The sequence below is a fragment of the Streptomyces griseoviridis genome (assembly GCF_005222485.1).
GTDB lineage: Bacteria > Actinomycetota > Actinomycetes > Streptomycetales > Streptomycetaceae > Streptomyces > Streptomyces hintoniae.
Window position 1 is genome coordinate 6445172 of record NZ_CP029078.1, and the last position, 57671, is coordinate 6502842.

The following is a 57671-nucleotide window of genomic DNA, read 5'->3' on the forward strand; positions in this document are numbered from 1 at the left end:
AAGGGCGCGGTGATCGCCACCTTCACCGACGGCGCCCGCAGCGCCACCCTCAAGGGCCCCTCCCGCACCTTCGCCGAGCCCGTCAACACCTCCTCGCGGGTGGTCACCGACGACTGGGTGCGGCTGATGCCCGAGCCGTGGATCAAGGGCGCCGAGAAGGAGCAGTGGTTCAAGGACTGGTTCAAGGAGGCGTCGGGCAGCGAGGAGGACGACATCTTCGCGTTCGCCTTCCAGTACGTCGAGGGAGCGCCGATCAAGAAGGACTCCGAGGGCATCCCGTACGCCGGTGACGCCGTGTTCGGTCCGTTCAAGGAGGACGGCGTCGACCGCCTCGAACAGAACGACTTCTACGACTACCTCGGCATCTCCTACACCTTCCGCAGCGGCACCACCCTCGTCCCGCGCAAGGAGCGCTACCGGGCGCTCGACTGCTCCGGCTACATGCGCATGGTGTGGGGCTACCGGGCCCGCTTCCCGCTGATGGCCGACAACGCCTCGGGCGACGGCCTGCCCCGCTCCGCCGACGGCATGGCCCGCTCGAAGACGGGCGTCGACATCATCAAGCTCCAGGGCCCGTCGCCCTGGTACACGCGGCCGAAGAACATCGACGTCCTCCAGCCAGGGGACCTGCTGTTCTTCAAGATGGACCACCGCACCGCCAACCACCTCGACCACGTGGCGCTCTACCTGGGCCTCGACACCGAGGGGCACCGGGTGTTCATCTCCAGCCGCAAGGAGCAGAACGGCCCGACGATGGGCGACGCCGGCGGCGTCTCCCGCATCGACGGCAACGGCTTCTACGCGGGTCTGTTCCGCAGCGCCAAGCGCCTCTGAGGCCGACCGGCGGGGGCGGGCCGGCCCGCGCCGCCGCCCCCACCGCCCCGCCCACCCGCACAGGACCGGCCGCGCGACCCGGTGCCGCGCGGTGAGCGCCTACCCTTGAGCCATGACCATCAGCAGCGACCGGAGCCCGGCAGTGGACACCTCAGCGCCCAAGACCTACGAAGTCCGTACCTACGGGTGCCAGATGAACGTCCACGACTCCGAGCGATTGTCCGGGCTGCTGGAGGGCGCGGGCTACGTGCGCGCGCCCGAGGGGTCCGACGGCGACGCGGACGTCGTCGTCTTCAACACCTGCGCGGTCCGTGAGAACGCCGACAACCGGCTCTACGGCAACCTCGGCCGGCTCGCGCCGCGCAAGGTGAGCAGGCCCGGCATGCAGATCGCGGTCGGCGGCTGCCTCGCCCAGAAGGACCGCGACACCATCGTGAAGAAGGCGCCCTGGGTGGACGTCGTCTTCGGCACGCACAACATCGGCAAGCTGCCGGTCCTGCTGGAGCGCGCCAGGGTCCAGGAAGAGGCGCAGGTCGAGATCGCCGAGTCCCTCGAGGCGTTCCCCTCCACGCTGCCGACCCGGCGCGAGAGCGCCTACGCGGCGTGGGTGTCGATCTCCGTCGGCTGCAACAACACCTGCACCTTCTGCATCGTGCCCGCGCTGCGCGGCAAGGAGAAGGACCGCAGGACCGGCGACATCCTCGCCGAGGTCGAGGCGCTGGTCGCGGAGGGCGTCAGCGAGGTCACCCTGCTCGGGCAGAACGTCAACGCCTACGGCTCCGACATCGGCGACCGCGAGGCGTTCAGCAAGCTGCTGCGGGCCTGCGGCTCGATCGACGGCCTGGAGCGCGTCCGCTTCACCTCACCGCACCCCCGCGACTTCACCGACGACGTCATCGCTGCCATGGCCGAGACGCCCAACGTGATGCCGCAGCTCCACATGCCGCTCCAGTCGGGTTCCGACCCGGTCCTCAAGGCGATGCGCCGCTCCTACCGGCAGGAGCGCTACCTCGGGATCATCGAGAAGGTCCGCGCCGCCATCCCGCACGCCGCGATCACCACGGACATCATCGTGGGCTTCCCCGGCGAGACGGAGGAGGACTTCGAGCAGACCCTGCACGTCGTCCGCGAGGCCAGGTTCGCGCAGGCGTTCACCTTCCAGTACTCCAAGCGGCCCGGCACCCCGGCGGCCACCATGGACGGGCAGATCCCCAAGGAGGTCGTCCAGGCCCGCTACGAGCGGCTGGTCGCGCTCCAGGAGGAGATCTCCTGGGAGGAGAACAAGAAGCAGGTCGGCCGCACCCTCGACCTGATGGTCGCCGAGGGCGAGGGCCGCAAGGACGGCGCCACCCACCGCCTCTCCGGACGCGCCCCCGACAACCGGCTGGTCCACTTCACCAAGCCCGACGAGCCGGTGCGCCCCGGTGACGTCGTCACCGTCGAGATCAGCTATGCGGCCCCGCACCACCTCCTCGCCGAGGGCGCCGCCCTCGCCGTCCGCCGCACCCGCGCGGGCGACGCCTGGGAGAGGCGCAACGCCGCCGAGGCCGCGAAGCCGGCCGGCGTCATGCTGGGCCTCCCGAAGATCGGCGCCCCGGCCCCGCTGCCGGTCGCGACGGGCAGCGGCTGCGGCTGCGACTGACCCACCGGACGACGGCGCGACAGGCGGGCCGCCGGGACAGGCGGGGCCAACTCACCTGACCCGGCTGACTCGCCCTACCCGCCCGACCGGGCTGACCCGCCCGACCGACGCGGCGGCCTGACGCCCTGACGGCGGTCCGAAGGGCCCACCGGACGGGGCGTTCCGGCGGTCCGGGTTACGCTGCCGATCATGCTTGTCGCCGCCGCCGTCTGCCCCTGTCCGCCGCTTCTCGTCCCCGAGGTCGCCGCGGGCGCCGCCCCCGAGCTCGACGCGGCCCGCGCCGCCTGCGCGGACGCCCTCGGGGTGCTCGCCGCCGCCCGGCCCGATCTGCTGGTGGTCGTCGGCCCCGCGGGAGCTGACACCCGCGGCCGCCACCCCCAGGGCACGCCGGGTTCCTTCCGGGGCTTCGGCGTCGACCTCGACGTCACCCTCGGGACCGTCGAGAACGTCGTCCCGAACGGCGCGAGTGCCGAGGACGGCGGGACCGGGAGGACCGGAGGGACCGGGGTGACCGGCGCGAACGGCGATGACCGGGCCCTGACGTCCGGGCCCGGCCGGGCTCTCCCGCCGTCCCTGGCCGTGGCCGGCTGGCTGCTGGCGCGGGTCGGGTGGGCCGCCGCCCCGGTCGACGGGCTCGGGGTCGAGGAGACGACGGAAACCGAGCGGTGCCTTCAGGCAGGGCGGGACATCGCCGGCCGAGCCCGGCGGGTCGCGCTGCTGGTGATGGGCGACGCCAGCGCGTGCCGCACGCTCAAGGCGCCCGGCTATCTCGACGACCGGGCCGCGCCCTTCGACGCGGCCGTGGCGCGGGCGCTGCGGGACGCCGACCTGGCCGCCCTGCGCGCCCTCGACGCCCCGCTCGCCCGCGAGCTGAAGGCCGCGGGCCGCGCCCCCTGGCAGGTCCTCGCGGGCGCGGCCGAGGGCGCGGACCTCACCGGCGGTCTCCTCTACGAGGACGCGCCCTACGGCGTGGGCTACCTGGTCGCGAGCTGGTCCTGACCTCCGCGTCCTCGCCCGCACGCCCGTACGCCCGCCCGCACGCCCGCGCGCACGAGAACGGCGGACGGCCCGGAGCTGCTGTGCTCCCGGGGCGTCCGCCGTTCTCGTACGGGGTGTCAACGGCCGTTACGGCGTCGGAGGTGCTCCGCCGGGCCGAGTGGGATCGCTGGGACCAGTCGGGCCCGTCGGGCCGGCAGAACCAGCCGGACCAGCCGGACCAGACGGATCAACCGGTCCAGTGGAACCGGTCGGGCCCGTCGGTCGGGTCGGGTCGGTCGGGCCCGTGGTGCCGTCCTTGTGCGCGAGTCGGTCAACGGCGCCCTTGGCCTTGCCCGTTCCCGACTCGATCTTGTCGCTGTACTTGCCCTTGGTCTTCTCGTCGACCGCCTTGGCGGCCTTGTCCAGACCCTGAGCGATCTTGTCCCCGTGCTGCTGCGCGAGGTCCGAGACCTTGTCCTTGGCCGGGTTGAGCTTGGCTTTCCAGTTGTCCAGAAGACCCATGGTTCACCTTCCCTGTCACCTGCGGGCGCCCTCGTCGGCTTCACTGTCGGTCGCCTGTCCGACGGACTGCTGTTTAGGGATGCCGATACCCTCACCGGCCCCCTCCACACCGCCTTCGGCCGCCGCCGTGACCTCGGCGTCCGCTCCGGCCCCGGTCTCCACCGGCGCCGGCTCGACGGCCGTCGCCGCGTCCGCCGCGCCGGCTTCCGCGTCCGCGGCCCCGGCCTCGGCCGCGGTGCTCGGTGCCTCGGCGGTCGTCGTCTCCTCCGCAGCCGCCTCCTCGGTAGCCTTCGACCTCCGGATAAGCCGTGCGAAAACGCCCATATCAACTCCTTACGGTACTCGCGCGGGTGGGATCCCGCGTCGTCCGGTGCGTCCGAACGCGTCCCCCGGCCCGCCGTCCGTCGGGACCGGACGGCGAGAACCACAACGGGCAACGACACCGCTCCGACGCCGTCACGTAGCTCGTTCGAGGAGCACCCTCCGGGTTTGCGAGACTGGTCCCGTGAGCAGCGCATCTTCCGCCCCCCGAGTCATCGCCGTCGTCGGTCCCACGGCGGCCGGAAAGTCCGATCTGGGCGTCTTCCTCGCCCACCGGCTCGGCGGCGAGGTCGTCAACGCCGACTCGATGCAGCTGTACCGGGGGATGGACATCGGCACCGCCAAGCTGACGCCCGACGAACGCGGAGGCGTCCCGCACCACCTCCTCGACATCTGGGACGTCACCGTCACCGCGTCCGTCGCCGAGTACCAGCGGCTCGCCCGGGAGCGGATCGACGCGCTGCTCGCCGAGGGGCGCTGGCCGATCCTGGTCGGCGGCTCGGGCCTCTACGTCCGGGGCGCCGTCGACAACCTGGAGTTCCCCGGCACCGACCCCGAGGTCAGGGCCCGTCTGGAGGACGAGCTGACGCTGCGCGGCTCGGGCGCCCTGCACGCCCGCCTCGCCGCCGCCGACCCCGGCGCGGCCCACGCGATCCTGCCCAGCAACGGGCGCCGGATCGTGCGCGCGCTGGAGGTCATCGAGATCACCGGACGCCCCTTCACGGCCAACCTCCCGGGCCACGACTCGGTCTACGACACCGTCCAGATCGGCGTCGACGTGGCCCGGCCCGAGCTCGACGAGCGGATCGCCCGCCGGGTGGACCGGATGTGGGACGCGGGACTCGTCGAGGAAGTGCGCGCACTGGAGGCGCGCGGGCTGCGCGAGGGGCGCACGGCGTCCCGCGCGCTCGGCTACCAGCAGGTGCTCGCCGCGCTGGCCGGCGAGTGCACCCTCGACGACGCGAGGACCGAGACCGTACGGGCCACCAAACGCTTCGCGCGCCGTCAGGATTCGTGGTTCAGGCGGGACCCGCGGGTGCACTGGCTCAGTGGGGCCGCGGCGGATCGCACGGAACTTCCGCACCTCGCACTGGCGTTGCTCGAACGACCGGTCACAGCCTGATCACGTCATGGCATCGGGACGCCCCGGCCGTCATCGCGGACTTCGGGGCCGTGCCATCATCGAGCTTCGATCGACCTAGTCCTAGTTGGGAGGGCGCGTGGCGATGGAGGCCGGCCCTCGCGACACCGCACAAGGAACCGAGCCCTTCACCGCCGACAGCGGTGGGCCGGATCTCGACCCGGAGCAGGACGCCGACCGGCTGAGCCCGGACGGTCCCGACGACACCGAGGGCGGGGTCACCGCCGACGGACCCGAGCCCGAGGAGATGTTCGCGGGCGGCCCCGAGGTCGAGGTGGAGCTCCGCCCGCAGCGCAGGCTGCGGCTGTGGCATCTCGCCCCCATCGTGGCCCTGGCCGCGGTCGGCTCGCTGATGTTCGCCTTCCCGCTCGCCTTCGACTTCGGCGACAGCGGCGCCGTGATCGCGATGCTGGGGCTGCTGATCTGCTCCTGCGCCGCGGGCTGGGGCATGATGGCCGCCCGCCGCGTCGGCCACACCTGGCCCGGCCTGCCCGCGCGCGCGTCCGGGCGTCGCCCCGACTGGCGGGTCGTCCTCGCGTACGCCGTCGTCGTGGGCGCGGTGGTCGTCCTCGCGGTGTGGCGCGTGGCCCGCCTGCGCTAGCCGCGCGCTCCGCCCCGCGCTCCCGGCGGCGGTGACTGTCGGTGCCTGGCCGTACGATCGAGGAATGAGCACGCGGATCGCCTTCCTCAAGGGGCACGGCACGGAGAACGACTTCGTGATCGTCCCCGACCCGGAGAACACCCTCGACCTGCCCCCGGCCGCCGTCGCCGCGCTGTGCGACCGCCGCGCGGGCATCGGCGGGGACGGCCTGCTGCACGTGGTGCGCTCCGCCGCGCACCCCGAGGCCCGGGGCATGGCGGCCGAGGCCGAGTGGTTCATGGACTACCGCAACGGCGACGGCTCCGTCGCCGAGATGTGCGGCAACGGCGTCCGCGTCTTCGCGCGCTACCTCCAGCGCGCCGGGCACGCGGTCGAGGGCGACCTCGCGGTGGCCACGCGCGGCGGCGTGAAGACGGTCCACCTCGCCAAGAACGGCGATGTCACGGTCGGCATGGGCCGCGCGCTGCTCCCCGAGGGCGAGGTCACCGTGCGGGTGGGCGAGCGCTCCTGGCCCGCCACCCACGTGAACATGGGCAACCCGCACGCGGTCGCGTTCGTCGACGACCTCGCGCACGCCGGCGACCTGCACACCGCGCCGCCGGTCGCCCCGGCCACCGCCTACCCGGACGGCGTCAACGTCGAGTTCGTGGTCGACCGCGGCCCCGGGCACGTCGCGATGCGCGTCCACGAGCGCGGCTCGGGCGAGACCCGCTCCTGCGGCACCGGCGCCTGCGCCGTCGCCGTGGCCGCCGCCCGCCGGGACGCGGCCGACCCCGCCGTCACCGGGACCCCGGCGACCTACACGGTCGACGTGCCCGGCGGAACGCTCGTGATCACCGAGCGGTCCGACGGCGAGATCGAGATGACCGGCCCCGCGGTGATCGTCGGCGAGGGCGAGATCGACCTGGCTTGGCTGGAAAACGCCACCCGCTGACCGGGTCGGTGGCTTGACATCGCAGGCATACTGGATCGTATGGCACTGAGTGCCAGTCTGCTGGTCGGTCGCGGGGCAGGAAAGCACGGCGGGCCGTCCAGCACCTGGCGCGAAACTGTAAACCTGTGAACGTTCGCTCGAATGGGTGATCCGTTTCACGCTGGGCGAGAGGCGGTCAGTCGCACGTGATGGGCTCGGTAGCATCAAGCACCGGCCCGGACGGGGGACCGATACCAGCCCCCGAGCCGTGTCCGCCCTGGGGCACCCCGTCCGCCGGTCCACGCAGCCGGAGGTGCCCATGAGTGCGGAGGCGACGAACCCCGCGACCCCAGGTCCGGTGACCGCGTCCGCCGCGCGCTGGCGGGCCCGGATCGACCTGCGCCGCCTCGGCCGGGCGGCCCTGCTCGGCCCGGCGGCCCGAGACCGCCTGCCCGACGCCATCGGCCATCTCGCCGACGCCCACCGCGCCCACCACCCCGACGCCGACCTCGAACCCCTGCGCCGCGCCTACGTCCTGGCCGAGTCCTCGCACCGCGGCCAGATGCGCAAGAGCGGCGAGCCGTACATCACGCACCCCCTCGCGGTGACTCTCATCCTCGCCGAACTCGGCGCCGAGACCACCACGTTGACGGCCTCCCTGCTCCACGACACCGTCGAGGACACGGACGTGACGCTCGACCAGGTCGGCGACCAGTTCGGCGCCGAGGTGCGCTACCTCGTCGACGGCGTCACCAAACTGGAGAAGGTCGACTACGGCGCCGCCGCCGAACCCGAGACCTTCCGCAAGATGCTCGTCGCCACCGGCAGCGACGTCCGCGTGATGTCGATCAAACTCGCCGACCGGCTGCACAACATGCGCACCCTCGGCGTCATGCGCCCCGAGAAGCAGGAGCGCATCGCCAAGATCACCCGGGACTTCCTCATCCCGCTCGCCGAACGCCTCGGCGTCCAGGCCCTCAAGACCGAGCTGGAGGACCTCGTCTTCGCGATCCTCCACCCCGAGGAGTACCAGCGCACCCGGGAACTGATCGTCGAGAACGCCTCCCGCGCCGACGACCCGCTCGCCGAGACCACCGACGAGATCCGCGCCGTCCTCCGGGACGCCGGCATCCCCGCCGAAGTCCTCATCAGGCCACGGCACTTCGTCTCCGTCCACCGCGTCTCCCGCAAACGCGGCCGGCTGCGCGGCGCCGACTTCGGCCGCCTCCTCATCCTCGTCAACGAGGACGCGGACTGCTACGGCGTCCTCGGCGAACTGCACACCTGTATGACGCCCGTCGTCTCGGAGTTCAAGGACTTCATCGCCGTACCGAAGTTCAACCTCTACCAGTCGCTGCACACCGCCGTTGCCCGCGGGGACGGCCAGGTCACCGAAGTCCTCATCCGCACCCACCAGATGCACAAGGTCGCCGAGGCCGGCGTCGTCGCGCTCGGCAACCCGTACGCGCCCGCGCCCGACGACCCCGCCGACGGCGAACGCGTCGACCCCACCAAGCCCGGCTGGCTCTCCCGCCTCCTCGACTGGCAGGAGGCCGCGCCGGACACCGACACCTTCTGGTCCACCCTCCGCGAGGACCTCGCGCAGGACCGCGAGATCACCGTCTTCCGCCCCGACGGCGGCACCCTCGGCCTCCCCGAGGGCGCCACCTGCGTCGACGCCGCCTACGCCCAGTACGGCGAGGACGCCCACGCCTGCATCGGCGCCCGCGTCAACGGCCGCCTGGCGACACTCAGCACGGTCCTCGACGACGGCGACGCCGTCCAGCTCCTGATGGGCCAGGACGCGGCGTCCGAGCCCTCCCGCGAGTGGCTGGAGCACGCCCACACCCCGGCCGCCCGCATCGCCATCCAGCGCTGGCTCACCACCCACCCCGGCCAGGACACCGCCGAGCGCGAGGAGAAGCCCGAGGTCCGGCTGCGCCCCGCCGCCGACGCCCCCGACCCCTACACCCCGTTCCCTCCCGCCCTGCCCCGCCCCACCAGCGACAACGTCATCGTCGACCAGCCCGGCGCGACCGTACGCCTGGCCGGCTGCTGCACCCCGGTACCGCCCGACGACGTCACCGGGTTCACCGTGCGCGGCGGCGTGGTCACCGTCCACCGGGTCGGCTGCGCCGCCGTCGCCCGGATGAAGGGCGGGGGGCGCGCGGAGGTCGGCGTCCGCTGGGGGGACGCCACCGAGTGCCGGGTCACGCTCGTCGCCGAATCGTTCGTCCGCCCGCACCTGCTCGCCGACCTCACCGAGGCCATGGCCGCCGAGGGCGCCGAGATCTCCTCCGCGACCGTCGAACCCCCCAGCCAGCAGCGGGTCAGGCACACCTACACCGTCCAACTCCCGGACGCCGCCCACCTCCCGACCCTGATGCGCGCGATGCGCAACGTCCCCGGCGTCTACGACGTGAGCCGCGCACAGACCCAGCCGTAGCGGCCCTCGCGGGGCAGGGACACGCGGACGGGTTCCTGACGCCGGGACGATCACCCCGCGCAGCTACGGCGCATCCCTCGGGTCGACGCGGTGGCCGGGCCGACCCGTTCGGGTGGTACGGGTGCGCGTCGGCCGCGCGCGGGGGGCGCGCGCTGGTAGCGGTGGTCCATGCCGCTCAGCCCTCGCACCCAGACGCCCCGCGCCGCACACCCGCCCCGCCGCGCCCGCCCGCTCCGCCGCCGTACCGCCGCCGCCCTGCTGGCCTCCGCCGTCTCCGTCGCGCTGCTCGCCGCGACCGCGCCGCCCACCGCGCTCGGCCTCGGCGACCGCCTCTTCCCGACCCTCGGCAACCCCGGCTACGACGTGACGGCGTACCACCTCGACTTCACCTACTCGGGCGACAACCGCAAGCCGCTGGCCGCCGTCACCACCATCGACGCCTGGACCACCACCGACCTCGACCGGATCAACCTCGACTTCGCGCACGGCACGGTCGAGTCGGTCGAGGTCGACGGCGAACCGGCCGCCTTCACCGGCGTGGGCGAGGACCTCGTCGTCACCCCCGAGGAGCCGCTGACCGCGGGCAGCTGGACCCGGATCACCGTGCGGCACACCAGCGACCCGGTCAGCGCCGACCACCAGGACGGCGGCTGGGTGCGCACCGCGGACGGCCTCGCCATGGCCAACCAGGCCGACGCCGCCCACCTCGTCTTCCCCTGCAACGACCACCCGTCGGACAAGGCGAGGTTCACCATCAGGGTCACCGCCCCCGACGACTACACCGTCGTGGCCAACGGCCTGCCCACCGGCCGCCACCGGAACGCCGGGACCACCACCTGGACGTACCGCACCAAGCACCCCATGGCCACCGAGCTGGCCCAGGTGTCCATCGGCCGCTCCAGCGTGCTCCACCGCGAGGGCCCCGGCGGACTCCCGGTCAGGGACGTCGTCCCCGCCAAGGACCGCGACGTCCTCGAACCCTGGCTCGCCAAGACGCCCGACCAGATCGCCTGGATGGAGAGCAAGGTCGGCCCGTACCCCTTCGAGACCTACGGACTCCTCATGGCGCAGGCGTCCACCGGCTTCGAACTGGAGACACAGACCCTCTCCCTCTTCGAGAAGGACCTCTTCACCGAGCCCGGCTACCCGAAGTGGTACGTCGAGTCGGTCATGGTGCACGAGCTGTCCCACCAGTGGTTCGGCGACAGCGTCAGCCCCCGCAGCTGGTCCGACGTGTGGCTCAACGAGGGACACGCCACCTGGTACGAGACCCTGTACGCGCAGGAGAAGGCCGACCGCCCGATGGAGACCCGGATGAAGGCCGCGTACGGCGCCTCCGACACCTGGCGGGCCGCCGGGGGACCACCGGCCAGGCCCAAGGCGCCCGCGCCGGGACAGAAGATCAGCATCTTCCGCCCGAGCGTCTACGACGGCGCCTCCCTCGTCCTCTACGCGCTGCGCCAGGAGATCGGCCACCGCGCCTTCGACCGGCTGGAACGCGCCTGGGTCGAGCGGCACCGCGACTCCACCGCGACCACCGCCGACTTCGTCCGCCTCGCCTCGGACATCGCCGGCCGCGACCTCGGCGGCTTCTTCGACGCGTGGCTGTACGGCGCGAAGACCCCGCCGATGCCGGGCCACCCGGACTGGAAGTCGACGGCGCCCGGGAAGCCGGCGGGGACGGGGACGCGGGAGGGGACCGGGAAGTCGGCGGCGACCGGGAAGTCGGTGGGGACGGGCAAGTCGGCCGTGTCCGGGTCGGCTGGGTCAGGGAAGCAGGCGGGCGTCGGGACGCGGGTGATGCCGGGGACGCACGGGGTGTCCGGGCCGCGCGGGGCGCGCGGGGCGACCGGGAAGTCGCCCGTGACCGTCGGCGGGGCCGGTTGAGCCGGGCACGGACCGGGAAATAAGGCGGTGACGAGACGGGGCGTACCGTGCGACCATCGTCGCGTCGGCAAGGCACCGCACGGTAAGGGCCGCCGGGGGAATCTCCCGGGCCGCTCGTGCGTTGTGACAGTGACGGCCCGCCGCCGTCACGGACACCGCGTCCACCTCTCCATCCCCATCGACGTAAGGACCCAATGACCTCCTCTTCATCCCCTTCCCAGGACTCGCAGCGCTTCGCGCACACCTACGCCGAAGGTCTTCGGGCCGATGCCCTGATGGAAGAGGACGTCGCCTGGAGCCACGAGATCGACGGAGACCGGGACGGCGACCAGTTCGACCGCTCCGAGCGCGCGGCCCTGCGCCGCGTGGCGGGCCTGTCCACCGAGCTGGAAGACGTCACCGAGGTCGAGTACCGCCAGCTTCGGCTCGAACGGGTCGTCCTCGTCGGCGTCTGGACCACGGGCACCGTGCACGAGGCCGACAACTCGCTCGCCGAGCTGGCCGCCCTCGCCGAGACGGCGGGCGCGCTCGTCCTCGACGGCGTGATCCAGCGCCGCGACAAGCCCGACGCGGCCACCTACATCGGCTCGGGCAAGGCGAACGAACTGCGGGACATCGTCCTGGAGACCGGCGCCGACACCGTCATCTGCGACGGCGAGCTGAGCCCCGGCCAGCTCATCCACCTCGAGGACGTCGTCAAGGTCAAGGTCATCGACCGTACGGCCCTGATCCTCGACATCTTCGCCCAGCACGCCAAGTCCCGAGAGGGCAAGGCGCAGGTCGCGCTCGCGCAGATGCAGTACATGCTGCCGAGGCTGCGCGGCTGGGGCCAGTCGCTGTCCCGGCAGATGGGCGGCGGCAAGGGCGGCGGCCTCGCCACCCGTGGCCCCGGTGAGACGAAGATCGAGACGGACCGGCGCCGCATCCGCGAGAAGATGGCGAAGATGCGCCGGGAGATCGCGGAGATGAAGACCGGCCGCGAGATCAAGCGCCAAGAGCGCAAGCGCCACCGGGTGCCGTCCGTCGCCATCGCGGGCTACACCAACGCGGGCAAGTCGTCCCTGCTCAACCGCCTCACGGGCGCCGGTGTCCTGGTCGAGAACTCGCTGTTCGCGACCCTGGACCCGACCGTCCGCCGGGCCCAGACGCCCAGCGGCCGCCTGTACACGCTGGCGGACACCGTCGGCTTCGTCCGGCACCTGCCCCACCACCTGGTCGAGGCGTTCCGCTCCACCATGGAGGAGGTCGGCGAGTCCGATCTGATCCTGCACGTGGTGGACGGCTCGCACCCGGCTCCGGAGGAGCAGCTCGCCGCCGTGCGCGAGGTCATCAGGGACGTCGGCGCCACCGGCGTACCCGAGATCGTCGTGATCAACAAGGCGGACGCGGCGGATCCGGTGACGCTCCAGCGGCTGATGCGCGTCGAGACCCGGTCGATCGCCGTCTCGGCCCGCACCGGCCAGGGCATCGAGGAACTGCTCGCGCTCATCGACAACGAGCTGCCGAGGCCGTCCGTCGAGATCGAGGCGCTGGTGCCGTACACGCACGGCAAGCTGGTCGCCCGCACCCACGACGAGGGCGAGGTGATCTCCGAGGAGCACACCCCGGAGGGCACCCTGCTCAAGGCGCGGGTGCACGAGGAACTGGCGGCGGAACTGGCACCGTACACGCCGGCGCCACTGGCCTGACCTGGAGCGGCACGCTCTGGGACGTGCCCGCTCCGGGAAGGTGCCGCACGCTCCGAGGTGAAGTCGCGTGCTCCACGCTGGAGTTGCGCCGAGCGCCCGGCTGGATTCGTTCCGGCCGGGCGCTCGGCGTAGCTTCACCGTCCGGCGAACTTCTTGCTCACCGAGTCGTAGACGCCCTTGGCCACGTCACCGAGGCGCGGTCCGGCCAGCCAGCCCGAAGTCACCGGTCCGATCGAGGTGTTGGAGACCAGTGCGGGCTTGCCGTCCGACCCCGTCGCCACCCAGCCGCCACCGGAGGAACCGCCGGTCATGGTGCAGCCGATGCGGTACATCGTCGGATCCGAGGTGGCCATCGACAGCCGCCCCGGCCGGTCCTGGCACTGGTACAGCTTCTGCCCGTCGAACGGCTTCGCCGCCGGATAGCCGGTCGCGGTGATGCTCGAAACCTTCGGCACGGCGGGCGCGTTGAAGTCCACCGGCAGGGCCGCGCCGACCGTCTCCTCGAGCGACTTGCCGTCACCGCCCTTCTCCGGCGTCACATGGATGACGGCGAAGTCGTAGGAGGCGCCGTCGCCACCGGTCTCGCCGCCCTGCGCGATCCACTGCCGGGAGGTCTGCGCGCCGTCACCCCACCAGACGCCGAACGGAGCGACCTGCTCCCGGGTGGCGTTCTCCAACTGGCCCTCCGTACGCCCCGCGTCGTTGTACGACGGCACGAAGGCGACGTTGCGGTACCAGCCGCCCTTCTTGCCGGCGTGCACACAGTGCCCCGCCGTCCAGACCAGGTTGGACTTGCCCGGGTGCGCCGGGTCCGCCACCACCGTCGCCGAGCAGACCATCGTGCCCTCGGGGGAGTCGAAGAACACCTTGCCCGCGGTGGCCGCGTTGGCGTGGTAGCTCGGCGCGACGGCCCGTGCGACCACCGGAGCGGGCGCCGGGTCGGTCACCCCCTGGTCGCCGGATATGTCGTTGGTGTCGACGCCCTTGTTCCGGCCGTCGGCGTCACGCATCCGATCCGGGTTCCACAGGCCCTTGATGATCGGGTTGACGAACTCGTCCGCCTCGCGCAGCCAGTCCTCGCGGTCCCAGTTCTTCCAGGCGCCGTTCTTCCACTTGTCTATGTCGATCCCGTGCTCTTTGAGCTTGTCCCGCAGGTCGTCCGGGATCCTTATCTTGCCGTCGCTCCCGGTACCGGCGGCGCTCGCGGAGGCGGACGCCCGGCCGTCCGCGGTGGTGTCACCCGAGTCGCACGCGGTGACGGTCAACGCCAGCACCGAGGCGAGCGCGACGACGGCCAGAGACGGCCTGGTGGATCGCATGCTGTGAGTCCCCCTGAGATGTTCTGTTCCAAGGCTGTTCCGGGACCCCGCGCCGAGACACGGTGTCCTGTCGAACGGCATCACAGACTATGCGCTCGCTGTGGGGGCGTTCCCACGGAACGGCAACGGTTCAGCTACGGCCCACCTTCCCCTGTCCCGTCCGAACGTACGTCAACAACCTCCCTTGTCAGGCAGGCGAGTTGGCCTGGGCGCCGGGCAACGGCCGGACGGTGAGGAGCTGTTCGGCACGGCCGACCGGACCGTTCACATCGTGCAGCACCGTGCTGGTCAGCCCCTGCCCGGACGGGCCCCAGGTGACGGTCGTGTCCAACCCCGTCCAGGGCCCGGTCGGCCGGCGGTGCAGGTGGACGGTCAGGTCGACGTTCGGGAACATCCACGCGGTCGGCGACTGCCTGACGGCGATGCCGTTCGCCGTGTCGACCAGCGCCAGGTACGACGCGAGCGGGCCCGCCTGCTCCCCGGCGACCAGGTCGAGCGGCGTCGAGATCCAGGTCGTCGCTCGGCCCGGCGTGGGCGGCGCGACCGGCCGGACGTCGATGGAGGCGATGTAACCACCGGGCCACAGCTCGGACATGCGCCACGGGGTGAGCGCGTCGGGTGGCGTGAGACGCGGGCTGGCGCCGCCCGCGACGGCCCCGGTGTCCCACTCGGCCAGCAGCCAGGCTCGGGCCCTGACCACCGGCCGCCCGCCGATCCGCACGACGGCCTCCACCAGCGCGATGGTCCGCCCCGGCCGGATGGTCTCCACCTCGATCTCGCACTCGTCGAGCGCGAGCCGCCCGAGGATGTCGTAACTGATCCGGGAGACCACGAGCCCCTGCCCGCTCGCCGCCGCGTGCTCCTCCAGAACATGCGCCACAAGGCCGCCCAGGGGACTGAAGTGCTGCTCGTCGGGATCCCAGGCCCCGCCCGCGTGCGGAGTCGGCTTGTACCGCAGCTCATCGATGCGTTCGAAGTAGCTGCCGGGGACGGTGAGTCCGGTACTGGCTTGGGGGGAGGCGTGCACGTTCGGTTCTCCTCGGGCGTGGGCGTTCGATTGACCAACAGGAACCAGGGTGCCAACCCCGACTCGGCGCCGGGGAGGCGACCCGGCGGGAGCGGCCATGGGGGAGGAGGAGGGGCGCGGAGGGGGTCGGGGGAGGGAGGGCGAGACGCGGGCGGGGGAGCGGAGAGGTCGCCCTCCGGCGGTCAAGGGCTCGACAAGGTTCGAGGTCACCCGTAACCAGGTGCGCGGTCCGGGGTTGCTAGCGGTGGGGGCTTGCTGTCGTGTGCGGTCCCCCGACGGTGGTGGCGAAGCGGGACGCGGGCAACGGCGACGGGAGACGCCGGACCCCTGTGAGGCGTCGGCTCGCCCAGGACGGCGGGAGGATCGGAAACGTGGCCGAGTCCGCATATCGGGGGTGCCTGCCTGGCGGGGCGGTGGAGGTCTTCAGGATGACACCGGCACCGATACGGGCGCCGGCACCGGTGCCGGTACGGGGACGGCCGCGGGTATGGATGTCGAGGTCGGCACCGACGTCGGAGGCTGCGGTGGCGTCGGGGTCGGCATGGGCGTCGGGGGCCGCGGTGGCGTCGGGGTCGGCGTCGGGGTCAGCGTCGGCGTCGATGTGGGCCGGGTCCGGGAAGCCGCTGCCGCGTCCGGGACTCTCCGTCTCGCCGACGCTGCCACCGGCCGAACCTCCGCCCTCCCTTGCGGACAGGGCTCCGACGACACCGACAGCGCCGAACTCCCGCGCCCAGCAGTTCTGTTGCTTGATGCCCAGCGAGGCAGAGACAAGGGCGACGACGGGATGACTGCCCCCAGCGCCCCGATCGGCCCACCGCCCCGACCGTCCCAGCTCCCAACTCCCGCCCATCTGAGTCGTTTCCCCCACCCACGCAGCACCCCAGCTCCTCCCACCCCCCCACATCTCAAGGAACCCTCTTGAACACCGCCCCCGCCTCCCGCACGGACGCCTCCGCTCCCTCGGCCCACCGGGTGCCCGGACAGCATCGACGAGCCGTGCCCGCTTCCGAACTCCCGCACCACACTGACCTCTTGGCCCACCCGGACCCGGCCACCGTGGCCGGTGCCGCCGCCGTCGAGAACCTGCTGCGCTGCTGGGTACGCGAGGCCGGCCTGCCGGCGCCCGAGGACGGCGCCACCCTCCGCATCGAACTGCCGGCCAGTGCCGCAGCCCTCCTGGTCCCGATCCACTACTGGTCGCCGACCGGCTCGCACCGCTTCGGGCTGCCCCAACTCGTCGGCGCCCCCAGCCAGTCACCGCCGGTCGACGCCGTCACCCTCGCCGCCCTGCTCGCCCGCGAGACCACCGCCACGGAGCCGAGGACCGACACCCTCGCCACCTCCACCTCTGGCCTCGCGTCGGCATCCACCCCCACCCCCATCTCCACATCCGCATCCACCTCCGTCTCCGCCCCGGACCTGGTCGCCCGCGTCGCCGACTCCCTCCGCCGTACCGCCACCTTCGTCACCGACCGCCGAGAACACCCCGACGACGGCCCCGACCGCTTCCTCTCCGCCGAGCAGTCACTTCTCCTCGGGCACCCGCTCCACCCGACCCCGAAGAGTCGCGAAGGTCTCACCGACGCAGAGGCCGCCCTGTACTCGGCGGAGTGCCGAGGCTCCTTCCCGCTCCACTGGTTGGCTGTCGACCCGTCCGTACTCGCCTCGGACTCGGCCTGGACCGAACGCGGCCGCCTTGTCCCGGCCTCTCATCTCACCGAACGTCTGGCGCTGGACGGCTCCCCGTCCCGACCCCAACTCCCGGACGGCCACGCGATCCTGCCCGTCCACCCCTGGCAACTCCGCGAAGCCCGCCAACGCCCGCCGATCGCCGCCCTGTTCGACGCCGGCCTCCTCCGTGACCTCGGCCCCCTCGGCTCACCGTGGCACCCCACCTCCTCTCTCCGTACCGTCCACCGGACGGGCGCCCCCGCCATGCTGAAACTGTCGCTGGCCCTGCGCATCACCAACTCCCGGCGCGAGAACCTCCGCAAGGAACTTCACCGGGGCCTGGAGGTCCACCGCCTGCTCCGGGCCGGCCTGTCCACGCGATGGCACTCCGTCCACCCGGACTTCGACATCGTCCGCGACCCGGCCTGGCTCGCCGTCGACACACCAGGCGGTGACCCGCTGTCCGGACTCGACGTGGTGATCCGGCACAACCCGTTCGCCCCGTCCGACGACGTCACCTGCGTCGCCGGCCTGACCGCCCTCCTACCGACGGCCCACGCAGCGCCCCCGGCACCCTCAGCCCACCCGTCATACCCGGCCCACCCGTCATACCCGGCCTACCCGACACACCCAGTGCACCCGGCACACCCAGTGCACCCGGCACACTCAGTGCACCTGGCACATCAGACGCCCTCGACGCCCGCGCCCCACTCGATGCACCCGACGCATGCGACCCACCCGGTGCACCTGTCCCACGCGCTCGGCTCGTCGGCCCGACGTCTGGAGACGGCTGTGGGCGCCCCGCGATCCCGGCTCGCCGACATCGTCACCCGCCTCGCCGCCCGCACCGGCCGCCCGCGAGGGGCCGTCTCCGCCGAGTGGTTCCTGCGCTACCTCGAACACGTCGTCCGCCCCGTGCTGTGGCTCGACTCGGAGGCCGGTATCGCACTGGAGGCCCACCAGCAGAACACCTTGGTCCTGCTGGACGCCGACGGCTGGCCCAAGGGCGGGCGTTACCGCGACAACCAGGGCTACTACTTCCGAGAGTCCCACCGCGCCGAACTCGACGCCCAGTTGCCCGGCATCGGCCTGGCGAGCGACACCTTCGTCCCGGACCAGGTGGCCGACGAACGCTTCGTCTACTACCTCGGGATCAACAACGTCCTCGGCCTCATCGGCGCCTTCGGCTCCCAACGCCTTGCGGACGAGGGACTGTTGCTCGCGGCATTCCGACGTTTTCTCACCGAGGCCGCCTCAGGCCCCGCCCGGCTCCGCACCGCACTCACCGACCACCTCCTCGACTCACCGGTCCTGCGCTGCAAGGCCAATCTCCTGACCCGACTGCGCGGCCTGGACGAACTCGTCGGCCCGGTCGAGACCCAGTCCGTCTACGTCACCATCGCCAACCCCCTCCATTCCTGACGGTCATCCCCAACCCCTCCCCACTACCTGTCTGTTCGCGCCGGGTCACCGCCTCGGCCCGCCTTCCGAGAGGAGCGCCGCCATGCCTCCCACCGATGCCGACGCCGCCGTCGATCCCGCTTCCACCCCCTTCAGCTCCCGCGACTCCCCTACGAACCAACGCGATCCCGGCGCGAGCACGGACAACGAGGAGACCCTCGACCTACGTCTGACCGGCGAACTCCTCACCCTCTACGAAGCCGCGACCACTCCCCGCGCCACCGTGACTCACTCCGCCGGCGCGGTCCCCTCGGCCGGTGCGATGCCCTCCGTCGGCAGGTTTCCCTCTGCCGGAGCCGGAGCCGGAGCCGGAGCCGGAGCCGGAGCCGGAGCCGGAGCCGGAGCCGGAGCCGGAGCCGGAGCCGGAGCCACGCCCATGTCCACGGCCACCGAAGACCTGCTCGACCACATCGCCACCTGGGCCCCGGTATCCACGCCCGCCGGTGCCCTCCACCTCGCCCCGGTCCGCATCGACCGCGACGTCCCCTTGATCAGCCGCTGGATGAACGACCCGGCCGTCGCGGAGTTCTGGGAGCTGGCAGGTCCCCCGCACGTGACCGCGAATCACGTCCGTACCCAGTTGGACGGAGACGGACGGAGCGTCCCGTGCCTCGGCGTGCTGGACGGCATCCCCATGAGCTACTGGGAGATCTACCGTGCGGACCTCGACCCGCTGGCCCGGCACTATCCAGCCCGGCCCCATGACACCGGCATCCATCTCCTCATCGGCGGCGCCCCCGATCGAGGCCGTGGAGTGGGCGGCGCGCTGATCCGAGCCGTGTCCGACCTCGTCCTCGGCAACCGACGCTCCTGCGCTCGGGTCGTCGCCGAACCCGACCTTCGCAACACCCCCTCCATCTCCGCGTTCCTGACCGCTGGTTTCCGCTTCTCGGCGGAGGCCGACCTCCCCGCCAAGCGAGCCGCCCTCATGATCCGAGAACGAGCCCTACGCCATGCCCTGTGACGCTGTGCAATCGCGTCGTCGCAATGAGTCAAACGGACGGCCGTGCCCGCCGGTTCCCGCGCCACCAAAATTTTTTCGAGGCCGATCCCGCGAGCGGCCGGTCCTGATCCCGCCCCCCGTCCAAGCCTTGATCGCCCCTTTGTCAGTGCCGGGCCGTAGGGTGGTCGCGCTATGACGAAGCCCTCACTCCCCGAACTCCTGCATGCCGCCGTCGCCTCCGTCGGCGGTACGGAGCGCCCCGGCCAGGTGACCATGGCCGAATCCGTCGCAGAGGCGATCGACGACGGTTCCCATCTGCTGGTCCAGGCCGGCACCGGCACCGGAAAGTCGCTCGGTTATCTCGTGCCCGCGCTCGCGCACGGGGAGCGGGTCGTCGTGGCGACAGCCACCCTCGCCCTCCAGCGTCAGCTCGTCGAGCGGGACCTTCCGCGCACCGTCGACGCCCTGCATCCGCTGCTGCGCCGACGCCCCGAGTTCGCCATGCTCAAGGGCAGGTCGAACTACCTGTGCCTGCACCGTCTGCACGAGGGCATGCCGCAGGACGAGGAAGAGGGTCTCTTCGACCAGTTCGAGGCCGCGGCCCCCACCAGCAAGCTCGGCCAGGACCTGCTGCGGCTGCGCGACTGGTCGCAGGAGACGGAGACCGGCGACCGCGACGGTCTGACCCCGGGCGTCTCCGACCGGGCCTGGGCGCAGGTCTCCGTCTCCTCCCGCGAGTGCCTGGGCGCGACCAAGTGCGCCTACGGCGCCGAGTGCTTCGCGGAGATGGCCCGCGAGCGGGCGAAGCTCGCCGAGGTCGTCGTCACCAACCACGCGCTGCTCGCGATCGACGCCATCGAGGGCGCCCCGGTCCTCCCGCCGCACGAGGTGCTGATCGTCGACGAGGCGCACGAACTGGTCTCCCGGGTCACCGGCGTGGCCACCGGCGAGCTGACCCCCGGCCAGGTCAACCGTGCCGTGCGCCGGGCCGCGAAGCTCGTGAACGAGAAGGCCGCCGACCAGCTCCAGACCGCCGCCGAGGGCTTCGAGCGGCTGATGGAACTGGCGCTTCCCGGCCGGCTGGAGGAGATCCCGGAAGACCTCGGCTACGCGCTGATGGCCCTGCGGGACGCCAGCCGTACGGTGATCTCCGCGATCGGCGCGACCCGCGACAAGTCCGTCCAGGACGAGGACGCGGTCCGCAAGCAGGCACTGGCGTCCGTGGAGAGCGTCCACGACGTGGCGGAGCGCGTCGCGAACGGCTCGGAGTGGGATGTCGTCTGGTACGAGCGCCACGACCGCTTCGGCGCCTCTCTGCGGGTCGCCCCGATGTCGGTGTCGGGGCTGCTGCGCGAGAAGCTGTTCACCGACCGCTCCGTGGTCCTCGCCTCCGCGACCCTGAAGCTCGGCGGCGACTTCAACGGCGTCGGCGCCTCCCTCGGCCTCGCCCCGGAGGGCACGGAGGGCGACGACGTCCCGCAGTGGAAGGGCATCGACGTCGGCTCGCCGTTCGACTACCCCAGGCAGGGCATCCTGTACGTCGCCAAACACCTCGCGCGCCCCGCGCGGGACGGCGACCGGGGCGACATGCTCGACGAGCTGACGGAGCTGATCCAGTCGGCCGGGGGCCGCACCCTCGGCCTCTTCTCGTCGATGCGCGCCGCGCAGCTCGCCGCCGAGGAACTGCGGTCGCGGATCCCGGAGTTCCCGATCCTGCTCCAGGGCGAGGAGACACTCGGCGAGCTGATCAAGAACTTCGCCGCGGACCCCCGTACCTGCCTCTTCGGCACGCTCTCGCTCTGGCAGGGCGTCGATGTCCCCGGGCCCAGCTGCCAGCTGGTCGTCATGGACAAGATCCCGTTCCCGAGGCCGGACGACCCGCTGATGAGCGCCCGGCAGAAGGCCGTCGAGGAGAACGGCGGCAACGGCTTCATGGCCGTCGCCGCCACCCATGCCGCGCTGCTCATGGCGCAGGGCGCCGGCCGTCTGGTCAGGGCCTCGGGTGACCGCGGTGTCGTCGCCGTGCTCGACCAGCGCCTCGCGACGGCCCGCTACGGCAGCTATCTGAAGGCGTCACTGCCGGACTTCTGGTACACCACGGACCGTAACCAGGTCCGCAGGTCGCTGGCGGCGATCGACGCGGTGGCGAAGCAGGCGGAGGCGGCAGCCGACGTCAGGACCGGAACCGAGAACGACGCCGACGCTGACGCCGGCGTCGAGTCCGTCACCGAGAGCGAGTGAGCGGGAGTGGGTGGCCGCGGTCGCGGTCGCGCCGCAGCCACCCACTGCCTCCCCGCGTCACCCCGTGACTCCGCGAGTCCCCCTGTGTGCGCGCGCGACCCCGTGTCTCCCCGTCCGTGTCTCCTGTGGATCAGGACAGCACAGGGCCCCGGAACCGGCGCAGGGGTTCCGGGGCCCGGTCAGGGAGCGAGGCGGCGCTCAGCGCCCGCCCGCTGTGGCCGTCAGACGCGACGCAGGACCGCCACGACCTTGCCGAGGATGGTCGCGTCGTCGCCAGGGATCGGCTCGTACGCCGCGTTGTGCGGGAGGAGCCAGACATGGCCGTCCTCGCGCTTGAACCGCTTCACGGTGGCCTCGCCGTCGAGCATGGCCGCCACGATGTCACCGTTCTCGGCGACCGGCTGACGGCGGACGGTGACCCAGTCGCCGTCGCAGATCGCGGCCTCGATCATCGAGTCGCCGACGACCTTCAGCACGAACAGCTCACCGTCACCGACCAGTTGGCGAGGGAGAGGGAAGACGTCCTCGACGGACTCCTCCGCGAGGATCGGGCCACCGGCGGCGATCCGGCCGACCAGCGGTACGTACGACGCGGCCGGCTTCCCGGCGGTGTCGGTGGGCTGCGCCGACGATGCCTGGTCCGAGCCGCGCACCTCGTAGGCGCGCGGGCGGTGCGGATCGCGGCGCAGGAAGCCCTTGCGTTCGAGCGCCATCAGCTGGTGGGCGACGGAGGAGGTGCTGGACAGGCCGACCGCCTGTCCGATCTCCCGCATCGATGGTGGGTAGCCGCGTCGTTGCACCGAGTCCCTGATCACCTCGATCACGCGGCGTTGCCGATCGGTGAGTCCTGAGCTGTCCGCCCGGATGCCAGGAGGTCGGCCCGGTAGTGAGCGCTTGTGCCCCTCGGGATTCATGTCGTTCATCGCATGCACCGGCTCGAGTCGGCCCTGGGAGCGGTCCTGGGCAGTGATGGCACTGTCTGCGGTGGTGGTCACGTCGGCCCCTCTCGATGGTCTCCCTGGCTGGACAACGGTAGTTGCTTTCGAAAGGTTGCGCCAAACACACGTTCGAGTGAAAAAACGCGGATCCACTGCCGTGATCAGGCGTCTGGGTGTATGGCTGGCGCGCTGCCCGACGGGCGGAGCGGTCCCCGCGGGAGGGTGCGGTTTGGGGCTCCGGGGGTCTCCGCCGCCAGGCCCGTGGCCTCGCGGGTTGTCGGCTCAGTCTGCCATCCGGTGCCCGGCCAGCCGCGGACCGGACCTCATCTGTGCCGGAGCCGCACGGCCCCTCCCTGCGGCGCCCGGTATCTCCGTAAGCGTCACAGAGGGCGTCTCCGTAGGCGTCGCAGGGGGCGTCTTCGTAGGCGTCGCAGAGGTGTGGTCGTACCTCTCTCCGTGCGGCGGTCAGGGCGCTCGCGTCGGGCCTGACGGGGCCCTCGTGCGGCGGGTGCGGGCCCCGTCAGGGCGGGGTCGCCCGGCCCGCGCAGGCCCGCGTGCTGGGGCCCGACACGCGCGCGTACGGCGTGTTTATGTGGCTCGATCCCCACATCTAGTGGTTGGATTGCGGAGGCGGCCCAGAAGTTGTGGTCCCCCCGGTCCGCGAAGCGTCGGCGATCGCCTATGCTGGGGACTGCTTCGCGGAGTTCGGAACATCCGGCGAGGCCCATGAGTCTGCTGTGAGGAGGGTTGGGAGTTCATGCACTGCCCCTTCTGCAGGCATCCCGACAGCCGGGTCGTCGACAGCCGTACGACGGACGACGGCACGTCGATCCGCAGGCGCCGCCAGTGCCCGGACTGCTCGCGACGGTTCACCACCGTCGAGACGTGTTCGCTCATGGTGGTGAAACGCTCCGGAGTCACCGAGCCCTTCAGTCGCACCAAGGTCATCAACGGCGTGCGCAAGGCGTGCCAGGGGCGGCCGGTCACCGAGGACGCGCTCGCCCAACTCGGCCAGCGGGTCGAGGAAGCGGTGCGCGCCACCGGGAGCGCCGAGCTGACCACTCATGACGTGGGGCTGGCCATACTCGGTCCGCTGCAGGAGCTCGACCTCGTCGCGTACATGCGCTTCGCCTCCGTCTACCGGGCGTTCAACTCGCTGGAGGACTTCGAGTCCGCCATCGCGGAACTCCGGGAGGAGACCCGCCGCGCCGCCGCGGACGACGAGGACCGCGCGGACGCGCCCACCGGGACCAAGAAGAACGACGGTGGACAGGGCGGGACCGTGAAGGTCCCCGAGCCCGCCCGCGTCGCCGACTGATCGACGGACCAAAAACAGGGCGGACGCCCTGATTCTGGCCGCGCGGCGGCGATCCAAGACTTGCCGTGGGCCGCTTCACGCGTGTCCCGCGACATCAGACAGAACACCGTGCCACGGGAACAACGCGGCACTTCGGGGCGTTTCAGCCCGTACAGGGAGGCGGCATGACAGAGACGGCGAGCGGTCCGGCACGAGGTTCCCGCGCCAAGGGCGCGAAGACCACCAAGGGCCTGCGCATCGACCGCATCCACACCACCCCCGGCGTGCATCCGTACGACGAGGTGACGTGGGACCGCCGGGACGTCGTCATGACCAACTGGCGCGACGGCTCGGTCAACTTCGAGCAGCGTGGCGTCGAGTTCCCCGACTTCTGGTCGGTGAACGCGGTCAACATCGTCACCAGCAAGTACTTCCGGGGTGCCGTCGGCACCCCGCAGCGCGAGGTCAGCCTCAAGCAGCTGATCGACCGCATCGTGAAGACGTACCGGAAGGCCGGAGAGGACCACAAGTACTTCTCCACGCCCGCCGACGCCGAGATCTTCGAGCACGAGCTGGCCTACGCCCTCCTGCACCAGGTCTTCAGCTTCAACAGCCCCGTCTGGTTCAACGTGGGCACCCCGCAGCCCCAGCAGGTCTCCGCCTGTTTCATCCTGTCCGTCGACGACTCCATGGAGTCGATCCTCGACTGGTACAAGGAAGAGGGGATGATCTTCAAGGGCGGCTCGGGCGCGGGCCTGAACCTCTCCCGCATCCGCTCCTCCAAGGAACTGCTCTCCTCCGGCGGCAACGCCTCGGGTCCCGTCTCCTTCATGCGCGGCGCCGACGCCTCCGCCGGAACGATCAAGTCGGGTGGCGCCACCCGCCGCGCCGCCAAGATGGTCATCCTGGACGTCGACCACCCCGACATCGAGGACTTCATCCAGACCAAGGTCAAGGAAGAGGAGAAGATCCGCGCCCTGCGCGACGCGGGCTTCGACATGGACCTGGGCGGCGACGACATCACGTCCGTCCAGTACCAGAACGCCAACAACTCGGTGCGCGTCAACGACGACTTCATGAAGGCCGTCGAGCAGGGCGAGAAGTTCGGCCTGCGCGCGCGGATGACCGGCGAGGTCATCGAAGAGGTCGACGCCAAGTCCCTGTTCCGCAAGATGGCCGAAGCCGCCTGGGCCTGCGCCGACCCGGGCATCCAGTACGACGACACCATCAACCGCTGGCACACCTGCCCGGAGTCCGGCCGGATCAACGGCTCGAACCCGTGCAGCGAGTACATGCACCTGGACAACACGTCCTGCAACCTCGCCTCGCTCAACCTGATGAAGTTCCTCCAGGACGACGGCGAGGGCCACCAGTCCTTCGACGCCGAGCGCTTCGCCAACGTCGTCGAGCTGGTCATCACCGCGATGGACATCTCCATCTGCTTCGCGGACTTCCCCACCCAGAAGATCGGCGAGAACACCCGCGCCTTCCGCCAGCTCGGCATCGGCTACGCCAACCTCGGCGCCCTGCTGATGGCGACCGGCCACGCCTACGACTCCGACGGCGGCCGCGCCCTGGCCGGCGCGATCACCTCCCTGATGACCGGCAGGTCGTACAAGCGCTCCGCCGAACTCGCCGCGGTCGTCGGCCCGTACGACGGCTTCGCCCGCAACGCCCAGCCGCACCTGCGCGTCATGAAGCAGCACTCCGACGCCAACGGCGCGGCCGTCCGCGTGGACGACCTGGACACGCCGATCTGGGCCGCCGCCACGGAGGCCTGGCAGGACGTCCTGCGCCTCGGTGAGAAGAACGGTTTCCGTAACGCGCAGGCGTCCGTCATCGCCCCGACCGGCACCATCGGTCTCGCGATGTCCTGCGACACCACCGGCCTGGAGCCCGACCTCGCCCTGGTCAAGTTCAAGAAGCTGGTCGGCGGCGGCTCGATGCAGATCGTCAACGGCACCGTCCCGCAGGCCCTGCGCCGCCTGGGCTACCAGGAGGAGCAGATCGAGGCGATCGTCGCCCACATCGCCGACAACGGCAATGTCGTCGACGCCCCCGGCCTCAAGCACGAGCACTACGAGGTGTTCGACTGCGCGATGGGCGAGCGTTCCATCTCCGCGATGGGCCACGTCCGCATGATGGCCGCGATCCAGCCGTGGATCTCCGGCGCGCTCTCCAAGACGGTCAACCTGCCGGAGACGGCGACCGTCGAGGACGTCGAAGAGGTCTACTTCGAGGCGTGGAAGATGGGCGTCAAGGCGCTCGCGATCTACCGCGACAACTGCAAGGTCGGCCAGCCCCTCTCCGCGAAGACCAAGGAGAAGGAGAAGACCGAGGTCACGGCGAAGGCCGAGGCGACCATCCGCGAGACGGTCGAGAAGGTCATCGAGTACCGCCCGGTCCGCAAGCGCCTCCCCAAGGGCCGTCCCGGCATCACGACGTCCTTCACGGTCGGCGGCGCCGAGGGCTACATGACCGCCAACTCCTACCCGGACGACGGTCTCGGCGAGGTCTTCCTGAAGATGTCCAAGCAGGGCTCGACCCTCGCGGGCATGATGGACGCCTTCTCCATCGCCGTCTCCGTGGGCCTCCAGTACGGCGTTCCGCTGGAGACGTACGTCTCCAAGTTCACCAACATGCGGTTCGAGCCGGCCGGTATGACCGACGACCCGGACGTGCGGATGGCCCAGTCGATCGTCGACTACATCTTCCGCCGCCTGGCGCTGGACTTCCTGCCCTTCGAGACGCGCTCCGCCCTCGGCATCCACTCCGCCGAGGAGCGCCAGCGCCACCTGGAGACGGGCTCCTACGAGTCCAGCGAGGACGACGTCGACGTCGAGGGCCTGGCCCAGTCGGCGCCTCGGCAGACCGACCTGAAGGCCGTCGAGGCCCCGCGCGCCGAGGCGGTCAAGGCCGTCCCGCAGCAGGTCCACACCAGCGCGGAGCTGGTGGAGATGCAGCTGGGCATCCAGGCCGACGCCCCGCTCTGCTTCTCGTGCGGCACCAAGATGCAGCGCGCCGGCTCCTGCTACATCTGCGAGGGCTGCGGCTCGACCAGCGGTTGCAGCTGACGGACCGGAACTGAGGAAGAGGGGCCCCGACACGCGTCGGGGCCCCTCCTCCTTCGTGCGGCGCCTCGTGTCGCGCCGGCGGTCCGAGGTGTCAGGAGCGCCGGGTCCGCCCCATGATGCGGGCGAAGTCGGCGGGGTCGTCCTCGAAGCCCTGCACACCGGGACGGAACGTCCAGGCGCCGGAGCCGTCGCGCACGAACTCCGCGACGGTGGCCGCCGTCGACCGCGGGACGTGCGCGAAGTCGTCCTCCGCGAGGACGTCGTAGCCCTCACGGATGCGCAGCGCCGGTCCTGCCACCCGGGCGAACGTGCGCTCCCCGGCCCGCTGCTGGATGACGACACCGACCAGCACGCGCGCGTAACGGTCGCTCAGCCGGTCCAGTTCCAGCGACATGACCTCGTCCCAGCCGAAGCCCTTGCCGTCCTTGCTGTCACGGCTGAGGGAGATGGTGCCGTCGGGGGAGCGGCTGTCGAAGTAGACGAGATACTCGGGATCGCTCTGCGGATCGTTCCCCTGATAGGTGGCGGCGACGAGGTCGAGATCGGTGGGTGGCTCTCCCGCCGGACTGGGATCCCATTTCACCGCGACCTCGACCTTGCCGATTCCCTTGTTGAGGCCGTTCACCAGACTTCCCCTTCCCCGTTCCCCTGCGCGCCGATCGGCCCGAACTGCCCTGTGGACAAGGCCGATTGTCCATCCTCCCACGCACCTGCGGCCCTGCGCTGCGCAGTTGTCCGCCAGAGGGTGACCGGCGCCACGTTCGGGGGCCGTACGATGGCGCGGTGCTGGTCAAGTGGATGCGTTGCACCGTGGTTGACCGCCGCGGCTTCGAGCGCGGGCAGCGGAAATGGGCGGGGCTTCTGGGGGAGCCGGGGTTCAGGGGACAGGGCGGGGGCTGGAGCCGGCAGCGTCCTGGGGTGGCGCATGTCTTCGCGTTCTGGGAGAGCCGCGCCTTCTACGACTCCTTCATGGCCCGTTCCCACGACCGGTTGGCCTCGACGCAGGCGGGAACCTTCAAGGACGCCCAGGTCAGGCTCTTCGACTACCGCTTCGACGTGAAGACCGGCTTCGAGCCGCGCTTCACCGACGCCGACCTGGTCCGGGTGGCCCTCTGCCGGATCCACGAGGAGCGCGTCGAGCACTTCACCCTGATGCAGGAGAAGGTCTGGAATCCGGCCATGGCCGGATCGCCCGGCATGATCCGCGGTCTGTTCGGTGAGGCGCCGGGACACGAGTTCATGGTCCTGTCGATGTGGCGGGCCGCCGCCGAACACGGTAAGTACCGCACCGAACGCGTGGAGCGACTCGGTCTGCGGGCCCAGACGGAGGCCGACGTCGCGGCCATGACCGGCGACATCGTGGAGCTGGAGCCCTCCTGGACGGTGTGAGAAACGGCCTGTGCGGCGAGTGACCGATGTGGTCCGTGGGGCAGGAAATGTGTGACCTCCGCCGTACGGACCCCCCAGGAGTCTTCGATCCGGGCTCCCACGATCTACTGTTTTGGCATGGCACGACCACGGCGCATCGTTCTTGTCCGGCACGGAGAGTCAACGGGCAATGTTGATGACACCGTGTACGAACGCGAACCCGACCACGCACTCGCCCTCACCGACCGGGGCTGGCAGCAGGCCGAGGAGACCGGGAAGCGGCTGCGCGAGGTCTTCGGGCGCGAGCGTGTCAGCGTGTACGTCTCCCCGTACCGCCGCACCCACCAGACCCTGCGGGCCTTCCACCTCGACCCCGAGCTGATACGGGTGCGCGAGGAACCCAGGCTGCGTGAGCAGGACTGGGGCAACTGGCAGGAGCGCGAGGACGTACGCCTCCAGAAGAGCTACCGGGACGCGTACGGGCACTTCTTCTACCGCTTCGCCCAGGGCGAGTCGGGTGCCGACGTGTACGACCGGGTCGGCGGCTTCCTGGAGAGCCTCTACCGCAGCTTCGAGGCCCCCGACCACCCGTCGAACGTGCTGCTGGTGACCCACGGGCTGGCGATGCGGCTGTTCTGCATGCGCTGGTTCCACTGGACGGTCGACGAGTTCGAGTCGCTGTCCAACCCCGGCAACGCCGAGATGCGGATGCTCGTCCTCGGCGACGACGACAAGTACGCGCTCGACCGTCCCTTCGACCAGTGGAGGGACCCGGAGCCGTACGGGATCACTGGATAGGCTGATTCGACGACGGCGACGCTGACGCCGGCCGATCGACCCGCTGGCGGCGCCCGACGCGGGCTCGGCGGGCACCGCCCTCGACGCCGTACACCCTGCCCGACCTCGGTAGAACGGGCGAAGGTCTCCTCGCGTTCTGCCGGGCCGCGCGTGAGGACTCCCGCCCTGGCTTCGCTGTCCGGGCGGTCATTCGCGAACGCGATCAGGATCGGGCGGGACACCTTCGCGGCGTGATCTTCGACGGGGTCGTGGAGCCCGCCGTCAGGCTTCCGCGCGCGGTCGTCACTCGTGGCGCAGAGAGGAACGGGATTCGATCCGACGCGGCCAACGGCTCTGCCCGTGACGCCCTTTCGGCCATCCGGACGGACCGCGCCACGGTGCGCGGAAGCGAACGAAAGGGCCGTGAACCGGCGGAGACGGTCGGCCGGTTCGCCCTTCCGCCGCTGCCACCGGGCGTCCGCCGGGCGCGCGTCGCGACGGCGATGACGACGGACGGGGAGGCGGGGTGTCGCGGGGCGATCCAGGCGGCGTAGGCTAAGGACGCCATGCCGTACGAACCACCCACCCACACCGTCGAGCGCTCACTGCGCGCCACGACCGGGGCGAAGATCATTGCCGGTGTCGACGAGGTGGGGCGCGGCGCTTGGGCCGGACCCGTCACCGTCTGCGCGGCGGTCACCGGACTGCGTCGACCCCCCGAAGGTCTCACCGACTCCAAGCTGCTGACTGTGAGGCGCCGCGACGCGCTGAACCTTCAACTGCGCGAGTGGGTGACGTCGTTCGCCCTCGGACACGCTTCCCCCGAGGAGATCGACGAACGGGGTATGACCGCGGCGCTGCGTCTGGCGGCCGTGCGAGCCCTGGAGGCGCTGCCGGTCCGTCCGGACGCGGTCATCCTCGACGGGAAGCACGACTACCTCGGTGCGCCTTGGAAGGTCCGCACGGTCATCAAGGGCGACCAGTCGTGCGTGGCCGTCGCGGCGGCCTCGGTGATCGCCAAGGTTCAGCGCGACAAAATGATGGCCGAACTGGGTGTCGACCATGCAGACTTCGGTTTTGCGGACAACGCCGGGTATCCGTCACCCGTGCACAAGGCCGCACTGGAGGAACGGGGGCCCACCCCGTACCACCGCTTGTCATGGGCGTATCTTGATGCGCTGCCCCAGTGGCGGCACCTCAAGAAGGCCCGCAGCTGGGCGGACGGAAGCGCTCCGGAGATCGAGGGCCAGCTCGGCTTCGATTTCTGACGATTCCGTTCGCACTCATGTGCCACCCGCTGACGCGATCCGCACCAGCGTTTGATAGATATCAGCTCATGCCTCTCATTCCCGAGGAGCCTCAGATTCACGAGAGTGCCCAGGGTCCCCGCACTGCGCCGACCCCTCGCCCTGTACCCGGCCCCCGCCCCGCGGCTCCGCCGCGTCCCGGTCGTCCTGGTCCGCTCCGGCCCACCCCGCCGGTGCAGCGCACGTCGCGAGACGCGACGGCGGCCACCCCCGGACCCTCGGGTCCGGCGGCCGCTTCCGTCACGGCTTCGGCCACCCCGCAGATCCAGCTGATCCCGGCCTCGGCGGACGGCGCGCTCGACGCCGCCGAGGAGGCCGTGGACCTGCTGCTCGAGTCCGGGCGTGCCCCCGGCGACGTCCTGGTCGTCACCACCGGCGAACAGCACCCGTGGGCCACCCACGAGCTGTCCTTCGGTGAAGCCTCCTACTGGACGCAGCACGACGCGGGCGACGACGTCTTCTACGCGGACGCCGCCGTCATCGAGCGCGCTGCCACCCGCCCCGTCGTCGTGGTCGCCGTCAACGGCGGTCCCGACACGGTCGCCGCCACCGTCCTGCCGCTCGCCCGTACGCGGGCCGGCGCCTTGCTGATCGTCTGCGGAGACGCGCAGCGGATCAACTCGGTGCTGAACGCGGGCGCCTGAGCCCTCTCCGGTCGACCCGCGAGGGCGTCGGAGCGGCTGAGGCGGCTGTCACGGCGACGTCGAGCACGGTGGGCGTCCCGTCATGCTCGCGGGCATGCGCGGGAGGCTCCCCGAAGGAGACGGAACCGTTTCCCGCTGTGGCTGTGGCTGTGGCTGTGGCTGTGGACGGTGGTGTCGCTGTCGCTGTCGGCGAGCTTGCCACGCCGGGATTCCCGGCGGGCGAGTTCGCCGGATCCCGCGCGGCGAACCCTTGGTGCTGATATCGGGGCAGCGTCCCAGGGGACGGCGTCGAGACCGGGCTGCTGTGCGGCCGGGGCTTTCTCGGGTGTCCCGCGCTCCGTGCTGATCAGGGGCGCCGCGCGTCGATGCCGCAGCACATCGGCGGTGCGTTCAGCGGGCCGCCGCGCGGCGCAGGACGTCCGAGGCGGCGCCGCCCGTGCGGGGCGACGGGGGCGGCGACTCGGACAGTTCGAAAGGCTCCGGCGTCGAGTCCAGGTTCGGACGACGCCCGCCCCGCCCCTCGCCGAGGACCTGCCAGCCGTCCCGGGTCAGAGTGATGTACGCCCCGCAGCGCAGACCGTGCAGCGTGCAGGCGTCCCGCAGGCCCCACATCCACGCGCCGTCCTCCTCGGTCCACCGCGCGTCACCGTCACGGCAGTAGACCAGCACGGCGGTCCTTACCGGGGTACGGCGGCGCAGGTCGTGCGGGATGACCCGGCGCAACTGCGCGAGCAGCGCGTTGCGGAACATCCAGCCGTCGGCCGGAACCTGGCGGCGCGTGAACGAGGCGCTCGCGCGCAGCCGTTCGTCCTGATCCAGTACGGCCACGATCGCGGTCGCCGGACCGGGTCGGTGCCGCGAATGGAGCCCGCTGACGACCTCACGGGGGTTGCGCAGCAGCGGGATTCCGGCGGCGGCCCACTCCGCGGGCTCGAGCATCCGGGCCAAGGGGGTGGATGAAGCGGCAGACGTCGACATGGATGCCGCGGAGGACGGAGCAAGTCCGAAAGTCACGGTCCTCCCTTCGGCTACGCGCCCACACTGCGGGCGGGGTCGGATTCGGGGGAAGCGCACGCCGCAGCAGAGCCCTACCGGACCACGGACGAGCCGTGCGGGGAGCGGAGTTCAATTCTTCCTGTCGAACTTGGATGCGGCAACGAGCAATTGGGGTCGGCGACCGAAATGTGAGGGTCCGCGGGTTATATCCCTACCCGACGTGTCCTGGTGCGACGCCTGGGATGGTCGTTCACCTCCCGTTCGGACACCGTTGGGACGCCCGTCGTCCGGAGCGCCATGGGCGGACCGCGGAGAGCGCTTGCGCAAAGGTCGGTTCCGGCCGACGGGAGGACGGTGCGTGAGTGGCCCGGGGGGCGGACGGGACAGGTGGGACGGGCGATCCGTACGGTGCGTGGGTGTGCGGGTGCGGGTGCGGGTGGGCGCGTGGGCGCGTGCCAGGTTCGCCGGTGCGTTCAGCCCTGTACGGCCAGCACGAGGGGCAGCACCCCCTGCGCGCCGGCCCTGCGGAGCATCCTGGCCGCGACCGCGAGCGTCCACCCCGTCTCGGTGAAGTCGTCCACCAGCAGCACCGGCCCCTGGGCTTCGGCGAGAGCGGAGGCCAGCGCGGGCGGCACGCTCAACGCCCCGTCGAGCGCCTTGAGACGCTGCGCGCTGTTGCTGCGCGAGACATGAGTGGTGTCGCCCGTGTACTCAAGGGAGCCCAGCAACGGCAGCCTGCCGACCTCCGCGATGCGCGCGCCCAGCGAACCGACCAGCTGAGGACGCGTGCGTGAGGCGACCGTGACGACCCCCACCGGCCGCTGCTGCGCGCCCGCCGCCCCCGACGCCCAGCCACCGGGCCCCTTGGCCCAGTCGACGAGGACCCCGACGACGGCGTGCGCCACGTCGTCCGGCAGGGGGCCGTCGGGGGCCGTGGGCGCGAGCATGGGGCGCAGCCGGTTGCCCCAGCCGATGTCCGAGAGCCGTCCCAGCGCGCGCCCCTCGGCGGCCTGCTCGCCCGCCGGGATCCGGCCCTTGAGGTCCACGCCGACCGCGGGCAGCCCGGTCGGCCACATGCGGCGCGGCTCCACCTCGACACCGGCCCGGCCGAGGTCGACACGCGCCGCGTCCAGCGCGGCGGGAGACATGTCCACGGTGAACCGGGCCCCCGCGCAGTTGTCGCAGCGGCCACAGGGCTTGGCGCCCTCGTCGTCCAACTGCCGCTGGAGGAACTCCATCCGGCAGCCGCTCGTCGACGCGTAGTCGCGCATGGCCTGCTGCTCGGCCCCGCGCTGGCGCGCCACCCAGGCGTACCGCTCGGCGTCGTAGGCCCACGGCTGCCCGGTGGAGATCCAGCCGCCCTTGACCCGCTTGACCGCGCCGTCGACGTCGAGAACCTTCAGCATCGACTCAAGGCGGGAGCGCCGCAGCTCCACCAGCGGTTCCAGGGCGGGCAGCGACAGGGGGCGCTCCGCGCGGGCGAGGACGTCCAGGGTGCGCCGCACCAGCTCCTCGGAGGGGAAGGCGAGCGAGGCGAAGTACTCCCAGATCGCCTCGTCCTCCCGGCCGGGCAGCAGCAGTACTTCGGCGTGCTCGACACCGCGCCCCGCACGGCCCACCTGCTGGTAGTAGGCGATCGGCGACGACGGCGACCCGAGGTGCACCACGAATCCGAGGTCCGGCTTGTCGAAGCCCATGCCGAGCGCGGACGTGGCGACCAGCGCCTTCACCTTGTTGGCGAGCAGATCGTCCTCGGCCTGCTGCCGATCGGCGTTCTCCGTCTTCCCCGTGTACGAGGCGACGGTGTGCCCCCGGTGCCGCAGGAAGGCGGTGACCTCCTCGGCGGCGGCCACGGTCAGCGTGTAGATGATCCCGGAGCCCGGCAACTCGTCGAGGTGGTCGGCGAGCCAGGCCATCCGGTGCGCCGCGTCGGGCAGGCGCAGCACACCGAGGCTCAGGCTCTCCCGGTCCAGCGGACCGCGCAGCACCAGGGCGTCGGACGAGCCTCCGGTGCCCAGCTGTTCCGCCACGTCGGCCGTCACGCGCGCGTTGGCGGTCGCCGTGGTCGCGAGGACCGGAACGCCGGACGGGAGGTCGCCCAGCATGGTGCGCAGCCGCCGGTAGTCGGGGCGGAAGTCGTGTCCCCAGTCGGAGATGCAGTGCGCCTCGTCCACCACGAGGAGCCCGGTGGCCGCGGCGAGCGCGGGCAGCACCTCGTCGCGGAAGTCGGGGTTGTTGAGCCGCTCGGGCGAGACCAGGAGAACGTCCACCTGACCGGCCGCGATCTCGGCCTGGACCGTGCCCCACTCCTCGATGTTGGAGGAGTTGATGGTCCGCGCGTGGATACCGGCCCGCGCGGCGGCCTCGACCTGGTTGCGCATGAGCGCGAGGAGGGGGGACACGATCACCGTCGGCCCGCTGCCCCGCGCCCGCAGCAGCGAGGTCGCCACGAAGTAGACGGCGGACTTGCCCCATCCGGTGCGCTGCACGACGAGCGCCCGGCGGCCGTGCGCGACCAGCGCCTCGATCGCCCGCCACTGGTCCTCGCGCAGCCGGGCCGTCCCGGTCGCGTCCCCGACGAGGCGGGCGAGGACGGTGTCGGCCGCCGCCCGGAGTTCCGTGCTGCTCGTGTGCTCCATGCCCTCCATCCAACAGGACGGGACTGACAATCCGGGCCGCGGTGGTCGTGGGGCGGGGGCCGGCCGGTGGGGTTAGCGGTGCCGGACTCGCGGGGCCGGCAGCGCGGTATGACTAACGGCGGACCTGCGAAACGGGTATCTGTGCAGGTCAGGTGAGTGCGTCGATCGCGGGTTGTCGTGTCCCTGATCCGACTTATCCACAAGCGGAAATGGATTTCCCCGGTTCGCGAGACGGTCGGCGCATGACGAATCACGGCGAAACCACTGGATCCTCCGAGAACGGCAAGGCGATCGGACGCGAGGCGCACGGCCCCCGCGCCGGACAGGGCGGCCATGGGGGCTCGGCCCGACCCGGCAGGCACCCCGAGCCGACCGCCTACGTCGGGCGGGGGACCGCGCACGGGGTCACCCTGCGCACCCCCGCGGAACTGGCCGACGCCCTGCCCTACCTTCTCGGCTACCGCCCCGAGGACAGCATCGTCCTGCTCGCCCTGGACGGCGACGACACCGGCGGCAGGTTCGGCGGCCGGGCCCGGCTCGGTATTCCGCCGACGCGAGCCGACTGGAAGTGCGCCGCCCGCGAACTGGTCCGAGGACTGGTGACGGGGGGCGAGCGCCGGGGAGCCCGACCGAGGCAGATGGTCATCTACCTGTGCCAGGAACCCGCACCAGGGGAGACCGCGCAGGAGGTCATGCGACGACTGGCACCCCTCGCCGCCGAGCTGCACGAGGCCTGCGGCGATCTGAGGGTGTCGGTCGCCGAGGCACTCTGCATCGCGGACGGCCGCTTCTGGTCCTACAACTGCGGTGAGCCGCTCTGCTGCCCGCCCGAAGGCACGCCGATGGGCCTGCCCGGCACGTCCGTGCTGGCCGCCGCCGCGACCTACGCGGGACTCCAGGTGCGAGGCACCCTGCGCGAGCTGCGGGCCCGGCTCCAGCCCTGGGAGACGGCCGCCGCGCGGGAGCAGGAGACCGCTCTGGACACGGCCGCCATGGCGCTGATCCCCAAGATCCTGGACGACACCGAGTGCGTCCGCGTGGCCACCGAGACCCTGGAGCTGGCCGAGCGCCTCATGCGCCGCCTCTCCGGCGCCCGACCCGTGTCAGGGATGCTCCCGGCCGACCTCCGCGACGACGACCTGATCGGCTACGACGAGGCCGCCACCCTGATCCTCGGCCTCCAGGACCGCGTCACCCGCGACCACGCGGCCGAATGGATGGAGGGCGACGAGGCAGGACCCGCCCTTCGCCTCTGGCGAGCCCTGGCCCGCCGCTGTGTCGGCCCCTACAACGAGCACGCGGCGGCGCCGCTGACCCTCGCCGGATGGGTCGCCTGGTCCACCGGCGACGAACTGGAAGCCCGCGAAGCCTTCGCCATGGCCCTCGGAGTCGACCCCGAGTACCTCTTCGCCCGCCTCCTGCACCAGGCCTGCAACGAGGGTCTGGACCCGGAGTCCGTCCGCCGCTGCCTCCGCACGGAACGGCGGGACCGCCGGCGCCCGGTCGACCAGGGTTCGTCGGCCGCCGGGCCACGACGCCCCCGCGACCGGCAGGAACCGGGACCCGAGGAGAACTCGACGCACGTGGACACGACGACCGGCGACTCCCCGACGCCGGAACCCTCCCGCGGCCGACGCAGGGTCCGCACCGGCACCGGCACCGGCACCGGCACCGGCACGTCCCGTCCGGCGCGGACGAACGCACGGGGGAGCGGCGCGACCGTCCCACGCCCCCGCACGCCCGCCACCTCGGGGCCCGGGGGCACACACCCCGGCAGCGAACGAGCCGACGGTTCGCGCCCCCGTCCCGCCCGCAAGGACACCGCACAGCGCCGCGACGACCGCAGCGGCGACGCCCTCCCGGCGGGCGACGGGGTGGAGGAGGGGACGTGAGCCTGAGCCCGACGGGCACGACATCTCGGTCTGATCGCGCCGACGCCCTACGCGCTGCCGACGTCTTACTCTCTGCCGGCGGCTACGGCGGCTACGGCGGCTACGGCGGCTACAGAGGTCCCGGCGGTCCCGGCGGCTTGAGCAACCTGTGTGACCTCGCCGATTCCTGTCTGCCCGCGCGCACGGCGCGTTCGAGTAATGACGGGAGCCGTGCGCGCCGTGCGCGCTGCTCGGCCTCGTGGTCCCGGCAGGGGCGTGACCCGGAGGAGGCGAGCTCCGTTCACGTGGGTGGCGGGACTCCTGGCTGGGCTCCGCTACCGCACCGCCCTTGTCCGACCGGACTCCTCCACCCGGCGCCGCGACCGCACGAGGCGCAGAGAGCGCAGAAGAAGCCCCCTCATGCATCAGCCGACTTCGCCCTCCGCCGACGACGCCCCCGGCACCGGCCCCCGCACCGACGGATCACCGCCCTCCTACGGACGTGTGGGCGACTGGGATCCCGCCTGGTCCGCCGCACATCGAGAGACCGGCCCGGCGGCCTCCGAGCCGAGCGGACCCTCCATGCCCCCGGCACGCCAGGCCCCCGCGCCACCGCCACCGCCATCAGCTCCGCTCCCGCCACCGCCCCCGCCACCGCTGTCCCCTCCGGTCCCGCCCTCGGCGGTGCCCCGCACCCCGTACGGCACCGCACCCCGGGTGCCGACGCCTCCAACCCGCACGACCGCCCGTCCACCTCGTGCCGCAGCACCCGCCGGTCCGGTCCCGCCGCCGCTACAGCCCGTCGGTCTGCCGGCCACCCACACCGCCCTGATCTGCGTCGCCCTTCCGGCCCTCGCGATCTCCACGGACCAGGGGCAACTGAACGGGCAGGGGCTGGAGGGCTTCTACCGGGCGGGACGGCGGACGCTGTCCCGGTGCCGGCTCCGGGTGGCGGGGCGCGAACCGGTCGCCGTGCAGGCCCGGATGACGGCCGCCGACCGGGCCCGCTTCGTCGGCACCTTGTGCACCTCCCCGCACGGTGGCCCGGATCCGGACGTGATCGTCGAACGCGTCCGGCACGCGGACGGGACGGAGCGGATCACCCTGCGCAGCGCGGCCCCACGGCCGCTGCGGCTGCCGGTCGAGGTGGCGCTCGGCACGGATCTGGCCGACCTGGGCGCGATCGCGGCGGGCACCCAGGGGCCCGAACTGCCCGCCGACGTGCACGACTCCGGGCTGCGCTGGTCCGGTGCCACCGGGGCCGTGACCGTCACGACGGACCCACCGCCCTCGGACATGCTGGCCTCCGCAGGGCTGCTGCGCTGGGAGATCGAGCTGCCCGCGGGCGCCAGCCGCACCCTCGAACTACGGGCGAGGTCCGAGGCGACACCGCCCCTCCGTACCGTCGCCCGCCCGGCCACCAGCCCCTTCGCGACAGCCCAGGTGTCCGGCGACGACCCCGGTATCCAGCAGCTGCTGCGGACCAGCATCGAGGATCTCCAGGCACTGCTGCTGCGGGACCCCGCACACCCCGCGGACAGCTGGCTCGCGGCGGGGGCGCCCTGGCGCTGCGGCCTGGCCCCGGCCGAGGCGCTCACCGCGGCCCGGATGACCCTGCCCCTCGGCACCAGGCTCGCCGCCGGGACGCTGCGCGCTCTCGTGCGCGCCCAACTCGGCGGCCCGGAGGACAGGTCCGGCATGATCCCCGGGCCGAGGCGCGACGCGGGCACCCGCCTGCCACCGGGCTGCACCGGGACGGAGGCCACCCTGCTCTTCCCCACGCTCCTCGCGGAGGCGTACCGGTGGGGTCTGCCCGAGCGGGAGACGGCGGAACTGCTGCCGGCCGCCGAGCGCTGTCTTTCCTGGCTCCTGGCGACCGTCGACGACCGCACCTATCTGTGCGACCCGCAGCCGGGCGGGCCCGTCCGCTGCGAGACCCAGGCACACGCCCACCGCGCCGCGCTGCTGGGCGCCGAACTCCTGGAGACCTACGACAGACCGGGCGCGGCCGAGCTGCGGCAGTGGGCCCGGGAGCTACGGCGGGCCTTCCAGGCGGAGTTCTGGATCGACGACCCGAGCGGAGGGCGACCCGCGGCGGCCCGGATGCCCGACGGAACGACGGTGCCGCAGTTGGCCGGGAGCGCCGCCCACCTCCTGGACACCGGGCTGCTGGGAGGCGGCCTACGAGCGCCGGGCCTGCTGGACCGGGTGCAGACCGAGCAGCTCGCGAGGCTGCTGGGCGGCCCGGCCATGGACTCCGGCTGGGGACTGCGAGGACTCGGCACGAAGGAGCCAGGACACAACCCCTTCGGCCACCGGGGCGGTGCCGTGCGAGTGCACGAGACGGCGGTCGCGGCCGCCGGGCTGGCGGCAGCCGGCTACGAGAAGGAGGCGTCCTCCCTGCTGCGCGGCACACTGGCCGCCTCCGCCGCCTTCGGCCACCGGCTCCCCGAGATGTACGCGGGCGAACAGCGCGGCGAGGGCAGCGCGCCCCTCCCGCACCCCGCGGCCTGCCGTCCCGCCGCCACGGCCGCCGCGGCCGGCGTGCTGCTGACCACCACCCTCGCCGGAATCCGACCGGACGCCCCGGCCGGGACGGTCACGCTCCGCCCCTGGCACAGCGCGCCCCTCGGCGAGATCGTCCTGACGGGCCTGCGCGTCGCCGGCGCCCCGTTCTCGGTACGGGTCAGCAGACTCGGCCTCGCCATGGTCGAGGAAGCGGCCGAAGGGCTCCAACTGGGGATGTGAACAGGGACGACAGGGGCAGGACCGAGGCCACGGGCCTGCCCGTGCCGAAGTGCGAGGCTCACACCGGACCGAAGTGGATCAGCCATCGAAGGGCCGACGAAGGGAGTGTTTATCGTCAGGCAGACGACTAAGATCGTCGCATGCCCTACGACCCGTCAGCTTTCCCGCCGTTCGCCGTCACCGTGGATCTGGTCGTGCTGACCGTGCGCCGTCACGCTCTGTGCGCGCTGGCGGTGCGCAGGGGGGAGTCACCCTTCAAGGGGCGCTGGGCACTGCCCGGCGGCTTCGTACGGGCCGACGAGGATCTGGCGCAGGCCGCGGCGCGCGAACTGGCCGAGGAGACCGGACTGCACGCGCACGACCCCGCCGTCCCCGCCCGGGACAACGGCGCGCATCTCGAACAGCTGGCGACCTACGGCGATCCCGAGCGGGACCCCCGGATGCGCGTGGTGAGCGTCGCCCACCTGGCACTCGCCCCCGACCTGCCCGCACCCCGGGCCGGAGGCGACGCCAGCAACGCCCGCTGGGCGCCGGTCGAGGAACTCCTCCAGCAGGACGGATACGGCCGTGACGGCGAAGCCGCCGCGCCCCTCGCCTTCGACCACACGCGGATCCTGTCCGACGGCGTGGAACGCGCCCGCTCCAAGATCGAGTACTCGTCGCTCGCCACGGCGTTCTGCCCCACCGAGTTCACGGTCGGTGAGCTGCGCCGCGTCTACGAAGCGGTGTGGGCCGTCGCGCTCGACCCGCGCAACTTCCACCGCAAGGTGACCGGCACGCCGGGCTTCCTCGTCCCGACCGGCGGCACCACCACCCGGCAGGGCGGTCGCCCCGCCCAACTCTTCCGGGCCGGCGGCGCCACGCTCCTCAACCCGCCGATGCTGCGCCCCGAAGTGTGATCGACCGGCTCGGGCCGCGGCGCGTACCGAGCCCGGAAGCGAATGCCGTCCGAACACGGTGGCGTCCACGCCGATCACCGTGCGCGGAGCGGGCCTCGCGTGACCGAAAATACCGACATAGCGCGCTATCTTGCTGCGGGTGATCCAGGCCTTCGGACTGACCAGCAACCCCCGCAAGGACCTTCCGCCCGCCGTCGACGACATCTCCTTCGAGGCGCGCGCGGGGCAGGTCACCGCCCTCCTCGGAAGCGCGGGCGCGGGGAAGACCACAGCGCTCAGACTCATGCTCGAACTCCAACAGGGCCGCGGCATCACCTACTTCAGAGGCCGCCCCCTGCACCGCATCTCCCACCCCTCCCGCGAGGTCGGCGTGCTCCTGGGCGGGGTGCCGGGCCACCCCGCCCGCACGGTCCGTGGACATCTGCGGATGCTGTGCGCCGCCGCCGGTGTCGCGGTGCGCCGCGCCGACGAGGTCCTGGAGGTCGTCGGCCTGGTCAGCCTGCGCGACGAAAGGCTCGGCACCCTCTCCCGGGGCATGGACCGCCGCCTCGGTCTGGCCTGCGTCCTGCTGTCCGACCCGCACACCCTCGTCCTCGACGAGCCCGCCGACGGCCTCTCCGCCCGCGAGACCCGCTGGCTGCACGGCATGCTGCGCGCCCACGCGGCCCAGGGCGGCACGGTCCTGATCACCGCGGCCGACCCCAAGGAGGTGGCACGCAGCGCCGACCGGGTCGTCTCCCTCGACCAGGGCAGAGTCGTCGCCGATCAGCCGGCCGCCGACTTCGCCCGCACCCGGCTGCGCCCGCGCGTCGCCGTCCGCAGCCCGCACGCGGCCCGGCTCGCCGCCCTGCTCGCCAAGGAGGCGCGCGCCACGCACCGCTCCGTCGAGGTGGTCAGGGAGGGCGGCAACCGGCTCTCCGTGTACGGCGGCACCTGCGCCGACGTCGGCGAGACCGCGTTCCGGCACGGCATCCTCGTCCACCAACTCGCCGACGAGATCGGCGACATGGGACCCGGCGCAGGAGCGGAGCCCGACGACGCCGAGACCCCTGAAGGGACGCCCGGGACGGAGCCGTCGCGAGGGGCCGTGGACGCCCGCGGGACGGGCACGGAGCAGGAGCGTTCCGCCCCGGACGGCTCGCCCGAGCGGCCCGTCGCGGACCGTGAGGCGCCGTCCACGGACGGAACCGCCGCCGCCCGCCCCGAGTCCGCCCCGGCCGCGCGGACCGCCGTCAGCGCCTCCCGCGCCCCGCGCACCCTCGACGCCCTGCCGTCCCTCCCGCCTCCCATCTCCGTGCGGTCCGCGCCCAGTCCGCTCCGCCCCCTGCGCTACGAGATCCGCCGGGCCGCCGGGATCAGCACCGGGTTCCTCATCGCGGCCGCCGTGCTCGTCGTGTCCGCCGTCACCGCCGTGCTGCTGGCCAGGATCGGGCACACCCCGCAGGCCCGGCTGCTGGCCGCCTGGCCGCAGCAGGTGCCCCTGCCGCCCGCGGCGCTCGGAGCGGGGCTGATCGGGGCCCTGGCCTTCGGCGACGAGTTCCGCCACCCCGCGCTGGCGGCGGACCGCGGCACCGTGCCCCGCCGGCTCGGGCTGCTCGTCGCCAAACTGGTCGTCACCGCCGCCACCGCCGTGGCGCTGGCCTTCCTCACCGTCGGCTGCGACGCCGAACTGCTCTACCTCGTCTACGGACGGGAGCTCACCCAAGTTCCCGCCGACTGGTTCTCGTCGAGCGCGAGTTGGCTCGGGCTCGTCATCGGGTGCGCCTGGGCCGGTGTGCTGGCCGCCGGCATCTTCCGGTCCACCACCGCCGGGCTCGCGGCCGTGGTCGCCGTACCGGTGATCGTCGTTCCGCTCGTGCACAAGGCCCTTGAGGGGCCGTCGGCGCGGACCGCGGCGGGCTTCCCGCTGCGGGTGCGTGAGGTGCTCCTGATGCAGTGGCCGTTCGGCGGGGAGCGGTACCTCGTCGCCGTCGCCCGGGTCCTCGCCCAACCCGTCGGCAGCGCGCTGGCGTTGTCGGTGACGGTGCTGCTGTGCGCATACCTGTTCACGACCCTGCGCGCCAGGGTCCGCTGAGGTGGGTCCGGACCCGCGGGAGCCCCGCTTGCGCGCAACTCCCCTGGGAAAGCCCATTTCTGTCCGATAAGTCGTCAATTGCGACGGGGTGAGCGATCACCCTTTCGTGTGCTTTTCACCAAAGACCTCAAGGGAGTTGGGAGCAGCGCCGACAAATGATCCGTGAGTACCCTTGCGCACACCATGATGACCGCCGCCCGCTCCGCAGACTCAGGTCTGGTCGGTCCGGGCGAACTCGACCGCTACCCCTACGCCGACACCCCTGGCCCCGACCGGGTCGGAATCCCCTCCTGGGAGGGCACGGAATCCGATCTCGGCCGCGTCGGCAGGCGGGCCTCAGGCAGCCGCGGACGCGGGCTGCACGGCCAACTCGTCCAACAGCTCGGCCAGATGATCGTCTCGGGCGACCTGGGCGCCGACCGCCCGCTGGTGCCCGAGGAGATCGGCCAGCGCTTCGAGGTGTCCCGCACCGTCGTCCGCGAGTCGCTCCGCGTCCTTGAGGCCAAGGGCCTGGTCAGCGCCCGCCCGAACGTCGGCACGCGCGTGCGTCCCGTCAGCGACTGGAACCTCCTCGACCCCGACATCATCGAGTGGCGCGCGTTCGGGCCGCAGCGCGACGACCAGCGCCGTGAGCTGGGCGAGCTGCGCTGGACCATCGAACCGCTGGCCGCGCGCCTGGCCGCCGGGCACGGCCGTGAGGACGTCCAGCAGCGGCTCGGCGACATGGTCGAGATCATGGGACACGCGATGGGCCAGGGTGACGCCCTGACCTTCTCCCGCGCGGACGCCGAGTTCCACGCGCTGCTCATCCAGCTCGCGGGCAACCGGATGCTGGAGCACCTCTCCGGGATCGTCTCGGCCGCCCTCCAGGTCTCCGGAAGCCCGGTCACCGGCTGCGACCGCCCGAACGAGGTGTCCCTCGGGCACCACGGCAGGATCGTCGACGCGCTCGCCGCGGCCGACGGCTGCGCGGCCGAGGTCGCCATGCGCCAACTGCTCACCGTTCACCCCGAGGTGGAGCGCGTGGTGCCCGCCCCGCGCGAGCACTGACCCGCACCGTGGGCGGCGCGCTCGAAGTCGTCCTGCGGCGCCGCGCGGACGGTGCCGCGTGTCCCGTCGGATCCCGCAGGCCCTCCTCGGGTTCTGCGGGGTCCGACGCCGCCATGAGGCGGTAGAACCGTCCGGGATGCCCCAGGCACGGCACCGCACGACCTCCTCTGCCCGTATCTGACCGTTTTTGCGCGCTTACGGGGTGTGACTCGGGCCACGCAGATTGGGCGTAACACTCGTCGAACCTGCGCGATGACCTAAGAGGTGACCGCCGAGGAGGGAATACGGACGCCGGTTTCGGCGCTGTGCATCCTCCCGGCACCCGCCCGCACCGTCGGCCCATCCCCAAGCCGGTGGTCGGCTCCTGTCCGCGTGGACGGGGCCGGAAGCCGTTATCCAACGTTCCGAGAGGTTGTTCGTGTCGGCCAGCACATCCCGTACGCTCCCGCCGGAGATCGCCGAGTCCGTCTCTGTCATGGCTCTGATTGAGCGGGGAAAGGCTGAGGGGCAGATCGCCGGCGACGATGTGCGTCGGGCCTTCGAAGCTGACCAGATTCCGGCCACTCAGTGGAAGAACGTACTGCGCAGCCTCAACCAGATCCTCGAGGAAGAGGGTGTGACGCTGATGGTCAGTGCCGCGGAGCCCAAGCGCACCCGAAAGAGCGTCGCAGCGAAGAGTCCGGCCAAGCGCACCGCCACCAAGACGGTCGCGGCCAAGACGGTGACCACCAAGAAGGCCACCGCCACCGCCACCCCGGGGGCGTCCGCCGCCGACGCCTCGGACGAGGGCGACGCGTCCGCCAGGAAGGCCGTCGCCAAGAAGGCGGCCGCCAAGAAGACCGCGGCGCCCGCGAAGAAGACCGCCGCCAAGAAGACCGCGGCGAAGAAGACCAGCGCCAAGAAGGACGACGCCGAGGTCATCGAGGAGGAGGTGCTCGAGGAGACCCCCAAGACCGGTGACGAACCCGAGGGCACCGAGAGCGCGGGCTTCGTGCTCTCCGACGAGGACGAGGACGACGCGCCGGCCCAGCAGGTCGCCGCCGCGGGCGCCACCGCCGACCCGGTCAAGGACTACCTCAAGCAGATCGGCAAGGTCCCCCTGCTCAACGCGGAGCAGGAGGTCGAACTCGCCAAACGCATCGAGGCGGGTCTCTTCGCCGAGGACAAGCTCTCCAACGCCGACAAGCTCGCGCCGAAGCTCAAGCGCGAGCTGGAGATCATCGCCGAGGACGGCCGCCGCGCCAAGAACCACCTGCTGGAGGCCAACCTCCGTCTGGTGGTCTCCCTGGCCAAGCGTTACACCGGTCGCGGCATGCTCTTCCTGGACCTCATCCAGGAGGGCAACCTCGGTCTGATCCGCGCGGTGGAGAAGTTCGACTACACCAAGGGCTACAAGTTCTCCACGTACGCAACCTGGTGGATCCGGCAGGCCATCACGCGCGCGATGGCCGACCAGGCCCGCACCATCCGTATCCCGGTGCACATGGTCGAGGTCATCAACAAGCTCGCGCGCGTGCAGCGCCAGATGCTCCAGGACCTGGGCCGTGAGCCCACCCCGGAGGAGCTGGCCAAGGAACTCGACATGACCCCCGAGAAGGTCATCGAGGTCCAGAAGTACGGCCGCGAGCCGATCTCCCTGCACACCCCGCTGGGTGAAGACGGCGACAGTGAGTTCGGTGACCTCATCGAGGACTCCGAGGCGGTCGTCCCGGCCGACGCGGTCAGCTTCACGCTGCTCCAGGAGCAGCTGCACTCGGTCCTCGACACCCTCTCCGAGCGCGAGGCGGGCGTCGTCTCGATGCGTTTCGGTCTCACCGACGGTCAGCCGAAGACCCTCGACGAGATCGGCAAGGTGTACGGAGTCACCCGGGAGCGGATTCGTCAGATCGAGTCGAAGACGATGTCGAAGCTGCGGCACCCGTCGCGTTCGCAGGTTCTGCGCGACTACCTCGACTGACCCGTCCCGACAGGCCGCGCAAGGCCCGGTTCCCCGTGGGGAGCCGGGCCTTCGCGCGCCCGGCGAGGGTGCGCGGCGCGGCGGACTGGACCACTCTGGGTGTCTCATGACCACCCCAGAGTGAGGAGCGTGCATGCGCCGTCCGTCTGTCCGGGCCCTGGCCCGGCCGCTGGCCCTGGTGGCCGCGGTGACCGCCATACCGTTGCTTTCGGCCGCCCCCGTCTCCGCCGACGTGGTGGTCGGCGGGTTCGCGATCGACGTCTCGCAAGCCCCGTGGACGGTCGCCCTCTCCAGCCGTGACCGATTCGGGGGTACGCGAGCGGGACAGTTCTGCGGGGGAGTGGTGGTGGGCCGTACGACGGTGCTCACCGCGGCCCACTGCATGGGTGACGACGTCCTGGGGGCGCCCCCGAACAAGGTGAAGGACCTCAAGGTCATCACGGGGCGTACCGACCTGGTCTCCGATCAGGGACAGGAGATCCCGGTGCGCGACGTCCGGGTGAATCCCGGCTACGACAGCGAGAGCAACGCCGGGGACTTCGCCGTGCTCACCCTCGCCGAGCCGGTCCCGCAGAACGCCGTCATCGGGATGGCGGCGTCCGGCGACGCCGCGTACGAGCCCGGGACCAGGGCCCAGGTCACCGGGTGGGGCGATGTCAGCGGGGGCGGCGACTACGCGCGCACCCTGCACGCCGCGCACGTGCACGTGCTGCCCGACGACCGCTGCCGCACGGCGTACCCGGGCAGCGCCGACGGTACCTACCGGCCCGACAGCATGGTCTGTGCCGGGGAGGCGTCAGGGGGCCGGGACGCCTGCCAGGGGGACAGCGGTGGGCCGCTGGTCGCCGACGGCAAGCTGATCGGCCTGGTGTCCTGGGGGAGCGGCTGCGGCCGCGCCGGCAGCCCAGGCGTCTACACGCGCGTCTCCGTCGCCGTGGAAGCGGTGGAGACGCAGACGCGTGCGGCAGGCGCCGCGAGAGCCTCTGGGGGCCGCTGACGGCGTCTGAGAGGCATCCGGAACGAGCGCGGGCGGCGCGGTCCCTGAAAGCAGGGGCCGCGCCGCCCGTGTCGCCGGCCTGGGCCGGTGCTGGCTCGTCGTGGATGCGAGTGTCAGCGCTCTTCTTCTGCGGAGGAGGAGGACGGAACGGTCGTCAGGCGTTCCGATTCGTCCTGTATCTCAGCGGCGATCTTCTTGAGTTCCGGCTCGAACTTGCGACCGTGGTGGGCGCAGAAGAGCAGTTCGCCACCGCTGAGCAAGACGACGCGCAGGTATGCCTGGGCGCCGCAGCGGTCGCAGCGGTCTGCCGCGGTCAGCGGGCTCGCGGGGGTCAGAACAGTAGTCACGTCGCCTCTTCTCTAGCTCGACGAGCTGTCGTACCAGGGTCAACATCCAACCAGCCCCCAAACGTTCCCGCTCGGGGCTTTTCCTCGAAAAAATCTTTCGAGGCCGGCTGACTGCTGCCGGTGGCGGCGAATGTGCCGTGTTGCGTGTCCATGTGTCTTACGGGGTGGTGCTGTCTGTCTTCGTCCGTCCTCCCGGCCGGCTTGCCGGTTTGTTGATGAGGACGTGCCCGGAGCCTAAATGGTTCATGCCCCGAAGGGAACGTGATATGTACTTCACCCCAACGAGGGATCGAACAGGTATGCGACGCTGGACTAGTCTCTTGACGGGACGAGGGTGGCGTTACAACGGCTCTACCAGGCCTCGGTACCCTCTTGGCGGCGATCCAAGCCGCGCCCTTACCCAGAAGGGCCCCACCTGAAATTCAGCGAGGAGCGAACCGCGTGACCGCCGACACGTCCGTGCCGTCCACTGCGCTGCTGGCAGGAGCAGACCGGGACGGTTCCAACTACACCGCGCGGCACCTTCTCGTCCTCGAAGGACTAGAGGCCGTACGCAAGCGACCGGGTATGTACATCGGGTCGACCGACAGTCGCGGTCTGATGCACTGCCTGTGGGAGATCATCGACAACGCCGTGGACGAGGCCCTCGGCGGCTACTGCGACCACATCGACGTGATCCTCCACGACGACGGCTCGGTCGAGGTGCGGGACAACGGCCGGGGCATCCCCGTCGACGTCGAGCCCAAGACCGGACTGTCCGGCGTCGAGGTCGTCATGACCAAGCTGCACGCGGGCGGCAAGTTCGGCGGCGGCTCCTACGCCGCCTCCGGCGGCCTCCACGGCGTCGGCGCCTCCGTGGTGAACGCCCTGTCCGCCCGGCTCGACGTGGAGGTGGACCGCAGCGGACACACCCACGCCATCAGCTTCCGGCGCGGCGTGCCCGGCGCCTTCGTCACCGACGGCCCGGACGGAAAGTTCGATGCCACGAGCGGGCTGCGCAAGGTCAAGAAGATCACCAAGACGCGCACCGGCACCCGGGTGCGCTACTGGGCCGACCGCCAGATCTTCCTCAAGGACGCCAAGCTCTCCCTGGACACGCTGCACCAGCGCGCCCGCCAGACCGCCTTCCTGGTGCCCGGCCTCACCATCGTCGTCCGCGACGAACTCGGGCTCGGCGAGGGCGGCAGCAAGGGTGAGGAGTCGTTCCGCTTCGACGGCGGCATCAGCGAGTTCTGCGAGTACCTGGCCACCGACAAGCCGGTCTGCGACGTGCTCCGCTTCTCCGGGCAGGGCACCTTCAAGGAGACCGTCCCCGTTCTCGACGACCACGGCCAGATGACCCCCACCGAGGTGACCCGCGAACTCGGCGTGGACGTCGCGATGCGCTGGGGCACCGGCTACGACACGACCCTCAGGTCGTTCGTCAACATCATCGCGACACCCAAGGGCGGCACCCATGTCGCCGGCTTCGAGCAGGCCATCGCCAAGACGATGAACGAGGTGCTGCGCGCCAAGAAGCTGCTGCGGGTCGCCGAGGACGACGTCGTCAAGGACGACGCTCTCGAGGGCCTCACCGCCGTCGTCACCGTCCGGCTCGCCGAACCCCAGTTCGAGGGCCAGACCAAGGAGGTGCTTGGCACATCGGCGGCCCGCCGGATCGTGAACACCGTGATCTCCAAGGAGTTCAAGGCGTTCCTGACGTCCACCAAGCGGGACGCCGCCGCACAGGCCCGGGTCGTCATGGAGAAGGCGGTCGCCGCCGCCCGTACCCGGATCGCGGCCAGGCAGCACAAGGACGCCCAGCGCAGGAAGACCGCCCTGGAGTCCTCGTCGCTGCCCGCGAAGCTCGCGGACTGCCGCAGCGACGACGTGGACCGCAGCGAGCTGTTCATCGTCGAGGGCGACTCCGCGCTCGGCACCGCCAAGCTCGCCCGCAACTCCGAGTTCCAGGCTCTGCTGCCGATCCGCGGCAAGATCCTGAACGTCCAGAAGTCGTCCGTGACCGACATGCTGAAGAACGCCGAGTGCGGCGCGATCATCCAGGTCATAGGAGCCGGCTCCGGGCGTACGTTCGACATCGACGCGGCCCGCTACGGCAAGATCATCATGATGACCGACGCCGATGTCGACGGCTCCCACATCCGCACCCTGCTGCTGACGCTGTTCCACCGCTACATGCGGCCCATGGTGGAGGCGGGCCGGGTGTTCGCGGCGGTCCCGCCGCTTCACCGGGTGGAGCTGGTCCAGCCGAAGAAGGGCCAGGACAAGTACGTCTACACGTACTCGGACCGCGAGCTGCGCGACAAGCTCCTCGAGTTCCAGCGGAAGAACGTCCGGTACAAGGACTCCATCCAGCGCTACAAGGGTCTCGGCGAGATGGACGCCGACCAGCTGGCGGAGACCACCATGGACCCGCGGCACCGCACGCTGCGCCGGATCAACCTCGCCGACCTGGACTCCGCCGAGCAGGTGTTCGACCTGCTGATGGGCAACGACGTCGCGCCGCGCAAGGAGTTCATCTCCAGCTCGGCGGCGACGCTGGACCGGTCGCGCATCGACGCGTAGGCGCGGTGCGACCCTTGGTGATCGGTCCTTGACCTTGGTCGAGGATGTCGCCGAGGGGCGAGGGGTCGAATGCCGAGCGCTGGGTGCCGAGTGCTGGGTGCCCGGCCTGAGTGGTACTCGGCCTGATGCGGAAGCGGTCCTGGAGGCCGGGCCGTCCGACGGTCTGGAAGGGCCCGGGGAGCCCGGGAGCAGTGGTCAGGAGTGGGGCGGGACGCCGAGTCCCGCCCCACTCCCGTCTCCCCCCGTTCCTCGCTCCCGTCCCGCGATCTCGCCTGGTCAAAGCCGTCGTCCGTCCGCACCCGCGGCTGATCCGACCCGGTGATCTCCACCCGCGGGTGGAGATCACCGAGGCGTGGGATCCACCCACGATCCACCCCAGCGCCGATCTCCCGGCCCGCGCGGCTCCGTAGCGTCTGTGGTGTCGGCAGCACCCGCCGCCGACACCACTCCCTCTCGCTCACGGAGGCTCTGATGTCCGGGCTTGTCAACGCGCTCGTGATAGCGGCCGTCGTCGTTCTGGTGATTGTGCGGCAGTTCCGCGCGCAGCCGATCGGCACCGGGCGGCGCTGGTGGCTCCTGCCCGTGATCCTCGGTTTCGTGGCGCTGCGCGAACCGGGTCTCGTCGACAGCCACCACCCCACGACCTCCGTGACCCTCCTCGCCGTGGAACTGCTGGTGGGCCTCGCTATCGGAGCGGGCTGGGCCTGGACCACCCGCATATGGACCGAGCCCGACGGCACGGTCTGGAGCAAGAGCACGAAGACGAGCGTGGCCGTCTGGACCGTCGGCATCGCCGTGCGCGTCGGCCTCTACGCCCTCGGCTCGGCCCTCGGCGTGCACCAGCACAGCTCGGCCCTGCTCGTCGCCCTCGCCGCGACCCTCCTGGTCCGCTCCGGAATCCTGTACTGGCGGTCCCAGTCCCTCACCACGGCGACCGGTGCCGGCCCGGCGTACGGTGACCGCATGGCCCGCCCTGCCCGGAAGGAGCGTGTGTGACGCGGAACGCGTGGACGCGCTGGCCCTCACCTGAGGCGCTGGGACGGGCGGGAGTCACCCCGCCCAGGCGCCTGCTCGCCTGGGTCGTGCGGCTCCTTGTCCTCGGCGTGCTGCTGGGAGGCGTCTTCAGCAGCAGCCGTGCCCACGGCTGGGACGCCCTCATCGGCGTCGGCGTGGTCCTCCTGGCGGCGGCGACCGGCTGGTCGTTCTTCCGGACCACGCTCCAGCACCGCCTGTGGCCGTCCCTGGCGGCCGTACTGCTGCTCGAGGCCGTCGCCATCCCTGCCCACAGCTCCGGATTCCGGCTGCTGGCCCTGGCCGTCTGGTGCGGCTGCGTCGTCATCGCACTGGAACGGCTGCCGCTCGTCGCCGGTCTGCCGGTCGTCGCGGTGGGGCTCGGTCTGTACGGCGCCGTCAACAACGACAGCCCGTTGACCACCGTCATCACCGGAGTGGCGCTCGCCCTCGGCGGGTACACGCTGCGCCTGGACGCCGAGGCCAGGGGCGGGGCGCAGCGGCTGCTCGCCCAGGAGCGGGCGGCGCGGGCGGCGGAGGCGGAGTCGGCGGCGCTCGCGGAGCGGGCCAGGATCGCCCGCGAGATCCACGACGTCCTGGCCCACAGCCTCTCGGCGCAGCTCGTGCACCTGGAGGCGGCCAGGCTGCTGATCGAGCGGGGCGCCGGCCGGGAGCAGGTCCTCGACCGGGTGGTGGCGGCGCGCGGCATGGCGAGGGACGGTCTGGAGGAGACCCGGCAGGCGCTCTCCGCGCTCCGCGGTGAGCTGACCCCGCTGGAGGAGTTTTTGACGCAGTTGGTCGGTACGGCGGCGGCCGAGGTCGCCGTCACGGGGGAACGCAGACCCCTGACGGCCGAGGCGTCGCAGGCCGTTCGCAGGGTCGCCCAGGAGGCGCTGACCAACGTCCGCAAGCACGCGCCGGGGGCCAAGGTGCGGCTGCGGCTCGACTACGGCGAGCAGCAAGTCACGCTCGACGTGCGGGACTCCGGAGGGCCGCCGGGCGAACTGGCGGTGGCCGGCGCCGGGTACGGTCTGCTGGGCATGCGGGAGCGTGCCGAGTTGCTGGGCGGTTCGCTGGAGGCCGGCCCGGGTGAGGAGGGGTTCGTGGTGACGCTGAAGGTGCCCGCGTGACGGAAGCCGCGGAGAAGTCGGCCCGGGTGGTGGTCGCCGACGACCAGACCATCGTCCGCGAGGGCATCGTGATGCTGCTGGGGCTGCTGCCCGGCATCGAGGTCGTGGGCGCCGCGGGCGACGGCATCGAGGCCGTCCGGCTGGTCGCCGAACTGGCCCCGGACGTCGTGCTGATGGACCTGCGCATGCCCCGCTGCGACGGGGTCGAGGCGACCAGGCGCATCCGCGCGGAGTACCCGGGGACGCAGGTCGTGGTGCTGACCACGTTCGGGGACGACGACTCGCTGTTCTCGGCGCTGCGCGCGGGAGCACGCGGATATCTCACCAAGGACGCGGGCGGGGATGAGATCGTGCGGGCGGTGCGCAGCGTGCTCTCCGGGGAGGCCGGTCTGTCGCCGAGCATCCAACTCCGGCTGCTGGAGCGGCTGTCGGAGCCGGAACCGCCCACGGTGACGGTGGTGGCCGAGCCGCCCGACGGGCTGACCACGCGCGAGATCGAGGTGCTGGTGCTGATCGCCGAGGGCCTCAGCAACCAGGAGATCGCCCGCCAACTGCACGTCTCCACCGCGACGGTGAAGACCCACATCAACAACCTGTTCGCGAAGACGGGGCTCAAGGACCGTGCGCAGGCGGTGCGTTACGCGTACGCGAAACGACTCGCCCGCCCACCAGTGAATTGAGTCACCTGATGGGGTGAAGAGGCCCGGGAAGATGTGTCGGGGATCTTCCCGTTCTGTCCATCCTTGGGTATGCAGTCAAGTAACGGTCGCTCCCGCGGAGGCGGGAGCGCCGAGAGTTCGGCGAGTCAGGCCCAGCAGCAGGTGGGCCGCCAGCGCAGCCCCATCGAACCATCCGAAGGAGCCGGGTACGACGACCCCTGGTACGACGCACTCGCCTCCGGCTGGGGCGAGTTGGCCGGAACCGGCGGTCCCGCGCCGCTGCCCACACCCGAGGTCGTGCCACCCCGCCCGACGGCCGCCGAGCAGGCCGCCGCCACGGCCGACATCTACCTGGAAGTCCAGCGCAGCGCGGCCTTCCGTGAAGTCCGCAGCAGGTACCGGAGGTTCGTGGTGCCGGCCTGCGCGATCTTCTTCTCCTGGTACGTGGCGTACGTGGTGACGGCGACGGCGGCGCCCGGTCTGATGGCGGTGCGCGTGGTCGGTTCGGTGAACGTGGCGATGGTCGCGGGCCTCGGGCAGTTCCTCAGCACCTTCGTGCTCGCCTGGGCCTACGCCCGGCACGCGCGGCTGCGCCGGGACCGGGCCGCGCTCGAACTGCGGTGGGACACACAGGAAATGACGCGCGGCCTGCGGGGCGGTGCCTGATGACCGGTCATCACCAGACGCTGGCACTCGCCCTGTTCAGCGCTTTCGTCGCCGTCACTCTCGGTATCACGACCTGGGTGAGTCGCAAACGGCACGGCTCGGCCGAGGAGTTCTACGCGGGCGGGCGTCTCTTCTCGCCCATGGAGAACGGTTTTGCCATCGCGGGCGACTACGTGTCCGCCGCGTCGTTCCTGGGGATCTCCGGGCTCATCGCGCTCTTCGGGTACGACGGCCTGCTGTACGCGGTCGGCTTCCTGGTGGCGTGGCTGGTCGTGCTGTTCCTCGTGGCGGAACTGGTGCGCAACTGCGGGCGGTTCACCCTCGCCGACGTCGTCGCGGCCCGGATGAGCGAGCGGCCGGTGCGGATCGCGGCGGGAACGTCCTCGGTCACCGTGTCCGTCCTCTACCTGGTGGCGCAGATGGTCGGCGCGGGCAGTCTGGTCGCGTTGCTGCTCGGCGGCACGAGCGGCGCCGCGCGGGACTGGACGGTCGTCGGTGTCGGGGCGCTCATGGTGATCTACGTGTCGTTGGGAGGGATGCGGGCCACCACCTGGATCCAGATCGTGAAGGCGGTCCTGCTGCTCGGCGGCACCGTGGCGCTCACCGCGCTCGTCCTGGTGCGGTTCCACGGCGACTTCGGGCGGCTGCTGTTCACGGCGGCGGAGCGCAGCGGGCACGGGGACGCCTTCCTGGTGCCCGGCCTGAAGTACGGCGGGGACTGGACGGCCCGTCTCGACTTCATCAGCCTCGGGCTCGCGCTGGTGCTCGGCACGGCGGGTCTGCCGCACATCCTGTCGCGCTTCTACACCGTGCCGACGGCGCGGGCAGCGCGTCGTTCCGTGCTCTGGTCGATCGGGCTCATCGGCGGCTTCTACCTGATGTCGATCGTGGTCGGCTTCGGCGCGGCGGCGATCGTGGGACCTGACGCGGTGCGCGAGTCCAACGCGGCGGGCAACACCGCGGTGCCGCTGCTCGCCCTCGACCTCGGAGGCGGCGCCAACTCCACCGGCGGCACCGTGCTGTTCGCGGTCGTCGCCGCCGTGGCGTTCGCGACGATCCTGGCGGTGGTGGCCGGCATCACGCTCGCCTCCTCGGCGTCCGTCGCGCACGACCTGTACGCGTCACTGCGGCGCTCTCACGCCAAGCAGCGCAGCGAGGTGGCCGTCGCGCGGGTCGCGGCGGTCGGTGTCGGCCTGGTCGCCATCGCCCTCGGGCTGCTCGCGCGGGATCTCAACGTCGCCTTCCTGGTCGGCCTCGCCTTCGCGGTCGCCGCCTCCGCGAACCTGCCGGTGCTGCTCTACTCGCTGTTCTGGCGCGGCTTCACCACCCGGGGCGCGGTGTGGTCCGTATACGGCGGGCTCGTTCCCGCGCTGCTGCTCGTGGTGCTGTCGCCGGTGGTCTCGGGCAGCCCCGAATCGCTGTTCCCCGGCGCCGACTTCCAGTACTTCCCGCTCCAGAACCCCGGCCTCGTCTCGATTCCGCTGGGCTTCCTCGCGGGCTGGCTCGGCACCGTCACCTCCGCCGACGCCCCCGACGAGGCCAAGCACGCCGAGACCGAGGTGCGTTCGCTGACGGGGGCCGGCGCCGTCTGACAGTGGAGTGACCGGCGCGTCCGGTGCGCGTCGACGTCGACGTCGGGTGATCGACGTCGGCCGGCGTGCCGGGCGCCGGGCACCTCGTTCCGAACGGTGTGGGTGGCTTCCGTGGGTCTACGGGGCCACCCACGCGTACAGGTGCTCCGGGCGGCCCGTGTCGCCGTACTTGAGCGACAGGCGCAGCCGGCCGGCCTGTTCCAGGTGGCGCAGATAGCGCTGGGCGGTGGAACGGCTCAGGCCGGTCTCCGCTGCGACCTCGTGGGCCGAGAGCGGATGCGGGGCATGGTGCAGGACGCGGCAGATCAAGTCCGTCGTCGGCTCCGAGTGCCCACTGGGCAGGCCAGGTGAGGACGGCGCCTGCGTGGTGCGCAGCGCGCCGAAGATGCGGTCCACCTGCTCCTGGCCCGCGACACCCCGGCCGCCGACCCGTTCGACGGTGCGGCGCAGGGCCGCGTACGAGTCGAGACGGGTGCGCAGCGCGGCGAACGTGAACGGCTTGACCAGATAGTGCAGCGCGCCCAGCCGCATCGCGGCCTGGACGGTCGTCACGTCGTCGGCCGCCGTGATCATGATGACGTCGGTGCCGTGCCCCTGTTCCCGCATGTCGTGGACGAGTTCGAGGCCCGTCCTGTCCGGCAGATAGTGGTCGAGGAGGACGAGGTCGATCGTTCCCCGTTGCACGCTGGCCAGTGCCTGGGCAGCACTGTGCGCGCGGGCGGCGACCCGGAAACCGGGAACCTTTCCCACGTACCTCGCGTTGATCTCGGCGACGCGGAAATCGTCGTCCACGACCAGGACGTCAATCATCGGGCCTCTTTCTCTCAAGGCCATGCGGGCGTTAAGCCCATGTTTCGGCTCCGCTGTTGTAGCGCGAGCAAAACGAGCACAACAGGTTGCTGCAGGCAAAAGAACGGCATGTGCCCACAAGGCTGCTGCTGTGGCCCACGCCACTCCTACCGTCCCGGCCATGAGCGCAGACACCAGCCCCGCCATCGAGCTGCGGGGCGCGAGCAAAACGTTCAGGACCCCGTCCGGGGGACTGCACACGGCCGTCAGGGGCCTGGACCTCACGGTCGGGCGCGGCGAGTTCGTGGCGGTCGTCGGCCCCACCGGCTGCGGCAAGTCGACGACGCTGACGCTGGTCAGCGGGTTGGAGGAGCCCACCGAGGGCGAGGTGCTGGTCGCCGGTGAGCCGGTGAACGGGGTCGGCGACAAGGTCGGCTTCGTCTTCCAGCAGGACGCCACCTTCCCCTGGCGCACGGTCCTGTCCAACGTCATGGCCGGGCCGCGGTTCCGCGGGGTGCCCAAGGCGGAGGCGAAGCAGCGGGCCCGTGAGTGGCTGGCCCGGGTCGGGCTCTCCGCGTTCGAGGACCGCTACCCGCACCAGCTCTCCGGCGGCCAGCGCAAGCGCGTCGCCCTCGCCGCGACCTTCGTCAACGACCCCGAGATCCTGCTGATGGACGAGCCGTTCTCCGCGCTCGACGTGCAGACCAGGGCCCTGATGTCGGACGAACTCCTCGAACTGTGGGAGGGCACCCGCGCCTCGGTCGTGTTCGTCACCCACGACCTGGAGGAGTCGATCGCGCTGGCCGACCGGGTCGTCGTGATGACCGCCGGGCCCGCCACCGTCAAGCAGGTCTTCGACATCGACCTGCCCCGTCCGCGCCGCGTCGAGGAAGTACGTCTGGAGGCGCGGTTCATCGAGATCTACCGCGAGATCTGGGAGTCCCTCGGCGAAGAGGTCCGCATCACCCGTGAGAGGGGCGCCGCCCATGTCGCCTGACACCCTGCCCCAGACCGCGGCCGCGCCGGCCGCCGCGGGGCCCGAGAAGACGGACCGCGCGCACTCACGCGCGCGTGCCGCACGCAGACGCAAGATCATCGTGGGCAGCGCCCGCGCCCTGCTCCTGGTCCTCGTCCTCGGCCTCTGGGAGGTGCTCTCCCGGGCCAAGGTGATCGACACGTTCAACTTCTCCATGCCGTCGAAGATCTGGGACCAGATCTACACCTGGGTGACGCACGGCACCGCCCTCGGCTCCCTGGGCGAGCAGATCTGGTACACGCTGTACGAGGCGCTGCTCGGCTGGATCATCGGTGTGGTCGCCGGTGTCGTCTTCGGTATCGCGCTGGGGCGGATCACCTTCCTCGCCGATGTCCTTGGTCCATACATCAAGGTGCTCAACTCGATCCCCAGGATCGTCCTCGCGCCCATCTTCGTCATCTGGTTCGGCCTGGGACCCGCCTCCAAGGTGGCGTCCGCCGTCGTCCTGGTCTTCTTCCCGGTGTTCTTCAACGCCTTCCAGGGCGCCCGCGAGGTCGACCGCAACCTGGTCGCCAACGCGCGGATCCTCGGCGCGAGCGATCGCAGGGTGACCCTTCAGGTCGTCATCCCCTCCGCCACCTCATGGATCTTCACCAGCCTCCATGTGAGCTTCGGCTTCGCCCTCATCGGCGCCATCGTCGGCGAGTACATCGGCGCGACCAAGGGCATCGGCCTGCTCGTCGCGCAGTCCCAGGGCACCTTCAACGCGGCCGGTGTGTACGCCGCGATGGTCATCCTGGCGGTCGTCGCCCTGGTCGCCGAAGGGCTGCTGACCTTCGCCGAGAGCCGCATCTTCCGGTGGAAGCCGTCGGACTCCGACAGCTGACCCCGCCCCGCCGCCGCTTCCCCCCTCCCGCATCGCCTTCTCACAAGGACGTGAACGTCATGCGCACCATCGCCAGACACGGCGCCCTGGCCGCCGCCGGCCTGCTCTGCCTCTCCGCCCTCACCGCCTGCGCCAACGAGGCGTCCAGCACCGCGTCGAGCGGCAAGGGCGACGGCAAGGGGACGAAGGTCAAGATCATGGTCGGTGGCCTGGACAAGGTCATCTACCTGCCCGCCATGCTCACCCAGCGGCTCGGCTACTTCGACTCCGAGGGCCTCGACGTGGAGCTGCTGAGCGAGCCTGCCGGTGTCCAGGCGGAGACCGCGCTCGTCTCCGGCCAGGTGCAGGGCGCCGTCGGCTTCTACGACCACACCCTCGACCTCCAGACCAAGGGCAAGATCGTCGAGTCCGTGGTGCAGTTCTCGCACGCCCCCGGCGAGGTCGAGATCGTCTCCAACAAGGCGTCACAGAAGATCACTTCGGCCAAGGACTTCAAGGGCAAGAAGCTCGGGGTCACCGGGCTCGGCTCGTCCACCGACTTCCTCACCAAGTACCTCGCGGTCAAGAACGGCGTGAAGGTCAGCGACTTCACGCCGGTCGCCGTCGGCGCGGGGCCGACGTTCATCGCCGCGCTGGAGAAGGGCGCCATCGACGGCGGGATGACGACCGACCCGACCGTCGCGACGATCCTCGACAAGAAGGCCGGGAAGGTCCTGCTGGACATGCGGACGCCCGAGGGGTCGCAGGAGGCGCTCGGCGGACCGTATCCGTCGTCAAGT

Annotated in this window: 44 protein-coding genes (2 of these 44 running past the window's edge); 34 read left to right on the plus strand and 10 right to left on the minus strand. The window is 71.6% G+C overall.

The window, feature by feature from the left end:
- The 3 genes from DDJ31_RS27955 to DDJ31_RS27965 form a co-directional block, all read left to right on the plus strand.
- A protein-coding gene (locus DDJ31_RS27955; RefSeq protein ID WP_127177621.1) for an NlpC/P60 family protein crosses the window boundary here: on the plus strand, positions 1–834 show its 3' portion. The gene continues 222 nt to the left of window position 1, outside the view; only the last 834 of its 1056 coding nucleotides appear in the window; its start codon lies off the left edge, out of view; its stop codon occupies positions 832–834.
- Between the two features lie 112 nt (positions 835–946).
- Positions 947–2476 carry a tRNA (N6-isopentenyl adenosine(37)-C2)-methylthiotransferase MiaB gene (gene miaB, locus DDJ31_RS27960; RefSeq protein ID WP_127177620.1) on the plus strand — a complete coding sequence of 510 codons (1530 nt, stop codon included), beginning with the start codon at positions 947–949 and terminating at the stop codon, positions 2474–2476.
- 189 nt (positions 2477–2665) lie between these two features.
- Positions 2666–3475 carry a class III extradiol dioxygenase subunit B-like domain-containing protein gene (locus DDJ31_RS27965; RefSeq protein ID WP_127177619.1) on the plus strand — a complete coding sequence of 270 codons (810 nt, stop codon included), beginning with the start codon at positions 2666–2668 and terminating at the stop codon, positions 3473–3475.
- Positions 3476–3601: 126 nt separating this feature from the next.
- Here the strand turns inward: DDJ31_RS27965 and DDJ31_RS27970 are convergent, their stop codons facing one another.
- Positions 3602–3976 carry an antitoxin gene (locus DDJ31_RS27970; RefSeq protein WP_127177618.1) on the minus strand — a complete coding sequence of 125 codons (375 nt, stop codon included), beginning with the start codon at positions 3974–3976 and terminating at the stop codon, positions 3602–3604.
- 15 nt (positions 3977–3991) lie between these two features.
- Positions 3992–4300: a hypothetical protein gene (locus DDJ31_RS27975; RefSeq protein WP_127177617.1), complete on the minus strand. Its 309-nt coding sequence runs from the start codon at positions 4298–4300 to the stop codon at positions 3992–3994.
- Positions 4301–4481: 181 nt separating this feature from the next.
- Here DDJ31_RS27975 and miaA point away from each other — a divergent pair, with 181 nt between their 5' ends.
- From miaA to hflX, 6 genes are all read left to right on the plus strand, one after another.
- Positions 4482–5420 carry a tRNA (adenosine(37)-N6)-dimethylallyltransferase MiaA gene (gene miaA, locus DDJ31_RS27980; protein WP_127177616.1) on the plus strand — a complete coding sequence of 313 codons (939 nt, stop codon included), beginning with the start codon at positions 4482–4484 and terminating at the stop codon, positions 5418–5420.
- 103 nt (positions 5421–5523) lie between these two features.
- Complete coding sequence (locus DDJ31_RS27985; RefSeq protein WP_127182575.1) at positions 5524–6039, plus strand: hypothetical protein; 516 nt, start codon at positions 5524–5526, stop codon at positions 6037–6039.
- A gap of 64 nt (positions 6040–6103) precedes the next feature.
- The gene (dapF, locus tag DDJ31_RS27990) at positions 6104–6973 is read left to right on the plus strand and encodes a diaminopimelate epimerase (protein ID WP_127177615.1); all 870 of its coding nucleotides are present in this window, start codon (positions 6104–6106) and stop codon (positions 6971–6973) included.
- Between the two features lie 298 nt (positions 6974–7271).
- The gene (locus DDJ31_RS27995; protein WP_127177614.1) at positions 7272–9398 is read left to right on the plus strand and encodes a RelA/SpoT family protein; all 2127 of its coding nucleotides are present in this window, start codon (positions 7272–7274) and stop codon (positions 9396–9398) included.
- A 168-nt stretch (positions 9399–9566) separates the two neighbouring features.
- Positions 9567–11285 (plus strand): M1 family metallopeptidase, encoded by a 1719-nt coding sequence (locus DDJ31_RS28000; RefSeq protein ID WP_127177613.1) that lies wholly within the window; start codon positions 9567–9569, stop codon positions 11283–11285.
- A 194-nt stretch (positions 11286–11479) separates the two neighbouring features.
- Positions 11480–12973, plus strand: a complete 1494-nt coding sequence (gene hflX, locus DDJ31_RS28005; RefSeq protein WP_127177612.1) for a GTPase HflX — start codon at positions 11480–11482, stop codon at positions 12971–12973.
- A 134-nt stretch (positions 12974–13107) separates the two neighbouring features.
- Here hflX and DDJ31_RS28010 read toward each other — a convergent pair whose 3' ends face one another.
- A complete protein-coding gene (locus tag DDJ31_RS28010) occupies positions 13108–14292 on the minus strand; it encodes a trypsin-like serine peptidase (RefSeq protein WP_127177611.1) in 1185 nt (394 codons plus the stop codon).
- Between the two features lie 187 nt (positions 14293–14479).
- Positions 14480–15319 carry a thioesterase family protein gene (locus DDJ31_RS28015; RefSeq protein ID WP_240678057.1) on the minus strand — a complete coding sequence of 280 codons (840 nt, stop codon included), beginning with the start codon at positions 15317–15319 and terminating at the stop codon, positions 14480–14482.
- 918 nt (positions 15320–16237) lie between these two features.
- Between DDJ31_RS28015 and DDJ31_RS28020 the strand changes: the two genes are divergently transcribed.
- From DDJ31_RS28020 to DDJ31_RS28030, 3 genes are all read left to right on the plus strand, one after another.
- Positions 16238–18412, plus strand: coding sequence for an IucA/IucC family protein (locus DDJ31_RS28020; RefSeq protein ID WP_127177608.1), 2175 nt, complete (start codon positions 16238–16240; stop codon positions 18410–18412).
- A gap of 82 nt (positions 18413–18494) precedes the next feature.
- Positions 18495–19415 carry a GNAT family N-acetyltransferase gene (locus DDJ31_RS28025; RefSeq protein ID WP_127177607.1) on the plus strand — a complete coding sequence of 307 codons (921 nt, stop codon included), beginning with the start codon at positions 18495–18497 and terminating at the stop codon, positions 19413–19415.
- Positions 19416–19586: 171 nt separating this feature from the next.
- Positions 19587–21635 (plus strand): ATP-dependent DNA helicase, encoded by a 2049-nt coding sequence (locus DDJ31_RS28030; RefSeq protein WP_171480911.1) that lies wholly within the window; start codon positions 19587–19589, stop codon positions 21633–21635.
- A gap of 221 nt (positions 21636–21856) precedes the next feature.
- Here DDJ31_RS28030 and lexA read toward each other — a convergent pair whose 3' ends face one another.
- On the minus strand, positions 21857–22630 hold the full coding sequence (lexA, locus tag DDJ31_RS28035; RefSeq protein ID WP_127177606.1) for a transcriptional repressor LexA: 774 nt from the start codon (positions 22628–22630) through the stop codon (positions 21857–21859).
- Between the two features lie 700 nt (positions 22631–23330).
- Between lexA and nrdR the strand changes: the two genes are divergently transcribed.
- Positions 23331–23891, plus strand: coding sequence for a transcriptional regulator NrdR (nrdR, locus tag DDJ31_RS28040; RefSeq protein WP_127177605.1), 561 nt, complete (start codon positions 23331–23333; stop codon positions 23889–23891).
- 164 nt (positions 23892–24055) lie between these two features.
- The gene (locus DDJ31_RS28045; protein ID WP_127177604.1) at positions 24056–26944 is read left to right on the plus strand and encodes a vitamin B12-dependent ribonucleotide reductase; all 2889 of its coding nucleotides are present in this window, start codon (positions 24056–24058) and stop codon (positions 26942–26944) included.
- A 91-nt stretch (positions 26945–27035) separates the two neighbouring features.
- Here the strand turns inward: DDJ31_RS28045 and DDJ31_RS28050 are convergent, their stop codons facing one another.
- Positions 27036–27569 (minus strand): TerD family protein, encoded by a 534-nt coding sequence (locus DDJ31_RS28050; RefSeq protein WP_127177603.1) that lies wholly within the window; start codon positions 27567–27569, stop codon positions 27036–27038.
- 158 nt (positions 27570–27727) lie between these two features.
- Between DDJ31_RS28050 and DDJ31_RS28055 the strand changes: the two genes are divergently transcribed.
- The 4 genes from DDJ31_RS28055 to DDJ31_RS28070 all read left to right on the plus strand — a co-directional run bounded on the left by DDJ31_RS28055 (position 27728) and on the right by DDJ31_RS28070 (position 31040).
- Positions 27728–28333 carry a YdbC family protein gene (locus DDJ31_RS28055; protein WP_127177602.1) on the plus strand — a complete coding sequence of 202 codons (606 nt, stop codon included), beginning with the start codon at positions 27728–27730 and terminating at the stop codon, positions 28331–28333.
- Between the two features lie 117 nt (positions 28334–28450).
- Positions 28451–29110, plus strand: a complete 660-nt coding sequence (locus tag DDJ31_RS28060) for a histidine phosphatase family protein (protein WP_127177601.1) — start codon at positions 28451–28453, stop codon at positions 29108–29110.
- A gap of 545 nt (positions 29111–29655) precedes the next feature.
- Entirely contained in the window at positions 29656–30357 is a 702-nt protein-coding gene (locus tag DDJ31_RS28065; protein ID WP_127177600.1) for a ribonuclease HII, read from the plus strand.
- Positions 30358–30425: 68 nt separating this feature from the next.
- Positions 30426–31040, plus strand: a complete 615-nt coding sequence (locus DDJ31_RS28070; RefSeq protein WP_127177599.1) for a hypothetical protein — start codon at positions 30426–30428, stop codon at positions 31038–31040.
- A 390-nt stretch (positions 31041–31430) separates the two neighbouring features.
- On the opposite strand, the gene DDJ31_RS28075 is transcribed toward DDJ31_RS28070, so the two are convergent.
- Together DDJ31_RS28075 and DDJ31_RS28080 are read right to left on the minus strand one after the other, a co-directional pair.
- Complete coding sequence (locus DDJ31_RS28075) at positions 31431–32054, minus strand: hypothetical protein (protein ID WP_127177598.1); 624 nt, start codon at positions 32052–32054, stop codon at positions 31431–31433.
- A gap of 455 nt (positions 32055–32509) precedes the next feature.
- Positions 32510–34675 carry a RecQ family ATP-dependent DNA helicase gene (locus tag DDJ31_RS28080; RefSeq protein ID WP_127177597.1) on the minus strand — a complete coding sequence of 722 codons (2166 nt, stop codon included), beginning with the start codon at positions 34673–34675 and terminating at the stop codon, positions 32510–32512.
- A gap of 242 nt (positions 34676–34917) precedes the next feature.
- Here DDJ31_RS28080 and DDJ31_RS28085 point away from each other — a divergent pair, with 242 nt between their 5' ends.
- The 7 genes from DDJ31_RS28085 to DDJ31_RS28120 all read left to right on the plus strand — a co-directional run bounded on the left by DDJ31_RS28085 (position 34918) and on the right by DDJ31_RS28120 (position 46271).
- Positions 34918–36567 carry a DUF4192 domain-containing protein gene (locus tag DDJ31_RS28085; protein ID WP_127177596.1) on the plus strand — a complete coding sequence of 550 codons (1650 nt, stop codon included), beginning with the start codon at positions 34918–34920 and terminating at the stop codon, positions 36565–36567.
- A 399-nt stretch (positions 36568–36966) separates the two neighbouring features.
- Complete coding sequence (locus tag DDJ31_RS28090; protein ID WP_276319302.1) at positions 36967–39294, plus strand: glycogen debranching N-terminal domain-containing protein; 2328 nt, start codon at positions 36967–36969, stop codon at positions 39292–39294.
- Positions 39295–39434: 140 nt separating this feature from the next.
- Positions 39435–40193: an NUDIX hydrolase gene (locus tag DDJ31_RS28095; RefSeq protein WP_127177595.1), complete on the plus strand. Its 759-nt coding sequence runs from the start codon at positions 39435–39437 to the stop codon at positions 40191–40193.
- A gap of 139 nt (positions 40194–40332) precedes the next feature.
- Positions 40333–42267, plus strand: a complete 1935-nt coding sequence (locus tag DDJ31_RS28100; RefSeq protein ID WP_127177594.1) for an ATP-binding cassette domain-containing protein — start codon at positions 40333–40335, stop codon at positions 42265–42267.
- A 162-nt stretch (positions 42268–42429) separates the two neighbouring features.
- On the plus strand, positions 42430–43317 hold the full coding sequence (locus DDJ31_RS28105; protein ID WP_171480912.1) for a FadR/GntR family transcriptional regulator: 888 nt from the start codon (positions 42430–42432) through the stop codon (positions 43315–43317).
- 418 nt (positions 43318–43735) lie between these two features.
- Positions 43736–45274 (plus strand): RNA polymerase sigma factor, encoded by a 1539-nt coding sequence (locus DDJ31_RS39355; RefSeq protein WP_127177593.1) that lies wholly within the window; start codon positions 43736–43738, stop codon positions 45272–45274.
- A gap of 133 nt (positions 45275–45407) precedes the next feature.
- Complete coding sequence (locus tag DDJ31_RS28120; RefSeq protein WP_127177592.1) at positions 45408–46271, plus strand: serine protease; 864 nt, start codon at positions 45408–45410, stop codon at positions 46269–46271.
- Between the two features lie 113 nt (positions 46272–46384).
- Here the strand turns inward: DDJ31_RS28120 and DDJ31_RS28125 are convergent, their stop codons facing one another.
- The gene (locus DDJ31_RS28125; protein ID WP_127177591.1) at positions 46385–46618 is read right to left on the minus strand and encodes a DUF7455 domain-containing protein; all 234 of its coding nucleotides are present in this window, start codon (positions 46616–46618) and stop codon (positions 46385–46387) included.
- Positions 46619–47059: 441 nt separating this feature from the next.
- Here DDJ31_RS28125 and DDJ31_RS28130 point away from each other — a divergent pair, with 441 nt between their 5' ends.
- From DDJ31_RS28130 to DDJ31_RS28155, 6 genes are all read left to right on the plus strand, one after another.
- Positions 47060–49183, plus strand: a complete 2124-nt coding sequence (locus tag DDJ31_RS28130; protein ID WP_127177590.1) for a DNA gyrase/topoisomerase IV subunit B — start codon at positions 47060–47062, stop codon at positions 49181–49183.
- Positions 49184–49654: 471 nt separating this feature from the next.
- Positions 49655–50179, plus strand: a complete 525-nt coding sequence (locus DDJ31_RS28135) for a CcdC protein domain-containing protein (protein ID WP_127177589.1) — start codon at positions 49655–49657, stop codon at positions 50177–50179.
- Complete coding sequence (locus tag DDJ31_RS28140) at positions 50176–51324, plus strand: sensor histidine kinase (protein ID WP_127177588.1); 1149 nt, start codon at positions 50176–50178, stop codon at positions 51322–51324. Before DDJ31_RS28135 ends, DDJ31_RS28140 begins: the two co-directional genes overlap by 4 nt.
- Entirely contained in the window at positions 51321–52004 is a 684-nt protein-coding gene (locus tag DDJ31_RS28145) for a response regulator transcription factor (protein ID WP_127177587.1), read from the plus strand. Before DDJ31_RS28140 ends, DDJ31_RS28145 begins: the two co-directional genes overlap by 4 nt.
- A gap of 69 nt (positions 52005–52073) precedes the next feature.
- Positions 52074–52649: a DUF485 domain-containing protein gene (locus DDJ31_RS28150; protein ID WP_127177586.1), complete on the plus strand. Its 576-nt coding sequence runs from the start codon at positions 52074–52076 to the stop codon at positions 52647–52649.
- Positions 52649–54241: a solute symporter family protein gene (locus DDJ31_RS28155; RefSeq protein WP_127177585.1), complete on the plus strand. Its 1593-nt coding sequence runs from the start codon at positions 52649–52651 to the stop codon at positions 54239–54241. The genes DDJ31_RS28150 and DDJ31_RS28155 overlap by 1 nt, the downstream gene beginning before the upstream one ends.
- A 117-nt stretch (positions 54242–54358) precedes the next feature.
- Here DDJ31_RS28155 and DDJ31_RS28160 read toward each other — a convergent pair whose 3' ends face one another.
- Positions 54359–55051 carry a response regulator gene (locus DDJ31_RS28160; protein WP_127177584.1) on the minus strand — a complete coding sequence of 231 codons (693 nt, stop codon included), beginning with the start codon at positions 55049–55051 and terminating at the stop codon, positions 54359–54361.
- A 160-nt stretch (positions 55052–55211) separates the two neighbouring features.
- Here DDJ31_RS28160 and DDJ31_RS28165 point away from each other — a divergent pair, with 160 nt between their 5' ends.
- The 3 genes in view from DDJ31_RS28165 to DDJ31_RS28175 are tightly spaced (at most 59 nt apart) and all read left to right on the plus strand, a layout consistent with a single transcriptional unit that may run on beyond the window.
- On the plus strand, positions 55212–56027 hold the full coding sequence (locus tag DDJ31_RS28165; RefSeq protein WP_127177583.1) for an ABC transporter ATP-binding protein: 816 nt from the start codon (positions 55212–55214) through the stop codon (positions 56025–56027).
- Positions 56017–56892 (plus strand): ABC transporter permease, encoded by an 876-nt coding sequence (locus tag DDJ31_RS28170; RefSeq protein WP_127177582.1) that lies wholly within the window; start codon positions 56017–56019, stop codon positions 56890–56892. Before DDJ31_RS28165 ends, DDJ31_RS28170 begins: the two co-directional genes overlap by 11 nt.
- Positions 56893–56951: 59 nt before the next feature.
- On the plus strand, positions 56952–57671 hold the 5' portion of the coding sequence (locus tag DDJ31_RS28175) for an ABC transporter substrate-binding protein (protein ID WP_127177581.1). 333 nt of this gene lie beyond the right edge of the window; 720 of the gene's 1053 nt are visible here — the first part of the coding sequence; it begins with the start codon at positions 56952–56954; its stop codon lies beyond the right edge, outside the window.

What these genes read in the sequence shown, in the direction of transcription:
- miaB (WP_127177620.1), top strand. Translation starts at nt 947, where the DNA reads ATGACCATCAGCAGCGACCGGAGCCCGGCAGTGGACACCTCAGCGCCC.
- DDJ31_RS27965 (WP_127177619.1), top strand. Translation starts at nt 2,666, where the DNA reads ATGCTTGTCGCCGCCGCCGTCTGCCCCTGTCCGCCGCTTCTCGTCCCC.
- DDJ31_RS27970 (WP_127177618.1), bottom strand. Translation starts at nt 3,976, where the DNA reads ATGGGTCTTCTGGACAACTGGAAAGCCAAGCTCAACCCGGCCAAGGAC.
- DDJ31_RS27975 (WP_127177617.1), bottom strand. Translation starts at nt 4,300, where the DNA reads ATGGGCGTTTTCGCACGGCTTATCCGGAGGTCGAAGGCTACCGAGGAG.
- DDJ31_RS27985 (WP_127182575.1), top strand. Translation starts at nt 5,524, where the DNA reads ATGGAGGCCGGCCCTCGCGACACCGCACAAGGAACCGAGCCCTTCACC.
- dapF (WP_127177615.1), top strand. Translation starts at nt 6,104, where the DNA reads ATGAGCACGCGGATCGCCTTCCTCAAGGGGCACGGCACGGAGAACGAC.
- DDJ31_RS27995 (WP_127177614.1), top strand. Translation starts at nt 7,272, where the DNA reads ATGAGTGCGGAGGCGACGAACCCCGCGACCCCAGGTCCGGTGACCGCG.
- DDJ31_RS28000 (WP_127177613.1), top strand. Translation starts at nt 9,567, where the DNA reads ATGCCGCTCAGCCCTCGCACCCAGACGCCCCGCGCCGCACACCCGCCC.
- hflX (WP_127177612.1), top strand. Translation starts at nt 11,480, where the DNA reads ATGACCTCCTCTTCATCCCCTTCCCAGGACTCGCAGCGCTTCGCGCAC.
- DDJ31_RS28010 (WP_127177611.1), bottom strand. Translation starts at nt 14,292, where the DNA reads ATGCGATCCACCAGGCCGTCTCTGGCCGTCGTCGCGCTCGCCTCGGTG.
- DDJ31_RS28025 (WP_127177607.1), top strand. Translation starts at nt 18,495, where the DNA reads ATGCCTCCCACCGATGCCGACGCCGCCGTCGATCCCGCTTCCACCCCC.
- DDJ31_RS28030 (WP_171480911.1), top strand. Translation starts at nt 19,587, where the DNA reads ATGACGAAGCCCTCACTCCCCGAACTCCTGCATGCCGCCGTCGCCTCC.
- nrdR (WP_127177605.1), top strand. Translation starts at nt 23,331, where the DNA reads ATGCACTGCCCCTTCTGCAGGCATCCCGACAGCCGGGTCGTCGACAGC.
- DDJ31_RS28045 (WP_127177604.1), top strand. Translation starts at nt 24,056, where the DNA reads ATGACAGAGACGGCGAGCGGTCCGGCACGAGGTTCCCGCGCCAAGGGC.
- DDJ31_RS28060 (WP_127177601.1), top strand. Translation starts at nt 28,451, where the DNA reads ATGGCACGACCACGGCGCATCGTTCTTGTCCGGCACGGAGAGTCAACG.
- DDJ31_RS28065 (WP_127177600.1), top strand. Translation starts at nt 29,656, where the DNA reads ATGCCGTACGAACCACCCACCCACACCGTCGAGCGCTCACTGCGCGCC.
- DDJ31_RS28070 (WP_127177599.1), top strand. Translation starts at nt 30,426, where the DNA reads ATGCCTCTCATTCCCGAGGAGCCTCAGATTCACGAGAGTGCCCAGGGT.
- DDJ31_RS28080 (WP_127177597.1), bottom strand. Translation starts at nt 34,675, where the DNA reads ATGGAGCACACGAGCAGCACGGAACTCCGGGCGGCGGCCGACACCGTC.
- DDJ31_RS28085 (WP_127177596.1), top strand. Translation starts at nt 34,918, where the DNA reads ATGACGAATCACGGCGAAACCACTGGATCCTCCGAGAACGGCAAGGCG.
- DDJ31_RS28090 (WP_276319302.1), top strand. Translation starts at nt 36,967, where the DNA reads ATGCATCAGCCGACTTCGCCCTCCGCCGACGACGCCCCCGGCACCGGC.
- DDJ31_RS28095 (WP_127177595.1), top strand. Translation starts at nt 39,435, where the DNA reads ATGCCCTACGACCCGTCAGCTTTCCCGCCGTTCGCCGTCACCGTGGAT.
- DDJ31_RS28120 (WP_127177592.1), top strand. Translation starts at nt 45,408, where the DNA reads ATGCGCCGTCCGTCTGTCCGGGCCCTGGCCCGGCCGCTGGCCCTGGTG.
- DDJ31_RS28135 (WP_127177589.1), top strand. Translation starts at nt 49,655, where the DNA reads ATGTCCGGGCTTGTCAACGCGCTCGTGATAGCGGCCGTCGTCGTTCTG.
- DDJ31_RS28150 (WP_127177586.1), top strand. Translation starts at nt 52,074, where the DNA reads ATGCAGTCAAGTAACGGTCGCTCCCGCGGAGGCGGGAGCGCCGAGAGT.
- DDJ31_RS28155 (WP_127177585.1), top strand. Translation starts at nt 52,649, where the DNA reads ATGACCGGTCATCACCAGACGCTGGCACTCGCCCTGTTCAGCGCTTTC.
- DDJ31_RS28160 (WP_127177584.1), bottom strand. Translation starts at nt 55,051, where the DNA reads ATGATTGACGTCCTGGTCGTGGACGACGATTTCCGCGTCGCCGAGATC.
- DDJ31_RS28165 (WP_127177583.1), top strand. Translation starts at nt 55,212, where the DNA reads ATGAGCGCAGACACCAGCCCCGCCATCGAGCTGCGGGGCGCGAGCAAA.
- DDJ31_RS28170 (WP_127177582.1), top strand. Translation starts at nt 56,017, where the DNA reads ATGTCGCCTGACACCCTGCCCCAGACCGCGGCCGCGCCGGCCGCCGCG.